The organism is Streptomyces sp. NBC_00353, from assembly GCF_036108815.1.
In the GTDB taxonomy this organism is placed as follows: Bacteria; Actinomycetota; Actinomycetes; order Streptomycetales; family Streptomycetaceae; genus Streptomyces.
Window position 1 is genome coordinate 3,840,718 of the sequence record NZ_CP107985.1, and the last position, 56,571, is coordinate 3,897,288.

General features: G+C 70.3%; 50 protein-coding genes. 29 read left to right on the forward strand and 21 right to left on the reverse strand.

The genetic code is table 11. From position 1 onward, the window contains the following. The first annotated feature begins 27 nt into the window (after positions 1-27). Together OHA88_RS17315 and glgB are read left to right on the forward strand one after the other, a co-directional pair. Positions 28-1,446, forward strand: a complete 1,419-nt coding sequence (locus OHA88_RS17315; RefSeq protein WP_328626200.1) for a maltokinase N-terminal cap-like domain-containing protein — start codon at positions 28-30, stop codon at positions 1,444-1,446. Between the two features lie 98 nt (positions 1,447-1,544). Further along, positions 1,545-3,974, forward strand: a complete 2,430-nt coding sequence (glgB, locus tag OHA88_RS17320; RefSeq protein ID WP_328626201.1) for a 1,4-alpha-glucan branching enzyme — start codon at positions 1,545-1,547, stop codon at positions 3,972-3,974. Here glgB and OHA88_RS17325 read toward each other — a convergent pair. Next, entirely contained in the window at positions 3,931-6,141 is a 2,211-nt protein-coding gene (locus tag OHA88_RS17325; RefSeq protein ID WP_328629713.1) for a HelD family protein, read from the reverse strand. The two genes, glgB and OHA88_RS17325, sit on opposite strands and share 44 nt — an antisense overlap. Before the next feature lie 440 nt (positions 6,142-6,581). On the opposite strand from OHA88_RS17325, the gene OHA88_RS17330 reads away from it, so the two are divergent. After that, positions 6,582-7,526, forward strand: coding sequence for a TIGR04222 domain-containing membrane protein (locus OHA88_RS17330; protein WP_328626202.1), 945 nt, complete (start codon positions 6,582-6,584; stop codon positions 7,524-7,526). 10 nt (positions 7,527-7,536) lie between these two features. Here OHA88_RS17330 and trxA read toward each other — a convergent pair whose 3' ends face one another. Continuing rightward, the gene (gene trxA, locus OHA88_RS17335; protein ID WP_328626203.1) at positions 7,537-7,878 is read right to left on the reverse strand and encodes a thioredoxin; all 342 of its coding nucleotides are present in this window, start codon (positions 7,876-7,878) and stop codon (positions 7,537-7,539) included. A gap of 3 nt (positions 7,879-7,881) precedes the next feature. Next, entirely contained in the window at positions 7,882-8,286 is a 405-nt protein-coding gene (locus OHA88_RS17340) for a MerR family transcriptional regulator (protein WP_093772475.1), read from the reverse strand. Positions 8,287-8,579: 293 nt separating this feature from the next. Here OHA88_RS17340 and OHA88_RS17345 point away from each other — a divergent pair, with 293 nt between their 5' ends. Beyond that, on the forward strand, positions 8,580-9,995 hold the full coding sequence (locus tag OHA88_RS17345) for a family 16 glycosylhydrolase (protein ID WP_328629714.1): 1,416 nt from the start codon (positions 8,580-8,582) through the stop codon (positions 9,993-9,995). Positions 9,996-10,074: 79 nt separating this feature from the next. On the opposite strand, the gene OHA88_RS17350 is transcribed toward OHA88_RS17345, so the two are convergent. Continuing rightward, entirely contained in the window at positions 10,075-11,439 is a 1,365-nt protein-coding gene (locus OHA88_RS17350) for a cation:dicarboxylate symporter family transporter (RefSeq protein WP_328626204.1), read from the reverse strand. A 130-nt stretch (positions 11,440-11,569) separates the two neighbouring features. On the opposite strand from OHA88_RS17350, the gene OHA88_RS17355 reads away from it, so the two are divergent. From OHA88_RS17355 to OHA88_RS17380, 6 genes are all read left to right on the forward strand, one after another. Next, positions 11,570-13,336, forward strand: a complete 1,767-nt coding sequence (locus OHA88_RS17355) for a sensor histidine kinase (RefSeq protein ID WP_328626205.1) — start codon at positions 11,570-11,572, stop codon at positions 13,334-13,336. Further along, on the forward strand, positions 13,333-14,007 hold the full coding sequence (locus OHA88_RS17360; protein WP_267001694.1) for a response regulator: 675 nt from the start codon (positions 13,333-13,335) through the stop codon (positions 14,005-14,007). Before OHA88_RS17355 ends, OHA88_RS17360 begins: the two co-directional genes overlap by 4 nt. Before the next feature lie 174 nt (positions 14,008-14,181). Next, positions 14,182-15,543, forward strand: coding sequence for an ABC transporter substrate-binding protein (locus OHA88_RS17365; RefSeq protein ID WP_328626206.1), 1,362 nt, complete (start codon positions 14,182-14,184; stop codon positions 15,541-15,543). Positions 15,544-15,650: 107 nt separating this feature from the next. Then, the gene (locus tag OHA88_RS17370) at positions 15,651-16,484 is read left to right on the forward strand and encodes a carbohydrate ABC transporter permease (protein ID WP_267007953.1); all 834 of its coding nucleotides are present in this window, start codon (positions 15,651-15,653) and stop codon (positions 16,482-16,484) included. Next, positions 16,481-17,329: a carbohydrate ABC transporter permease gene (locus OHA88_RS17375; protein ID WP_267001698.1), complete on the forward strand. Its 849-nt coding sequence runs from the start codon at positions 16,481-16,483 to the stop codon at positions 17,327-17,329. Before OHA88_RS17370 ends, OHA88_RS17375 begins: the two co-directional genes overlap by 4 nt. 151 nt (positions 17,330-17,480) lie before the next feature. Then, positions 17,481-18,104, forward strand: a complete 624-nt coding sequence (locus OHA88_RS17380; protein ID WP_328629715.1) for a helix-turn-helix domain-containing protein — start codon at positions 17,481-17,483, stop codon at positions 18,102-18,104. A 76-nt stretch (positions 18,105-18,180) separates the two neighbouring features. Here the strand turns inward: OHA88_RS17380 and OHA88_RS17385 are convergent, their stop codons facing one another. Next, positions 18,181-19,206 (reverse strand): ATP-dependent 6-phosphofructokinase, encoded by a 1,026-nt coding sequence (locus OHA88_RS17385; protein WP_030971449.1) that lies wholly within the window; start codon positions 19,204-19,206, stop codon positions 18,181-18,183. A 266-nt stretch (positions 19,207-19,472) separates the two neighbouring features. Between OHA88_RS17385 and pta the strand changes: the two genes are divergently transcribed. The 3 genes from pta to pyk all read left to right on the forward strand — a co-directional run bounded on the left by pta (position 19,473) and on the right by pyk (position 24,345). Next, the gene (gene pta, locus OHA88_RS17390; RefSeq protein ID WP_328626207.1) at positions 19,473-21,545 is read left to right on the forward strand and encodes a phosphate acetyltransferase; all 2,073 of its coding nucleotides are present in this window, start codon (positions 19,473-19,475) and stop codon (positions 21,543-21,545) included. A gap of 5 nt (positions 21,546-21,550) precedes the next feature. After that, the gene (locus OHA88_RS17395; RefSeq protein ID WP_328626208.1) at positions 21,551-22,840 is read left to right on the forward strand and encodes an acetate kinase; all 1,290 of its coding nucleotides are present in this window, start codon (positions 21,551-21,553) and stop codon (positions 22,838-22,840) included. A gap of 74 nt (positions 22,841-22,914) precedes the next feature. Then, positions 22,915-24,345, forward strand: coding sequence for a pyruvate kinase (gene pyk, locus OHA88_RS17400; RefSeq protein ID WP_267001706.1), 1,431 nt, complete (start codon positions 22,915-22,917; stop codon positions 24,343-24,345). 104 nt (positions 24,346-24,449) lie between these two features. Here the strand turns inward: pyk and OHA88_RS17405 are convergent, their stop codons facing one another. The 4 genes from OHA88_RS17405 to OHA88_RS17420 all read right to left on the reverse strand — a co-directional run bounded on the left by OHA88_RS17405 (position 24,450) and on the right by OHA88_RS17420 (position 28,596). Next, a complete protein-coding gene (locus tag OHA88_RS17405) occupies positions 24,450-25,703 on the reverse strand; it encodes a hypothetical protein (protein ID WP_328626209.1) in 1,254 nt (417 codons plus the stop codon). Then, positions 25,693-26,280 (reverse strand): DUF6114 domain-containing protein, encoded by a 588-nt coding sequence (locus OHA88_RS17410; RefSeq protein ID WP_328626210.1) that lies wholly within the window; start codon positions 26,278-26,280, stop codon positions 25,693-25,695. Before OHA88_RS17410 ends, OHA88_RS17405 begins: the two co-directional genes overlap by 11 nt. 98 nt (positions 26,281-26,378) lie before the next feature. Then, positions 26,379-27,017 (reverse strand): DUF6230 family protein, encoded by a 639-nt coding sequence (locus OHA88_RS17415; protein WP_267001712.1) that lies wholly within the window; start codon positions 27,015-27,017, stop codon positions 26,379-26,381. A 598-nt stretch (positions 27,018-27,615) separates the two neighbouring features. After that, positions 27,616-28,596: a tetratricopeptide repeat protein gene (locus OHA88_RS17420; RefSeq protein ID WP_326605824.1), complete on the reverse strand. Its 981-nt coding sequence runs from the start codon at positions 28,594-28,596 to the stop codon at positions 27,616-27,618. 319 nt (positions 28,597-28,915) lie between these two features. On the opposite strand from OHA88_RS17420, the gene OHA88_RS17425 reads away from it, so the two are divergent. Further along, positions 28,916-29,545: a TetR/AcrR family transcriptional regulator gene (locus OHA88_RS17425; RefSeq protein WP_326605823.1), complete on the forward strand. Its 630-nt coding sequence runs from the start codon at positions 28,916-28,918 to the stop codon at positions 29,543-29,545. 27 nt (positions 29,546-29,572) lie between these two features. On the opposite strand, the gene OHA88_RS17430 is transcribed toward OHA88_RS17425, so the two are convergent. From OHA88_RS17430 to OHA88_RS17445, 4 genes are all read right to left on the reverse strand, one after another. Next, positions 29,573-31,273, reverse strand: a complete 1,701-nt coding sequence (locus OHA88_RS17430) for an acyl-CoA mutase large subunit family protein (protein ID WP_326605822.1) — start codon at positions 31,271-31,273, stop codon at positions 29,573-29,575. An 84-nt stretch (positions 31,274-31,357) separates the two neighbouring features. Beyond that, positions 31,358-31,690 (reverse strand): DUF3817 domain-containing protein, encoded by a 333-nt coding sequence (locus OHA88_RS17435; protein ID WP_267001720.1) that lies wholly within the window; start codon positions 31,688-31,690, stop codon positions 31,358-31,360. A 98-nt stretch (positions 31,691-31,788) separates the two neighbouring features. Continuing rightward, positions 31,789-32,298, reverse strand: a complete 510-nt coding sequence (locus OHA88_RS17440; protein ID WP_328626211.1) for a MarR family winged helix-turn-helix transcriptional regulator — start codon at positions 32,296-32,298, stop codon at positions 31,789-31,791. Positions 32,299-32,308: 10 nt separating this feature from the next. Beyond that, positions 32,309-33,805, reverse strand: a complete 1,497-nt coding sequence (locus OHA88_RS17445; RefSeq protein ID WP_328626212.1) for an MFS transporter — start codon at positions 33,803-33,805, stop codon at positions 32,309-32,311. A 76-nt stretch (positions 33,806-33,881) separates the two neighbouring features. On the opposite strand from OHA88_RS17445, the gene OHA88_RS17450 reads away from it, so the two are divergent. Next, positions 33,882-34,880 carry an ArsR/SmtB family transcription factor gene (locus OHA88_RS17450; protein ID WP_328626213.1) on the forward strand — a complete coding sequence of 333 codons (999 nt, stop codon included), beginning with the start codon at positions 33,882-33,884 and terminating at the stop codon, positions 34,878-34,880. Between the two features lie 54 nt (positions 34,881-34,934). On the opposite strand, the gene OHA88_RS17455 is transcribed toward OHA88_RS17450, so the two are convergent. Both OHA88_RS17455 and OHA88_RS17460 read right to left on the reverse strand, forming a co-directional pair. Next, positions 34,935-35,228 carry an MTH1187 family thiamine-binding protein gene (locus OHA88_RS17455; protein WP_014048385.1) on the reverse strand — a complete coding sequence of 98 codons (294 nt, stop codon included), beginning with the start codon at positions 35,226-35,228 and terminating at the stop codon, positions 34,935-34,937. Further along, positions 35,225-35,575, reverse strand: coding sequence for a DUF3817 domain-containing protein (locus tag OHA88_RS17460; protein ID WP_328626214.1), 351 nt, complete (start codon positions 35,573-35,575; stop codon positions 35,225-35,227). Before OHA88_RS17460 ends, OHA88_RS17455 begins: the two co-directional genes overlap by 4 nt. A 211-nt stretch (positions 35,576-35,786) precedes the next feature. Here OHA88_RS17460 and OHA88_RS17465 point away from each other — a divergent pair, with 211 nt between their 5' ends. The 4 genes from OHA88_RS17465 to OHA88_RS17480 all read left to right on the forward strand — a co-directional run bounded on the left by OHA88_RS17465 (position 35,787) and on the right by OHA88_RS17480 (position 38,462). Continuing rightward, a complete protein-coding gene (locus tag OHA88_RS17465; RefSeq protein WP_037689357.1) occupies positions 35,787-36,419 on the forward strand; it encodes an AIM24 family protein in 633 nt (210 codons plus the stop codon). Further along, positions 36,419-37,069 (forward strand): AIM24 family protein, encoded by a 651-nt coding sequence (locus tag OHA88_RS17470; protein ID WP_328626215.1) that lies wholly within the window; start codon positions 36,419-36,421, stop codon positions 37,067-37,069. The genes OHA88_RS17465 and OHA88_RS17470 overlap by 1 nt, the downstream gene beginning before the upstream one ends. Further along, entirely contained in the window at positions 37,066-37,848 is a 783-nt protein-coding gene (locus OHA88_RS17475) for an AIM24 family protein (protein ID WP_328626216.1), read from the forward strand. Before OHA88_RS17470 ends, OHA88_RS17475 begins: the two co-directional genes overlap by 4 nt. 137 nt (positions 37,849-37,985) lie before the next feature. Then, entirely contained in the window at positions 37,986-38,462 is a 477-nt protein-coding gene (locus OHA88_RS17480) for a MarR family winged helix-turn-helix transcriptional regulator (protein ID WP_328626217.1), read from the forward strand. A 117-nt stretch (positions 38,463-38,579) separates the two neighbouring features. Here OHA88_RS17480 and OHA88_RS17485 read toward each other — a convergent pair whose 3' ends face one another. Next, entirely contained in the window at positions 38,580-40,070 is a 1,491-nt protein-coding gene (locus tag OHA88_RS17485) for a sensor histidine kinase (protein ID WP_328626218.1), read from the reverse strand. Continuing rightward, positions 40,067-40,729 (reverse strand): response regulator transcription factor, encoded by a 663-nt coding sequence (locus tag OHA88_RS17490; RefSeq protein ID WP_328626219.1) that lies wholly within the window; start codon positions 40,727-40,729, stop codon positions 40,067-40,069. Before OHA88_RS17490 ends, OHA88_RS17485 begins: the two co-directional genes overlap by 4 nt. Positions 40,730-40,850: 121 nt before the next feature. Here OHA88_RS17490 and OHA88_RS17495 point away from each other — a divergent pair, with 121 nt between their 5' ends. Further along, positions 40,851-41,279, forward strand: a complete 429-nt coding sequence (locus tag OHA88_RS17495; RefSeq protein ID WP_328626220.1) for a PepSY domain-containing protein — start codon at positions 40,851-40,853, stop codon at positions 41,277-41,279. 257 nt (positions 41,280-41,536) lie between these two features. Here the strand turns inward: OHA88_RS17495 and meaB are convergent, their stop codons facing one another. Next, positions 41,537-42,493, reverse strand: a complete 957-nt coding sequence (gene meaB, locus OHA88_RS17500) for a methylmalonyl Co-A mutase-associated GTPase MeaB (protein WP_326605810.1) — start codon at positions 42,491-42,493, stop codon at positions 41,537-41,539. Between the two features lie 44 nt (positions 42,494-42,537). Further along, positions 42,538-43,740, reverse strand: coding sequence for an acetyl-CoA C-acetyltransferase (locus tag OHA88_RS17505; protein WP_328626221.1), 1,203 nt, complete (start codon positions 43,738-43,740; stop codon positions 42,538-42,540). A gap of 135 nt (positions 43,741-43,875) precedes the next feature. On the opposite strand from OHA88_RS17505, the gene mce reads away from it, so the two are divergent. From mce to OHA88_RS17540, 7 genes are all read left to right on the forward strand, one after another. Then, positions 43,876-44,304 carry a methylmalonyl-CoA epimerase gene (gene mce, locus OHA88_RS17510; protein ID WP_030916038.1) on the forward strand — a complete coding sequence of 143 codons (429 nt, stop codon included), beginning with the start codon at positions 43,876-43,878 and terminating at the stop codon, positions 44,302-44,304. Positions 44,305-44,469: 165 nt separating this feature from the next. Further along, positions 44,470-48,264 carry a polarized growth protein Scy gene (gene scy, locus OHA88_RS17515; RefSeq protein WP_328626222.1) on the forward strand — a complete coding sequence of 1,265 codons (3,795 nt, stop codon included), beginning with the start codon at positions 44,470-44,472 and terminating at the stop codon, positions 48,262-48,264. Positions 48,265-48,449: 185 nt separating this feature from the next. Beyond that, a complete protein-coding gene (locus tag OHA88_RS17520) occupies positions 48,450-49,388 on the forward strand; it encodes a cellulose-binding protein (protein ID WP_328626223.1) in 939 nt (312 codons plus the stop codon). Positions 49,389-49,475: 87 nt separating this feature from the next. Next, positions 49,476-50,474 (forward strand): ABC transporter ATP-binding protein, encoded by a 999-nt coding sequence (locus OHA88_RS17525; protein ID WP_328626224.1) that lies wholly within the window; start codon positions 49,476-49,478, stop codon positions 50,472-50,474. A 5-nt stretch (positions 50,475-50,479) separates the two neighbouring features. Then, complete coding sequence (locus tag OHA88_RS17530) at positions 50,480-51,259, forward strand: ABC transporter permease (protein ID WP_326605805.1); 780 nt, start codon at positions 50,480-50,482, stop codon at positions 51,257-51,259. Between the two features lie 191 nt (positions 51,260-51,450). Further along, the gene (locus tag OHA88_RS17535; protein WP_328626225.1) at positions 51,451-52,587 is read left to right on the forward strand and encodes an ABC transporter ATP-binding protein; all 1,137 of its coding nucleotides are present in this window, start codon (positions 51,451-51,453) and stop codon (positions 52,585-52,587) included. Further along, complete coding sequence (locus OHA88_RS17540) at positions 52,584-53,468, forward strand: ABC transporter permease subunit (RefSeq protein ID WP_328626226.1); 885 nt, start codon at positions 52,584-52,586, stop codon at positions 53,466-53,468. Before OHA88_RS17535 ends, OHA88_RS17540 begins: the two co-directional genes overlap by 4 nt. Positions 53,469-53,489: 21 nt before the next feature. On the opposite strand, the gene OHA88_RS17545 is transcribed toward OHA88_RS17540, so the two are convergent. Beyond that, complete coding sequence (locus OHA88_RS17545) at positions 53,490-53,819, reverse strand: ATP/GTP-binding protein (protein ID WP_328626227.1); 330 nt, start codon at positions 53,817-53,819, stop codon at positions 53,490-53,492. A 209-nt stretch (positions 53,820-54,028) separates the two neighbouring features. Between OHA88_RS17545 and OHA88_RS17550 the strand changes: the two genes are divergently transcribed. Then, a complete protein-coding gene (locus OHA88_RS17550) occupies positions 54,029-55,081 on the forward strand; it encodes an LLM class flavin-dependent oxidoreductase (protein WP_326605802.1) in 1,053 nt (350 codons plus the stop codon). Between the two features lie 77 nt (positions 55,082-55,158). Here OHA88_RS17550 and OHA88_RS17555 read toward each other — a convergent pair whose 3' ends face one another. Further along, positions 55,159-55,551: an SCO5389 family protein gene (locus OHA88_RS17555; RefSeq protein ID WP_030971516.1), complete on the reverse strand. Its 393-nt coding sequence runs from the start codon at positions 55,549-55,551 to the stop codon at positions 55,159-55,161. A 271-nt stretch (positions 55,552-55,822) separates the two neighbouring features. Here OHA88_RS17555 and nucS point away from each other — a divergent pair, with 271 nt between their 5' ends. Next, positions 55,823-56,494, forward strand: coding sequence for an endonuclease NucS (gene nucS / locus OHA88_RS17560; RefSeq protein ID WP_030971518.1), 672 nt, complete (start codon positions 55,823-55,825; stop codon positions 56,492-56,494). The last annotated feature ends 77 nt before the right edge of the window (positions 56,495-56,571 follow it).

Below are 56,571 nucleotides of genomic sequence, written 5' to 3' on the forward strand. Positions count from 1 at the left end.
GTGTGCCCGGGGAAAGGACGCGATGCCATGTCGGAGGCTGCATCCACTCGGGTCGCCCTCGCGAACAGCACAGCCCTGCTCCCGTCACTCGCCCCACTGCTGCATGAATGGCTGCCCCGGCAGCGGTGGTTCGCGGGCAAGGGACGGCCGATCACGGCCTTCTCCCTTGTCTCGGCGACCGAAATACTGCCGGTGGATGCCGATTCCGCCGGCATCGGCCAGGGGACCGGCTCCGGGACGGGGCCGGGACTGCTCCATCTGCTGATCCGGGTCCACCAGCCGTCCCTGCCCGCCCAGTCGCCCGACGACTGCTACCAAATGCTGCTCGGGGTACGGTCCACGCTGCCGCCACGGCTCGCCCCGGCCCTCATCGGCCATGTGGCGGGCGGCCCGCTCGCCGGCCGGACGGTCTACGAGGGGCTGCACGACCCTCGCCTCGCCGAACTCCTGCTGGAGCGGCTCCGTACCCCCGGCACCCTCGGCACCCTCCGCTTCGACCGGGGCGCGGCCCCCATCCCTGCCGGACTCACCCCCCGCGTGCTCGACACCGAGCAGTCCAACTCCTCCCTCGTTTTCGGCAACGCCTATATCTTCAAGATCTTCCGCCGGGTCTTCCCCGGCACCAACCCGGATCTGGAACTGCCGCTCGCTCTCTCCCGGGAGGGCTGCGGGCGGGTGCCGGAACCCGTCGCCTGGTTCGAGGCGACGGCCCCGGAGCCACTCACCCTCGGCGTTCTCCAGCCGTTCCTGCGCGGCGCGGAGGACGGCTGGCAGCTGGCGCTGCGCGCGCTGGGCGCGGGCCACGACTTCACCCGCGAGGCCCGCGCCCTCGGACGGGCCACGGCCGAGGTGCACACGGCGCTCGCCACCGCCCTGCCGACGCCCGTGCTGGGCAGCGCCCAGACCGAGCATCTCGCCGCCGGCATGCTGCAGCGGCTGGAGGCGGCCGCCCAGGCGGTGCCGGCTCTCGTGCCCTACGTCCCCGGGCTGCGCACCGCGTTCGACGCCGTTGCCGCGCTGGGCCACAAGGGCCGCAGCTGGGCCGCACAGCGCGTCCACGGCGACCTCCACCTCGGCCAGACGCTGCGCGCGGCCGACGGTTTCTGGTCACTGATCGACTTCGAGGGCGAACCGACGCGCCCGCTCCTGGAACGCCGCCGTCCGCAGCCGCCGGTGCGCGACATCGCGGGCATGCTCCGCTCCTTCGACTACGCGGCCCGCTCGCACCGGCCCTGGAACGCCGAGTGGGCGGCCCGCTGCCGATCGGCGTACTGCGACGGGTATGCGGAGGCAGCGGGCGTCGATCCGCGCAGCGAACCGGAGTTGTTGCGGGCTCATGAGACCGACAAGGCGGTGTACGAGGTGCTGTACGAGGCCCGGCACCGGCCCGACTGGCTGCCGGTCCCGATGGCCGCGATCCACCGCCTGGCCGCCGCCGTCGACTGATGCCCCGCGCGGTGCGCGCTTCTTCGGCCGGGCGGCTCCTTCCCTGCCCGGGCCACCTGATTCCTGCCTCACCAACACCCCTCGAGGAGGCTGTCCCTGTGACCGCCCGCAAGTCGTCCCGCAACGCGCCCGATCCCACCGCGACCCCATCAGCGCCCGCGGACAAGCCGGCCTCCGCAGCCCCAGCGGCCACCACGGCACTCTCAGCCTCCAAGGCCAGTGCAGCACCCTCGGCACCCGCGGGCTCGGCGACCACCCCGGCCAAGCGGAAGAAGACAGCAGAGAAGCGGGCCGATGCCTCTCCCCCGCGGCCGCGGCGTGGCGGTGGTCGCGGCGTCCGGCCGGTGCGGGCCCTCGACGACGCCGACCGGGGCCGGCTGCTCGCCGGTGAGCACCATGCCCCGCACGATCTGCTCGGCGCGCACATGGTCCGCGGCGGTGTGGCGATCCGGGTGCTCCGTCCGTACGCGCGATCGGTGACCGTGCTCGCCAAGGGGCTGCGGACCGAGCTGCACGACGACGGCGACGGCCTCTTCTCCGGACTGCTGCCGATGCCGTCCGTCCCCGAGTACCAACTCCTGGTCGGCTACGCGGACAACGAGATCGAGGTCCATGACCCGTACCGCTTCCTGCCCGCGCTCGGCGATCTCGATCTGCATCTGATCGGCGAGGGGCGGCACGAGGAGCTGTGGACCGCCCTCGGCGCACAGCCCATGGAGCACCAGGGGGTCGCCGGTACGCGGTTCACCGTCTGGGCGCCCAATGCCCGCGGTGTGCGGGTCATGGGGGACTTCAACTACTGGGACGGCACGGGCTTCCCGATGCGTTCGCTCGGTTCCAGCGGGGTCTGGGAGCTGTTCCTCCCCGCGATCGGCGAGGGTGCGCTCTACAAGTTCGACATCTGCCGCCCGGACGGTACGCACACGGTGCGCGCCGACCCGATGGCCCGCCACACCGAGGTCCCGCCCGCCAATGCCTCGGTCGTGACGGCCTCGCACCATGAGTGGCAGGACCAGGAGTGGATGGCGCACCGCGGGGACGTACCCGTGCACGAGGCACCGTTGTCCGTGTACGAGGTGCACCTGCCGTCCTGGCGGCCGGGACTCACGTACCGCCGGCTCGCCGAGCAACTCCCGGCCTATGTAAGGGATCTGGGGTTCACACATGTGGAGCTGATGCCGGTCTCCGAGCATCCCTTCGGCGGCTCCTGGGGCTATCAGGTCACCGGCTTCTTCGCCCCGACCTCACGCATGGGCACCCCCGACGACTTCCGGTATCTGATCGACGCGCTGCACCGGTCCGGCATCGGCGTCATCGTCGACTGGGTGCCCGCGCACTTCCCGCGCGACGACTGGGCGCTCGCCGAGTTCGACGGCCGCCCGCTGTACGAGCACTCGGACCCGGCACGCGCCGCACACCCCGACTGGGGCACGCTCGAGTTCGACTTCGGCCGCACGGAGGTGCGCAACTTCCTGGTCGCCAACGCCACGTACTGGTGCGAGGAGTTCCACATCGACGGGCTGCGGGTCGACGCCGTCGCCTCGATGCTCTACCTCGACTACTCGCGCGAGGACGGGGGATGGTCCCCGAACGAGCACGGCGGCCGGGAGAACCTGGATGCTGTCGCCTTCCTCCAGGAGATGAACGCCACCGTGTACCGGCGGAATCCCGGCGTCGTCACCATCGCCGAGGAGTCCACCGCCTGGGACGGCGTCACGCGCGCCACCCACCATGTCGGCCCCGGCGGCTTCGGCGGGCTCGGCTTCGGACTGAAGTGGAACATGGGCTGGATGCACGACTCCTTGGAGTACGTCTCGAAGGAGCCGGTCCACCGCAAGTACCACCACGACGAGATGACCTTCTCGATGGTGTACGCGTACAGCGAGAACTACGTGCTGCCGATCTCGCACGACGAGGTGGTGCACGGCAAGCGGGCGCTGGTGTCGAAGATGCCCGGCGACTGGTGGCAGCAGCGCGCCAACCACCGGGCGTATCTCGGCTTCATGTGGGCGCACCCGGGCAAGCAGCTGCTGTTCATGGGGCAGGAGTTCGCCCAGGGCGCCGAGTGGTCGGAGGGCCACGGCCCGGACTGGTGGCTGCTCGACCCGTCGTACGCGGCGGAGGCGGACCACCGGGGCGTACGGGACCTGGTGCGTGAGCTGAACGCGGTGTACGGGGCGACACCGGCGCTGTGGCAGCGGGACACCGTCCCCGAGGGCTTCGCCTGGGTCGACGGCGGAGCCGCCGAGGACAACGTCTTCGCCTTCCTGCGTTTCGACGCGGACGGTTCGCCGCTGCTCGCGGTGTCGAACTTCTCGCCGGTGGTCCGCCACGAGTACCGGCTGGGCGTGCCGCCGTCCGTGTCCGCCTGGGCGGAGGTGCTCAACACGGACGCGGCACGGTACGGCGGCGGTGACGTCCTCAACCCGGATCCGCTGAAGCCGGAGTCCGTCGCCGCCCACGGTCACCGCACGAGCGTCCAGCTCACTCTGCCGCCGCTGGCGACGGTGTGGCTGAAGCCGGTGTGATGATCCCGAGCCGCTGGGTGGCCCGGGTCAGCGCCACATAGAGATCGTTGGGGGTCATCAGCCCGGGCGCGACGACGAGAACCGTGTCGAACTCCAGGCCCTTGGCCTGGCGCGGGTCGAGCAGGACGACGGGCCGGTGCAGATCCAGCGGCCCGTCGTCGAGTCCGGTGAGTTGCGCGTGGAGCTCACGCGGGGCGATGACGGCGAGCCTGCCCTCCGCCGGGGTCTCCGCCTCGGCGAGCCCGGCCACCTCGGCGAGCGGCAGGGTGCGCTCCCAGGGCCGTGCACCGGTGGCGCGGATGGAGCGCGGGGGTTCGAAGGCGGGATCGGTGGCCCGGCGCCGTTCGGCCGCGTACTCCATGATCTCGGCGGGCGTACGGTAGTTGACCCCGAGCCGGGCGAGCTGCCAGCGGTCCTGGACGTACGGCGCGAGGATCTCCTGCCAGGAGTCGCAGCCTGCCAGGTCGCCGGTCTGGGCCGGGTCGCCGACCAGGGTCATCGAGCGGGTCGGGCTGCGGCGCATCAGCAGCCGCCAGGCCATGGCCGACAGCTCCTGTGCCTCGTCGACGATGATGTGCCCGAACGCCCAGGTCCGGTCGGCGGCGGCGCGCTCGGCGGCGCTGCGGTGGTCGGCCTCCTCCTGACGCTCGGCGAACCGTTCGGCGTCGATGATGTCGTGCGCCGCGAGGACCTCGGAGGCGTCCTCGTCGAGGTCCTCCTTGTCCTCGAACTCGTAGGTACGGGAGGCGTACGAGACGTCGAGGACGCCCTGCGCGTAGGCGATCTGGCGGGCCCGCTCGGCCTCGGCGGCGGCCCGGGCGGCGGAGTCGTCCGCACCGAGCAGTTCGGCGGCCTCGTCGAGGAGGGGCACGTCGGCAGGCGTCCAGGCGGCCTTCTTCGCGCGCCGGAGCAGCTCGGCGTCGTCCTCGGCCAGATGCGTGGGCTCCTCCAGATAGTCGGCGAGGAACTCCTGCGGGGTGAGCGGGGGCCACAGGGAGGTGATGGCGGCGTGCACCTCCGCGCTGGCGGCGATGCCCTTGCCGAGCTGGGCGATGTCGTCGGGGCCGAGGAAGTTCGGTCCGCCGTAGGGGTCGGCGCCGATGCGGTCGGCGAGCTGCGTGGTGAGATCGTCGATGATCCGGAAGGCGAAGGTGGGCAGGGCGAGATTGTGCGGAAGCCCGGTCTCGCGGGCCTTGTGCCGCGCTTCGACTGCCATGTCCCAGTCGAGGATCAGCTCCCCGTCGTCGTGCGCGATGACGAGCGGCTCGCCCTTCTCGGGCACCTGCTGCCGGTCCCGTACGGCCTCGGCCAGTACGCCGGCCATGTCCGCCCGGCCCTTGACGGCGGCCGCCGCGGGGCTGTCGGTGCCGGTGGCGTGCACGCCGGGGAACAGTTCGGCGACCGTCGACAGCAGCACACCGGTCTCACCGAGCGAGGGCAGCACGTCGCCGATGTAGCCGAGGAAGGCCGGGTTGGGCCCGACGATCAGCACGGCCCGCTTGGCGAGCTGTTCCCGGTCCGCGTACAGCAGATACGCGGCCCGGTGCAGCGCGACCGCGGTCTTCCCGGTGCCCGGCCCTCCCTCGACGACGAGCACCCCGCGCTGCGGGGCGCGGATGATGTGGTCCTGCTCGGCCTGGATGGTCGAGACGATGTCGCCCATCCGGCCCGTGCGGGCGCTGGTCAGCGCGGCGAGCAGCACCTCGTCGGCGTCGTGCGACTCGTATCCGGTGCGGGTGGTGTCGGCGAGATCCATGATCTCGTCGTGCAAGTCGGTGACCGTGCGCCCCTGCGTGGTGATGTGCCTCCTGCGGCGCAGCCCCATCGGTTCATATCCGGTCGCGAGATAGAACGGCCGCGCGACGGGAGCCCGCCAGTCGATCAGCAACGGGGTCCGCTCGGCGTCGTCCTGCCGGATTCCGATGCGCCCGATGTGATGGGTGACTCCGTCGCGCCTGTCGATCCGTCCGAAACAGAGTCCCGTGACGGCGGCATTCAGCGCGGCGAGCGAGGCGGAGTGCTCGGCGACGCCGATATCGCGCTCCACCCGCGCCTGTCGACCGGTGCTGAGCTGCGCGATCGTGGCATGCATGGCGGCTTCGGCCGCTGCCCGGAGCTGGTCGAGCCGCTCGTGGGCGAGGGAGACGAATTGCTGTTCCTGCCGCATTTCCTCGCTTGACAATTCAGCTCCTGGCGCGATAGAGTATGTTTATTGAAGTTCTCCGCATATTGCACAGTATGCACACACGGAACTATTCAATATAGGCGAAGAAATACCCCGGCCGTCAATTCGGACCGGGGTTTTTGTTTGCGTCCATGGAAACGCTCGGCAGAGGGTCGGCGCGGCGCCCGTCACATCGAGCGCGGCGCGCAGCCGTGCGAGGACGCCCCGCCACAAGCCGGAGTCGACCCGGAGAGCCGCGAGCCCGGAGTCGGGCGCAAGTGTGCGATCGATGGCCCGGCCCGCGAGCACGGGGGAAGCAAGCGGCTCGGAACAAGCTCAGAAAAAGCTCTGAAATCAGGCTTGTTCGGATTGACCGTGATTCACACGGAGATACCCCTCGCATACGCACATTCATCCGGAGCACATCCGGATCGGGGGCTGCCATGTGGACCACACTCACGCTCGTCGACGCCGCGACCGCACTGGTCGCTGCCACCGCCTGCCTGGCCCTCTCCGGTCGGCGACTGCTGCCGTGGCGGCGCCGGGAGCGCGCGCCCGAACTGGGCCCGTACGATGCCGCGTTTCTGGCGGGCGGACCGGAGCGGGTGGTGGAGGCGGCGCTCCACACCCTGTGGGGCGGTGACAACAACGTCGTGATCGGGTCGGGTGGGCGGCTGCGGTTGCCCGAGCCCTGGTCGGAACCCGAGCATCCGGTGGAGCGTGCCGTGGTCGAGAAGTGGCGGACCTCCGGCTCCACGACCCCGACGCTGCTGCGGGTACGGGCGGTGCGGGCGGGCGCCGTACGCGAGATCGGCGACCGGCTCGTCTCGTACGGCCTGCTGATGGCCCCGCCACGCGCCCTGGCCCGTCTGTACGCCGCACGCGGCCTGGGCGTCGTGGTGTGCGGCACAGCGGTCCTGGCCGCCTTGGCCGTCCCGCAGGGGCTGCGGCAGACGGCACCGTTCATCGCGGTGGGCGCCTGCTGTCTGGCCGTGCGGGTGCTGTGCCCGGCGCGGGGTCAGCTGACCCCGGCGGGCCGTCGCCGCCTCGCAGCGATACGCACCGGCGAGCTGTGGGCATCGGCCGCGCTCGGGGCCGTGGTGTTCGACGGGCACAGCGCGCTGCCGGGTGAGCGCCGGCGCTCTCGGCGGTGGGACGGGGGCGGGGGCCGTCTGCCGTCGGTGGGCCGGATGCTGATCAAGTACGGAAAGGCACTGGATCCGGACGACGACCGGACCCCGGACAGCAGTGGTACCGGCAGCGACCACAGCTCCTACGGATCCGGCAGCTCCCACGACTCGTACGGCTCCCACGGCTCCTCGTACGACGGAGGAGGTCACCACCACAGCTGCGGCGGCAGCAGCAGCTGTGGTGGCGGAAACTACTGAGCGTTGTTGCTCACACCTTCTCGAGCACGTCCTCCAGCTCCTGGAGGAGCCTGCGCTTGGGCCGGGCGCCCACCATCGACTGCACCGGCTCGCCGGACCGGAACACCATCAGGGTCGGCATCGAGAGCACTCCGTACCGGCTCGTGATCCCGGGGTTGTGGTCGACATCGAGCTGGACGATCTTGATGCGGTCGGCTTCCTCGGCGGCGATCGCGCTGAGCACGGGGGCGAGCTGGCGGCAGGGTCCGCACCAGTCGGCGGTGAACTCGACCAGTACGGGGAGCTCGGCCCCCAGCACCTCCCCGTCGAAGGTGGCGTCGGTGACCTCGGCCACGCCCTCTGCATGAATCATCTGTCATCCTCCCAGTTCACAACGTGGTTCCGGGCCGCCAGGCAGCTCGGCCGCGGCCTCCAGCTCGGCCCTCGCGAGCTCTGCGCCCACCTGGGCGCGGACCGACCGGAGCTGCTCGATGAGCGAGTCGAGCTCGCCGAGCTTGCGCCGGTAGACGGCGAGCGAGGCGGGGCAGGCATCACCGGCCGGGTGGCCGGCGCGCAGGCACTCGACGAACGGCCGGGTCTCCTCCAGATCGAACCCGAAGTCCTGCAGGGTCCGGATCTGCTGCAGCAGCCGCAGATCGTCCTCGTCGTACGTGCGGTACCCGTTCACGGCCCGCCGCGCAGGCAGCAGTCCGCGTGACTCGTAGTAGCGCAGCGTCCGCGTCGTCGTCCCGGCCCGCTCGGCCAGCTCCCCGATTCGCATGCTTCGACCGTAAGGGTTGACGCGGGCGTCAAGGCAAGCGCGGAGCTCTCCTCGCCCGGGCATTCCTTCAACTGCCTTTTACATTCAAGAAGTTAAGAGTGCGTCGCCATTGACGGCCCCCCGGCGTGCACCTACAAAAAGCATGAGAGCGCTCTCAAGACCGGAACCTCGTTCCCGCTCCCCCGCCCCCACCGGAGAGGTGTTCCTTGAACGCGAGCCGCATCCACCTGCCCGCTCACTCCCCCACCTCCACTCCCCGCAGACGTACCACCGCACTCGCCGCGCTGACCGTGATGGCCCTGGTCCTGGCCGGGCTGGCCACCGTCCTCGGCTCCGGGTCCGCACGCGGCGCCGTCCCTCCCGCGCCTGGCTGGGACCTGAAGTGGAGTGACGACTTCAACGGCGCCGACCGCTCCCTCCCCTCGGCCGCGAACTGGCAGATCGACACCGGCCACGCCTACCCGGGCGGCCCCGCGAACTGGGGCACGGGTGAGATCCAGAACTACACCGCCAGCCCCGACAACCTCAGCCTCGACGGCAACGGCAACCTCCGGATCACTCCGCTCCGGGACGGTGCGGGCAACTGGACCTCCGGCCGGGTCGAGACCACACGCTCCGACTTCAAGGCCCCGGCAGGCGGCACTCTGCGCATCGAGAGCCGGATCCAGATGCCGAACGTCACCGGGAACGCCGCGCTCGGCTACTGGCCCGCGTTCTGGGCGCTCGGCTCCCCGTACCGTGGCAACTACTGGAACTGGCCGGGCATCGGCGAGTTCGACATCATGGAGAACGTCAACGGGATCAACTCCGTCTGGGGCGTGCTGCACTGCGGTGTCAACCCGGGCGGCCCGTGCAACGAGACGAGCGGAATCGCCAACAACCGGGCCTGCCCCGGCTCCAGTTGCCAGTCGGCGTTCCACACGTACACGTTCGAGTGGGACCGCTCCGTCACCCCCAATGTGCTGCGCTGGTACGTGGACGGCCAGCAGTTCCACTCCGTCTCCCAGAACCAGCTGGACGTCGGCACCTGGGCCAACATGACCGAGCACGCGGGGTACTTCATCCTCCTCAACCTCGCGATCGGCGGTGCGTTCCCCAATGCGCTGGGCGGCAGCACCCCCACCGCGGAGACCGTCCCGGGCCGCCCCATGCTCGTCGACTACGTCGGTGTCTGGACCAAGGGCGGCGGGGGCGGCACCGACCCGACCGATCCACCGGACCCGACCGATCCGCCGTCCGGCTCCTCCGACCTCACGCTCCGCTCCGGTGGCGGTCTCGGCGCGGCTGAGGCGTCCGGCTCGGCCGCTACGCTCGCCTCGTCCGGCGGCGCCAACTACGACGGCACCCCGCACAGCCCGCAGACCTTCACCGCCTCCGGCATCACCCGGACGTACAACGGCGGGTCCACCCGGTTCGACCTGTTCGTCGATGCGGGCACGACCGTCGCCAACGGGCAGCAGGTGAGGGTGAGTTACGACCGTACGGGCGACGGGACCTGGGACCGGACGGAGACGTACAACTACTTTCCCACCGACCCCGTCCCCGGCTACGAGCACTACACGCAGAGCAAGGGCCTCATGACCTCGACCGGGAGCCAGGGCAACCTGGTGAACGGCAAGGTCAAGGTGGAGATCTGGAACGCCATCGGCAACGGCTCCAGCACCGTCGGGATCGGCAATCAGTCGGTCGTGCACATCCCCTTCGGCTGACACACGGCCGGCATACGTGTGCGGCCGGTACGGGAGTCCCGCACCGGCCGCACACTCACCTCGTTACGCCTTCGTCTCGTTACGCCTTCGTCAGCAAGGGCTTCTCGTCGTCGCCGCCCCTGGACTCCGGGACGTACGGCTCCGTGGGTCCCTCATCCGTGATCATCTTCTCGTCGAACGGGATGGAGCCGGAGAGCACCTGGTCCACCCGCTCCTTGTCGATCTCCTTGGTCCAGGTGCCCACCAGCACCGTGGCGACCGCGTTGCCCGCGAAGTTCGTCAGGGCGCGGGCCTCGCTCATGAAGCGGTCGATGCCGACGATCAGACCTACGCCGTCGACCAGGCCGGGGCGGTGGGACTGCAGGCCGCCCGCCAGCGTGGCGAGGCCCGCGCCGGTGACGCCCGCCGCACCCTTCGAGGCGACGATCATGAAGAGCAGGAGCGAGACCTGCTCCCCCGCGCTCAGCGGGTCGCCCATCGCGTTGGCGATGAAGAGCGAGGACATCGTCAGATAGATGGCGGTGCCGTCGAGGTTGAACGAGTAGCCGGTCGGCACGGTGATGCCCGCGACGGACTTGCTGACGCCGAGGTGCTCCATCTTGGCGATGAGCCGCGGCAACGCGGACTCCGACGACGAGGTGGAGAGGATCAGCAGGAACTCGCGGCCCAGGTACTTCAGCAGGAGCAACAGGTTCACCCCGGCGACCAGCCGCAGGATCGTACCGAGCACCACGAAGACGAAGATCGCACAGGTGATGTAGAAGCCGACCATGATGATCGCGAGAGACTTCAGCGCGTCGACGCCGGTCTCGCCGACCACGGCCGCCATCGCGCCGAACGCGCCGACCGGGGCCGCCCACATGATCATGGCGAGGATGCGGAAGACAAGACGCTGGATGTGGCCGATGCCGCGCAGGACCGGTTCGCCCACCGAGCCCATGGCCTGCAGCGCGAAGCCCGCGAGCAGGGCGATCAGCAGGGTCTGGAGCACTTCGCCCTCGGTGAAGGCGGAGACCATCGTCGTCGGGATGATGCCCAGCAGGAAGTCCGTGGTGGACTCGCTGGCGCCCGCCGCCTGCTTCTCCCCGGCTGCGCGCACCGCTTCGGTGAGGTGGAGACCCTGGCCCGGTTCAAGGATGTTGCCGACCAGCAGACCGATACCGAGGGCCACGGTCGACATCACCAGGAAGTAGCCGAGTGCGAGGCCGCCGACGGCGCCGACCTTGGCGGCCTTGCGGACCGAGCCGACGCCCAGCACGATCGTGCAGAAGATGATCGGCGAGATCATCATCTTGATGAGGTTCACGAAGCCGGTACCGATCGGCTTCAGCTCGACGGCCACCCCGGGGGCCACGAAGCCCACCAGGATGCCGAGCGCAACAGCGCCGATCACGGCGAGATACAGATAATGCGTACGGTCCCGCCTGGCGGCTGGCACTCCCACGGGGTTCTCCTCGGCTCGTCCCTGTCCGTCCCCCGTCCCTGGGGGTCCCGGCGAATATCCCGCCCCGTGTGACGGCCGTCACCCTTACGTGCATTTCGTTCATATGTTTTCGGCCAGGCAGACTGTGAGCATGCGTCTCCCACGCCCCCGTACCCGTCCGCGCAGCCTGGCCGGTCAGCTCTTCGCGATGCAGGTGGTGCTGGTTGCGGCCGTGGTGGCGGGGTGCGCGTTCTTCGCGTACGTCTCCGGGAGCGCGCAGGCGGAGGAGACCGCGACCCGGCAGGTCAGGGCGGCGGCGCTGGCGGTGGCCGATTCGCCGTCCGTACGGGAGGCGATCCGCACCCCGGACCCGACCGCCGTGCTCCAGCCGTACGCGGAGAAGGTCCGCAGGGACACCGGGATCGCCTTCGTCACGATCATGAGCCCGGACCGGATCCGTTGGACGCACCCCGACGCGGAACAGATCGGGGAGACGTTCCTCGGCCACACCGCGAGGGCGCTGCGCGGCGAGACGTTCACGGAGACGTACACCGGCACGCTCGGCCCCTCGATCCGGGTCGTCACCCCGGTCCGGGACGGCGGCAGGATCACCGGACTGGTCAGCGCGGGCATCACGGTCGAGCGGGTCTCCTCGCAGGTGCGGGCGCAGCTCGGCGCGCTGGGGCTCGCGGCGGGCGGGGCACTCACCCTCGGCGGCATCGGCACGTATGTGATCAACGCCCGGCTGCGGCGCCACACGCACGGTATGAACGCCGCCGAGCTGAGCCGGATGCACGACTACCACCAGGCCACGCTGCACGCGGTGCGCGAGGGGCTGCTGATGCTCGACGGGCAGCGCAGGATCGCGCTGGTCAACGACGCGGGCCGGGAGCTGCTCGGGCTGCCGCCGGGTGCGGTCGGGCGCCGGGTGGCCGAACTGGAACTGCCGGCGCCGCTGACCGGGGCGCTGCTGGCCTCCGAGGAGCGGGTCGACGAGCTGCATCTGACGGCGGACCGGGTGATCGTGGTCAACACCCGTCCAGTGGTGGGCGGCGAGCAGCGCGGTACGGTCGTGACCCTCCGCGACCACACGGAACTCCAGGCGCTGTCCGGCGAGTTGGACTCGGAGCGGGGGTTCACCCAGGCGCTGCGCTCGCAGGCGCACGAGGCGGCGAACCGGCTGCACACGGTCGTCTCGCTGATCGAACTCGGCCGGGTGGAGGAGGCGGTCGGCTTCGCTACGGCGGAGCTGGAGCTGGCACAGGTCCTCACCGACCGCGTCGTCGGCGCCGTCGCCGAACCGGTGCTGGCGGCGCTACTGCTGGGCAAGGCGGCGCAGGCGAACGAGCGGGGGGTGGAGCTGGTGCTCGCGGCCGACAGCGTGATCGACGACGGCGCGCTGCCCGCGACGCTGCCGCAGCGCGATCTGGTGACGATCCTCGGCAATCTGATCGACAACGCGGTGGATGCCGCGTCGGAGGCGGCGACGGCCCCGCCGCCCGAAGCGGGTGTCCCGTCCGGTGCGGGTGTCACCTCCGGTGCGGGGACCGTGCCCGGGGCCGGGATGGCGGCGGACTCCGCAGTCGTGCCCGCCCAGCGCGGTGCGGCACCGCGCCGCGCCGGCCGCGCGCGGGTCACCGTCACCGCGCTCGCCGACGACCGTGAGCTGCTGCTGCGGGTCGCGGACACCGGGGCCGGGGTCGATCCCGACGTCGCCGCCGAGGTGTTCCACCGCGGCTGGTCGACGCACGGGGCCGGTCGTGGGCTCGGGCTGGCGCTCGTGCAGCAGGCCGTGCACCGGGCCGGCGGGACGGTCGTGCTCGGCGGGGGTCCGGACGGCGGCGCGGAGTTCACCGTACGGCTGCCGCTGTCGCCCTCGCCCACGCAGCAGCACACGCCGAAGGAGCCCACCCCGTGATCCAGGTGCTGGTCGTCGAGGACGATCCCGTGGCCGCCGACGCGCACAGGCTGTACGTCGGCCGGGTCCCCGGCTTCACCGTGGCCGCGGTCGCGCATTCGCGTGCGGAGGCGGTACGGGCGCTGGACCGTACCCAGGTCGATCTGTTGCTCCTGGACCTGTACCTGCCCGATGGACACGGTCTGCAGCTGCTGCGGTCGCTGCGCGCCGCCGGGCACACGGCGGATGTCATCGCCGTGACGTCGGCGCGTGATCTGGGGGTGGTCCGGGAAGGGGTGTCGCTCGGTGTCGTCCAGTACGTGCTGAAGCCGTTCACCTTCGCCACCCTGCGCGACCGCCTCATGCGCTACGCCGAGTTCCGTGCGGCGGCCGGTGAGGCGAGCGGCCAGGACGAGGTGGACCGGGCCCTCGGCGCGCTCCGGGCTCCGCAGCCGTCCCGGCTGCCCAAGGGGCTGAGCGGCCCGACGCTGGAGGCGGTGACCCGTGTGCTGCGGGCCTCCCCGGACGGGGTGACCGCAGCCGCGACGGGCGTGGAGCTGGGCATCTCGCGGATCACCGCACGCCGCTATCTGGAGCACCTGGTGACGGTGGGCCGCGCCGTCCGCAGTCCGCAGTACGGACAGATCGGGCGGCCGGAACTGCACTACCGGTGGGTGGCCGAAACTCGCTGACCGTACGCCCGTCCGTACGTCCGGCCGCGCCGACGCCCATCCGCACATCCAACTGCATTTCCACCCGTACGCCCCACGGACAACAAGCGCTTCCCGCACGGGGATTGACCTTGTCGACGGGCCGGTCCTACGGTCACGGTCTCAGCCCCCCGTGGCTATGAGGAGGTCGTGCCCGTGCGCCCCACCGCCCCACTGATCCTCGCCGCCGCAGTCACCGTTCTGACTGCCGGCTCGCTGACCGCCTGCTCCTCCGGTTCCGGCAGTGATCCGGACACCGTGAAGGTCGCGTACAACCGTTCCACGGACAACAAGATCCGGTTCAAGGACGCCTATCTCGAGTCCGTGAAGAAGCAGTTCGAGAAGGAACACCCCGGCAAGAAGATCAAGTTGATACCGATTCAGGCTGCGGACAACGACTATGCCACCAAGGTGCAGCAGATGATGCGCTCGCCGAAGACGGCACCGGATCTGGTCTACGAGGACACCTTCCGGATCAACTCCGACATCAAGGCCGGCTATCTGCGGCCGCTGGACGCATATCTCGCCAAGTGGGACACCTGGAGCCAGTTCGTGGACACGGCGAAGGCCGCTGCGAAGGCCGAGGACGGCAAGACGTACGGCGTCCCGGACGGCACCGACACCCGCGGGCTCTGGTACAACAAGAAGATCTTCGCCAAGGCGGGGCTGCCGGCCGACTGGCAGCCGAAGAACTGGGAAGAGGTCCTGGACGCGGCCCGCGCGGTCAAGAAGAAGGTCCCCGGCGTCATCCCGCTGAATGTATACACGGGCAAGGCCCCGGGCGAGGCCGCGGTGATGCAGGGCTTCGAGATGCTGCTGTACGGGACCGGCGACGACCCGCTCTACGACCCCGGCGCCAAGAAGTGGGTGGCCGGCGGACAGGGCTTCCGTGACGCGCTGGGCTTCGTGGGGACCGTGTACGGGGAGAAGCTCGGCCCCGATCCGTCCGACGCGCTCGACCCCAACGTCGGTACGCATGTGGCCACCGAGTGGTTCCCCGAGGGCAAGCTGGCCATCTCGCTGGACGGCTCCTGGATGGGCCAGAACTGGATCAACGAGGGACCCAAGGCGTGGCCCGAGTGGAAGACGGAGCTCGGCCAGACCCCGATGCCCACCCAGAACGGCCAGGCGCCCGGGAAGGTGTCCATGTCGGGCGGCTGGACCTGGGCGATCCCGCAGAAGGCCAAGAACGCCGATCTGGCCTGGGAGTTCGTCAAGACGATGCAGACCCCGCAGAACGCGGCCAAGTGGGATGTGGTGGGTGCGCAGATCGCGGTGCGTGAGGACGTGGCGAAGGATCCGACGTATCTGAAGTCGATGCCGGGCATCGACTTCTTCACCGGCCTCGTCCAGTACACCCACTACCGTCCCGCTCTGCCCGTCTATCCGCAGGTGTCGACGGCCATCGGTGAGGCGATGGAGAAGGTGACGACGGGCGACGGATCGCCGGAGTCGGCGGCGAAGGAGTACGACGAGCAGCTGAAGACCCTCGTCGACGGCGCGGTCGTCACGAAGTGAGCGGCGCCGCGTCGAAAGCCGGACCCCTGCGATCGCGGCGAGCGGGGTCGTGGCGGCAGGCAGGGTCGCGGCGGCGTGCGGGGTCGTGGCGGCAGGCGGGGCGGTGGCTGCCGATCGCCCCCGCCACCGCGCTGCTGCTGCTCTTCCTCGCGGGCCCCATCGGCTACTGCGTATGGATCGCCTTCACCAACACCCAGCTGACCGGATCGTCGAGCTCCGACTTCGTCGGCTTCGCCAACTTCCGGCGGGCGTTCGCCGACGACAACTTCCGCAACGCCGTCCAGCTGACACTCGCCTTCACCTTCCTGTCGTCGATCGTCGGACAGAACACGCTGGGACTGGCGCTCGCGGGCCTGATGCGGGCCGCGTCCCGCCCGGTCCGTACGGTCACCGGGGCGCTGGTCATCACGGCCTGGGTCCTGCCGGAGATCGTCGCGGCATTCCTGCTGTACGCGTTCTTCCGCCGCGAGGGCACTTTGAACGCGATCCTGGACCAGCTCCATCTGCCGTCCCAGAACTGGCTGTTCACGCTGCCGATCCTGGCAGTGTCGTTCGCCAATGTGTGGCGCGGGACGGCGTTCTCGATGCTGATCTACTCGGCGGCGCTGGCCGAGATCCCGCAGGACATCACGGAGGCCGCCGAGGTCGACGGGGCGAGCGGGCCGCGCCGGCTGTGGCACATCACGCTGCCGATGATCCGCCGTTCCATCGGCACCAATCTGATGCTCAACACCCTCTCCACGCTCTCCGTGTTCGGACTGATCTGGGCGATGACCCGCGGCGGTCCGGGCAACCGCAGCCAGACGCTTCCGGTGTTCATGTACGACCAGGCGTTCGTGAACAGTCTGATCGGCTACGGAACGGCGGTGGCGCTGCTGCTGCTTCTGGTGGGATCCCTGTTCTCGATCGTCTATCTGCGGCTGATGAAGGTGGAGGTGTGACGGGCGTGAAAGGCGTGACGACGTCCCGGCGCACCCGGGCGCGGCTGGCGTCCGACGGGGCGCTGCTGCTGGTCGCGGTGGCGTTCGCGCTGCCGCTGATGTGGCTGCTCTTCGCCTCGTTGGACGGCAGCGCCGATCTTCGGGTGCGACCGCCGACGTCACCGACTCTGGAGAACTTCGACGCGGTCCTCACCGACGAGATCACCTTCACGCCGATGCTCAACAGTCTGCTGCTGTGCGGCAGTGCGACGCTGCTGACCGTGGTGTGCGCGGCGCTGGCCGCGTATCCGCTGTCCCGCCACCGCTCGCGCCTGACCCGCCCGTATCTGCTGACGATCCTGTTCACGACATGTCTGCCGATCACCGCGATCATGGTGCCGGTGTACGGGCTCTTCGTACAGGTCGATCTGATCGACACGATGTACGGGACGGCGCTCTTCCTCGCCACCGCCCAGCTGCCGTTCGCCATCTGGCTGATGAAGAACTTCATGGACGGCGTGCCGAAGGTGCTGGAGGAGGCGGCCTGGACGGACGGGGCGTCGACGACACAGACGCTGGTCCGGGTGGTGCTGCCGCTGATGGGGCCGGGGGTGGGCGTGGTGACGATCTACACCTTCATCATGCTGTGGGGGAACTTCTTCGTCCCCTTCATGCTGCTGCTCTCGCCCGAGCAACTCCCGGCCTCCGTCTCGATCTTCACCTTTTTCGGCAACTACGGATCGGTGGTCTACGGGCAGCTGGCGGCGTTCTCGATCCTGTACTCGACGCCGGTACTGCTGCTGTACATCCTGATCTCGCGCCGCCTCGGCGGCGGGTTCGCCCTGGGCGGCGCGGTCAAGGGATGAGCGGGCGGCGCGGGCTAGGACGTTCCTACGAGCCGTGATCTCGGTCGAACAGACCGTAGTCAGGCCGGGTCCCGGCTCCTACGGTGGGGCCGTGCACCCCACCCCGCCTTTCAATGCCCCCGCCGCGCGCCGACTGCGCGAGGCCCTGGGGATGGCGCCCGGTCATGTCGCCTACGGCCTCAGCGCCCAGTACGGACTCCGGATCAGCGCGGACACCGTCGCCGCCTGGGAGCGTGGTCTCGCGCTGCCCGACGAGAAGGAACTCATGGCGCTGGCCGGAGTGCTGTGGTGCGCGCCGGGCGAGCTGCTGACCGCCGCCCGCACCCTGCGCGAACACCGGGTGGCCCGTGGCCTGGCCGTGGACGAGCTGGCGCGGCTGCTGGGGCTGGCGGTCTCCGCGTATCAGCGGATGGAGGAGTCCGGGCGCTGGCGCGGCAACGAACGCCAGTCCGCGGCACTCAGCGAGGCGTTGCAGCTGACGGCGGCCGACTTCGTGACGGCGACGGGACGGCACAAGGAGCTCGGGGAGCTGCTGCGCAGCGCGGTGACAACGCGCTGGCAGGCGTACACCCGGCCGGTGGCGAAGCTGGTGCCGCTGGAGCGGCGGCGGCTGCAGGACGTGCTGGAACAGCTGCACGCCGACTACCAGGCAATGATGGTGTCGACGCTGAGCTGGAGCACAGGAGGTCCGGAGCGGGCGGGCGCGGACGGGGAGGCGGGACGGGCGTTTCTGGACGGGATCGTGGAGCGGTTCTGGGAGACGGCGGAGGCGTAGCGCGGCCGACGGCCGGCCGGCCGGTCCTCGGAGGCCGCCCCCGAAGCCGGCCCCCGAAGAGCGTCGGACCCGCCGGTCAGAACACCGACTCCGCCTCGTACATCCGGTCCTTCGGCACCGTCTTCAGCTGTGTGATCGCGTCCGCCAGCGGCACCATCTTGATGTCGTTGCCGCGCAGCGCCGTCATCCGGCCGAAGTCGCCCCGGTGTGCCGCCTCGACCGCGTGCCAGCCGAAGCGGGTCGCCAGCACCCGGTCGTACGCGGTCGGCGTGCCACCGCGCTGGACATGGCCGAGAATGACCGGCCGGGCCTCCTTGCCGAGGCGGGTCTCCAGCTCGACCGCGAGCCGGTTGCCGATGCCCTGGAAGCGTTCGTGGCCGAATTGGTCGATCTCGCCCTTGGCGTACGGCATCGAGCCCTCGACCGGGTGCGCGCCCTCGGCGACGCAGATGACCGCGAACTTCTTGCCGCGGGCGAAGCGCTCCTCGACCATCTTGACCAGGTCCGCGACCTCGAACGGCCGCTCGGGCAGACAGATGCCGTGCGCACCGCCCGCCATGCCGGACTCCAGCGCGATCCAGCCCGCGTGCCGGCCCATCACCTCGACGACCATGACCCGCTGGTGCGATTCGGCCGTGGTCTTGAGACGGTCTATGGCTTCGGTGGCGACGCCGACCGCCGTGTCGAAGCCGAAGGTGCGGTCGGTGGACGAGATGTCGTTGTCGATGGTCTTCGGAACGCCGACGACGGGCATTCCGGCGTCCGACAGCATCCGGGCCGCGGTGAGGGTGCCCTCGCCGCCGATCGGGATCAGCACGTCGATGCCGTAACGGCGGCTCAGCTCGTCACAGTTCTCGGCGGCTTCGCGGAGCCTGTCGCGCTCCAGCCGGGCCGAGCCGAGAATGGTGCCGCCGTGCGCGAGGATGCCACTGACCGCGTTGAGGTCGAGGGGGCGGAAGTGGCCGTCGAGGAGTCCCTTGAAGCCGTCCTCGAACCCGATGACTTCATCGCCGTGACCCACCACGGCGCGGTGCACGACCGACCGGATCACTGCGTTCAGACCTGGGCAATCGCCGCCTGCGGTGAGAACTCCGATGCGCATCGTGCCGTATCTCCTGCTCGTTAGTGCCGTGCATTTCGGGGGCGACCGCGGAATCCCCCGTACCGTGAGCCACAACGATTGTCCCACGTCAGGTCCGGACCTCGCGCTCTCGGCCTGTCCGGGGCGCGGCACCCGACCGCTGCAGGACGTGTGCAGCACCCCGGAACAGGGGCTTTCGCCCGGGGGGCGGCTGGTCCGCACCCGCAGGTATCGTCAAAACGGGCGATACCACACCAACCGGCAGCCAGAACGACGGGAGAGCATGCGTGACGCGCAGCGTGTACGTGACAGGGATCGACCGGGGAGACGGCCGCCAGGTCGTCGATCTGGGAGTCATGGAGCTCCTGACGCGTCAGGTGGACCGGGTCGGGGTGTTCCGGCCGCTCGTCCACGACGGCCCCGACCGGCTGTTCGAGTTGCTGCGGGCCCGCTACCGGCTCAGCCAGGACCCGTCGTCGGTCTATGGCCTGGACTATGCGGAGGCGTCCGCGCTGCAGGCGGAGAAGGGTACCGACGAGCTGGTCTCGCGGCTCGTCGACCGCTTCCATCAGGTGGCCCGGATGTACGAGGTGGTGCTGGTCCTCGGCACCGACTTCGCGGCCACCCAGCTCCCCGACGAGCTGGCGCTCAATGCCCGCCTGGCCAATGAGTTCGGTGCCTCGGTGATCGCGGTGGTCGGCGGGAAGGGGCAGGACGCGGAGTCGGTGCGGGCCGAGACGCGCAATGCCTACCGGGCGTACGCCGGTCTGGGCTGCGACGTCCTCGCGATGGTGGTGAACCGGGTGGCGGCCGAGGACCGCGAGATCATCGCCGAACGGCTGACGGCGCGGCTGCCCGTGCCGTGTTCGGTCCTGCCGGACGACGCCGCGCTCTCCGCGCCGACCGTCGCCCAGATCACCGCCGCGCTCGGCGGCACCGTGCTGCTCGGCGACGACGCGGGGCTGGCCCGGGACGCGCTGGACTTCGTCTTCGGCGGTGCGATGCTGCCGAATCTGCTGAACGCGCTGACGCCCGGCTGTCTGGTGGTCACGCCCGGGGACCGGGCGGATCTGGTGGTCGGCGCACTGGCCGCGCACAGCGCCGGCACCCCGCCCATCGCGGGCCTGCTGCTGACGCTCGACGAGCGCCCCGGCGAGGAGATACTCAAGCTGGCCGCACGGCTCGCACCGGGCACCCCGGTCGTGTCGGTGGCCGGCGGCTCCTTCCCCACAGCGGCCGAACTCTTCACGCTGGAGGGCAAGTTGAACGCGGCGACGCCCCGCAAGGCGGAGACCGCACTCGGCCTCTTCGAGCGCCATGTGGACACCCCCGCCCTGCTGGACCGGATCTCGGTGGCCCGCAGTGGCCGCGTCACGCCGATGATGTTCGAGCACGAGCTGCTGGAGCAGGCCCGCGCGGACCGGCGCCGGGTGGTGCTGCCGGAGGGCGCCGAGGAGCGGGTGCTGCGCGCCGCCGATGTGCTGCTGCGCCGCGATGTCTGCGATCTCACCCTCCTCGGCGACCTGGACGTCATCCGGAAGAAGGCGGCCGACCTCGGCATCGATCTTGCCGACACCCAGCTGATCGACCCGCAGACCTCCGAGCTGCGCCAGGCGTTCGCGGAGCGGTACGCACAGTTGCGCGCGCACCGCGGGGTCACGGTGGAGCTGGCGTACGACGTCGTCTCGGACGTGAACTACTTCGGCACCCTGATGGTCCAGGGGGGCCTGGCCGACGGGATGGTCTCCGGGGCCGTGCACTCCACCGCGGCGACGATCCGCCCCGCCTTCGAGATCATCAAGACCCGGGCGGACGCGTCGATCGTGTCGTCCGTCTTCTTCATGTGCCTCGCCGACAAGGTCCTGGTGTACGGCGACTGCGCGGTCAACCCGGACCCGGACGCGGAGCAGCTCGCGGACATCGCCGTCCAGTCCGCCGCCACGGCCGCCCGCTTCGGCGTGGAGCCGCGGATCGCGATGCTCTCGTACTCGACGGGTACCTCGGGCACCGGGGCCGACGTCGACAAGGTGCGCCAGGCGACGGACCGGGTGCGCGAGAGCCGGCCGGACCTCAGGATCGAGGGCCCGATCCAGTACGACGCGGCGGTCGAGCCGAGCGTGGCCGCGACCAAGCTGCCCGGTTCGGAGGTGGCGGGGCAGGCGACCGTGCTGATCTTCCCGGACCTGAACACCGGCAACAACACGTACAAGGCCGTGCAGCGCTCGGCGGGCGCCGTGGCCGTGGGGCCGGTGCTCCAGGGGCTGCGCAAGCCCGTCAACGACCTGTCGCGCGGTGCGCTGGTCCAGGACATCGTCAACACCGTGGCCATTACGGCGATCCAGGCACAGGCCCAGGAGTGAACCGCATGACCCCCACCCCCATGAAGGAAGGTTCCGCCGCCGTGCAGGCCCGTCGCGTACTCGTCCTCAACTCCGGCTCCTCGTCGGTGAAGTACCAGCTCCTCGACATGAACGACCGCTCCCGGCTCGCGATCGGCCTGGTCGAGCGGATCGGCGAGGAGACCTCCCGTCTGCTGCACACCCCGCTGACCGGGGGCGACGCCGAGACACGTGAGCGCACCGGCAGGATCGCCGACCACGCGGCGGCGCTGAAGGCGGCGGCCGAGGAGCTGGCCGCCGACGGGCTGGGCCTGGACTCCCCCGAGCTGGCGGCGATCGGCCACCGGGTGGTGCACGGCGGACTGCGGTTCACCCGGCCCACCGTCATCACCGACGAGGTGCTGACGGAGATCGAGCGGCTCGTTCCGGTGGCGCCGCTGCACAACCCGGCGAACATCACCGGCATCCGTACCGCGCAGGCGCTGCGCCCCGATCTGCCTCAGGTCGCCGTCTTCGACACCGCGTTCCACACGACGATGCCGGAGTACGCGGCGCGGTACGCGATCGACGTGGAGACCGCCGACGCGCACCGGATCCGCCGCTACGGCTTCCACGGCACCTCCCACGCGTACGTCTCCCGCAAGGCCGCCGAGCTGCTGGGACGCACTCCCGAGGAGGTCAATGTCATCGTGCTCCACCTGGGCAACGGTGCCTCGGCCTCGGCGGTGGCGGCCGGCCGGTGCGTGGAGACGTCGATGGGACTGACCCCGCTGGAGGGGCTGGTGATGGGGACGCGGTCCGGGGACATCGACCCGGCGGTCACCTTCCATCTGAAGCGGGTGGCAGGGATGTCCACCGACGAGATCGACGTCCTGCTGAACAAGAAGAGCGGCCTGCTCGGGCTCTGCGGGGACAACGACATGCGGGAGATCCGGCGCCGGATCGACGAGGGCGACGAGCGGGCGGCGCTGGCGTTCGACATCTATGTGCACCGGCTGAAGAAGTACATCGGCGCCTATTCGGCGGTCCTCGGGCGGGTGGATGCCGTGGTGTTCACGGCGGGGGTCGGGGAGAACTCGGCGCCGGTACGGGAGGCTGCGATCGCCGGTCTGGAGGAGCTCGGCCTGGTGGTGGACGCCGGTCTCAACGCCGTGCGGTCCGGCGAACCGAGGCTGATCTCGCCGAACTACGCGCGGGTCGCGGTCGCCGTGGTGCCGACGGACGAGGAGCTGGAGATCGCCGACCAGACCTTCGCACTGGTCGGACGGGCCGAATCGGCCGGACAGGAAGTGCCGGTCGGACAGGTCGACAACTGAGCACCCTCGCGCCCCTTTGTATCTTCCACCAGACGGAATATTCCGCAGCGAAACAAACCGATAGGATCCGCCTCATGCGCCGTTCCAAAATCGTCTGCACCCTCGGTCCCGCCGTCGACTCCCATGAGCAGCTCGTCGCTCTGATCGAGGCCGGCATGAGCGTGGCCCGTTTCAACTTCAGCCACGGCTCCCACGAGGAACACCAGGGCCGTTACGACCGCGTCCGCAAGGCGGCCGCCGAGACGGGCCGGGCGGTGGGCGTGCTCGCCGACCTCCAGGGCCCGAAGATCCGCCTGGCGAAGTTCGCCGAGGGCCCCGTCGAACTGGTCCGCGGGGACGAGTTCACCATCACCACCGAGGACGTCCCCGGTGACAAGTCGATCTGCGGTACGACCTACAAGGGTCTGCCGAGCGACGTCGCCAAGGGCGACCCGATCCTGATCAACGACGGCAACGTCGAGCTGAAGGTCGTGGCGGTCGACGGCCCCCGGGTCCGGAGCATCGTCATCGAGGGCGGGGTCATCTCCGACCACAAGGGCATCAACCTGCCCGGTGCCGCGGTGAACGTCCCCGCCCTGTCCGAGAAGGACGTGGAGGACCTCCGGTTCGCCCTGCGGATGGGCTGCGACCTGGTCGCACTCTCCTTCGTGCGGGACGCCAGCGACGTCAAGGACGTCCACAAGGTGATGGACGAGGAGGGCCGCCGGGTCCCCGTCATCGCCAAGGTGGAGAAGCCGCAGGCCGTCGAGCACATGGAGGGCGTCGTCATGGCGTTCGACGGTGTCATGGTCGCCCGTGGCGACCTGGCCGTCGAATACCCCCTGGAGAAGGTCCCGATGGTGCAGAAGCGCCTGGTGGAGCTCTGCCGGCGGAACGCCAAGCCGGTGATCGTGGCGACCCAGATGATGGAGTCGATGATCACCAACTCGCGGCCGACCCGCGCCGAGGCGTCCGACGTCGCGAACGCGATCCTGGACGGTGCGGACGCGGTCATGCTGTCCGCCGAGTCCAGCGTCGGCGCGTACCCGATCGAGACGGTCAAGACGATGTCGAAGATCGTCGTCGCAGCCGAGGAGGAACTGCTCTCCAAGGGTCTGCAGCCGCTGGTGCCGGGCAAGAAGCCCCGTACCCAGGGTGGTTCGGTGGCCCGCGCGGCCTGCGAGATCGCGGACTTCCTGGACGGCAAGGCGCTGGTCGCCTTCACCAAGTCCGGTGACACGGCCCGCCGGCTCTCCCGCTACCGCGCCGCGCAGCCGATCCTGGCCTTCACCACCGACGAGTCCACCCGCAACCAGCTCGCGCTGAGCTGGGGCGTCGAGGCCCACGTCGTGCCGCACGTGGACAACACCGACGCCATGGTGGACCTGGTCGACGCGGAGCTGCTGAAGCTGAGCCGCTACAACGCCGGCGACACGATGGTCATCACGGCCGGTTCGCCCCCCGGCGTCCCCGGCACCACCAACATGGTCCGGGTGCATCACGTGGGCGGCGGCGCCCGCGACTGACGCGTTCGCCCGCACCGGCGTACGACTGTGGCCCGCACCCCCTTCGAAGGGGGTGCGGGCCACAGTCGTGTGCGGCTCCCGAACGGGTCCTGGATCCACAGGCGCTAGCTGTTGCCGCCGGTGAAGTAGTTGTGCAGCCCGGGCACCGTGAGCGTGCCGCCGAACTGGCCGGCCTGGGTGACCTTCACGTTGGTGAAGAACGCGAACGGTACGTTCACCGGCGGCGGCGTCTGGGGGCTGAACGTGATCGGGATGAGGCCGAAGAGGTTGCCCTTCAGCTCCTCCGTGTACATCGTCACCGTGCCGTTGCGGATGGTGGACGTGGAGCCCTTCCGCGCCTGGACATGGCCGGTGGTGCCGTTCGGGCCCTCCGTCAGCTGGTGCAGGTCCTTGATGTCGACGGACGAGGCGGTGAACTTGAGCACCTTCTTGGTGGTGCCGTCGCCCTTCTCCACCTCGACGATGCCCTTGTAGTCGAGCCCGCTCAGGGTGAGCAGCGAACTCTCCAGGATCCACGGCTGGTTCGGCAGCCGGGGGATGCCCTGCTCCAGGTCGGCCGCGGCCAGCGCCTTGGGGTCGGCGGTGGGGCACGGGAAGCGCTCCTTGGCGCCGTCCGGGATGTCCACGTCCTTCACGGGGTCGAGGCCCTTGACCCCGTCGTCGAGCTCCTCGACCGTCGTGCCCGCCTTGTCCGCCGCGTCACGGATGGCGTCGGCGGTCTTGCCCACGGTGTCCGTGACCTTGTCGACGGGCTTGTCGGTCGACTTGGTCGCGGTGTCGGACGGCTTCGGGGACGCGGTGGTGGCACTCGGGGACGGGCTCGCCGTCCCCTGGTCCGATCCCCCGAGGAGGCCCTTGAGCGCGTCGCCGACACCCAGCGGGTCCAGCGGGTCCTTCGTCGCCGTGGGCGACGGGGAGGCGCTCGGCGTCGTGGCGGACGCGTCGCCCGACGAGTTCGACGTGCCGCTCGCCGACGAGGTCGCCGAAGGCTTCGGGGTCGCCCCGTCGCCCTGGTCCGAACCGCTGCCGCTGTCACCGGTGGTCTCACTGGCGGACGGCGACGGGGACTTCGTCGCCGAGGCCGACGGCTCCGGAGACTCGCTCGGCTCGTCGGAACGGGTCACGCACGGCCCCGGCGCGAACGGGATGTCCGTCGCGTCGTCGGCCAGCGCAAGCTTGGGGGTGAGCCCCATCCCGACAAAGACCGCCGTCGGCATCGCGGCGAGAGCGAAGGCCTTGCCCGCGGGTATGTGCAGCTTCGTCAGCAGCGACTTCCTGGGGGCCGCGTGACGCGGCCCGCTTCTGCCCCGGAAAACCTCGCCTCCGGTCGAGTTCAGCTGCGTCTCGTCACCCCGCACTGTTCCTCCCGCCGTTGGCTTCAACTTTGCCGTTCGTGCTGTCGTCGCTCCACGGAGCGGGACCCGGGCTGTACGTAGGTCCGGCGCCGAACTGAGGTCCCGTGCCGTCAGGCGCCGAACCCTCAGGAGCTTCCGGGTCCTTCGGGGAACGCCCGGCCGCGTGCTTGGCCGGCTGTTCGCCTGCGGGCGTGCCCGGGGCCCAGGACAGGGCGAGGCAGCCGCCGATCAAGGCGAGCAGGAACCCGACCACGAAACCGCCGAGGTTGGACACCGGAATGGAGACCAGCGCCAGCAGGATCGAGGCGACACCGGCGAACACCCGGACAATTTGGTGGTACCACATGGTCAGACCGAGCGTGACCAGCAGTACACCGATGATCAGTGAGCCCGCACCCGCCGTGGTCGCCATGGCCAGCGTGAGGTGGCCGAGTTTGAGATTGGCGTACGGGAAGTACGCGATCGGCGCCCCACCGAGTGCGGTGAGCAGGCCGGCCCAGAACGGCCGGGTGTGCCGCCAGGCACGGAACCGCAGCCGCCAGTAGGCGAAGTCGCGGGAACCTGTGGTCTCGGCGCTCATGGAAAACAGCTCCCTGGAACCGGTATTGCTGTGAAAAAAGAGTGGGAGACGGGCAGGCGGGGCAGCTTCACGCTTCCCCGCCCACCCGGGCGGAGTGCTTAGTAGCACTCCTTGACGCCGTTGTAGAGGCGCATGCTCAGACCGCTGAGCTTGAAGGTGCCGGCGGTGGTCGCCCACGCCTTCTGCTTCACGTTGTCGAGAACCGCACGGTCCGCCTGCTGGGCGAAGCCGTTCTCGTTGACGTTCTCGCCGTCCTTGATCTTCGGACCCTTGTTGGCGTCCTTCGCCGCAACACCGATGTCGATGTTGGTGAACGTGGCGTCGGCGTCCAGATCCGCAACGTCGAGGTACAGGTTCTCGGCGTGAACCGGGGTACCGCCGCCGCCGGCCTTCAGCTGGAGGCTGACGGACCCGAGGAGCGGGATGTCCGGCGTGACCACGGACTGGCACATGCCCGTGATGTCGGCCGACTTGAACGACGAAATAGCGACCGGGTGCAGGGTCTTCTTGTCACCCTTGAGCTCCGCGTAGCCGGCGTCTATGCCGCCGTACTGCGAGAAGCCCTTGCCGTCCAGGTGCTCCGCTGTCACCTTGAACGACTGGCCGGAGACGCTGAACGAAGCAGCCAGCGCGCCCTGTGCAAGGGACACACCTACCGCTGCCGTCAGGGCCACGCTCGGCACCATGACGAGAGCGAACCGCTTCCATCTGGTCCCGCCACGAACTTGGGACTCCATGACTTTCCTCCTTCTCGGACGTACATCTCCGGTCCGGGCCTGGCCCGTCCTGGGATGGGAGAAGTGCTACGTCCTCGGAAAGGAGAGCGCCGGAACCGGAGGCGTGAGCCGCGTCCGAATCACTGGCGATCACCCCCGAGCGACAACCACTGGCCACGCGTTCGCGCAACCTGTTCGGACAGGCCCTGCCGGTCAGCAGGAACCCCCCTGTCCGCAGTCGGCGCCACTGCCGCCGACCGACTCGGTGGGGACCCAATTCGGCCGCCGCGCCGACTGGCGGTCGGGCTGGCGTCATTGGACCGAGCGTGGCCGATCGTGGTCCATTCGCGCCCGCGACACAAGGGGGATCGTTACTGGCTAGTAACGGCCCGATAACCGATGCACAACCGGGTGACATCGACCGGCCACACAGGGTGGTGCAGGGCGCATGGAGAAAAGGGGAGATCGAGGTTTGTAAGCGGACAGATCCCAACGCGCGATTTACTGCGAGTAACAGCCCGAGCTTTTATCAAGATTTGGTAAAGCGGGGGCGGGTCTTGTCGCTCGACCGCGAAAAACGGCCGTGGCGCCCGCGGGGCACCACGGCCGCGTTGTCACATCAGAACAGGACCCGGGCCAGCGCCGTGCGCGCGGCGACGACGCGCGGGTCCTCCGGGCCGATCACCTCGAACAGCTCAAGAAGGCGCAGCCGCGCCGCGTCCCGGTCGTCACCGAAATTGCGACGCACGGTCTCGACGAGCCGCCCGAAGGCGTCCTCGACATGGCCGCCGACCAGATCCAGATCGGCGGCGGCGATCTGCGCCGCCACATCGCCCGGCTTCTCGGCGGCGTCGTTGCGGACCTGCTGCGGGTCCATGTCCCGCACCCGGGAGAGCAGTTCGGCCTGGGCGAGACCCAGCTTGGCCTCGGTGTTGGCCGGGTCGTCGGAGAGCACGTTCTTGTACGCCTGGACGGCGCCGGCGAAGTCGTTGGCGTCCAGCGCCCGGACCGCCGCTTCGAGCAGCGCGTCGTACGGACCGGCCGGCACCTCGGCCGGGCCCTGTTCGGCTCCCTCAGGACCGGCCGCGGCCGCGTCGACCGCGATCCCGGTGAGACCGAACCGCTCCTCGCCGACCTGGATCAGCTGATCCAGGGTCTGCCGGATCTGGGCCTCCGGGGCCGCGCCCTGGAAGAGCGGGAGGGCCTGTCCGGCGACGACGGCGAAGACCGCCGGGATGCCCTGGATACCGAACTGCTGCATCAGCATCTGGTTGGCGTCGACATCGACCTTGGCCAGCAGGAAGCGGCCGTTGTACTCCTGGGCCAGACGCTCCAGGAGCGGTCCCAACTGCTTGCACGGCTCGCACCACTCGGCCCAGAAGTCGATGACGACGGGGACCTCGGCGGAGCGCTGGAGGACGTCGCGCTCGAAGCCCGCCTCATCGACATCGATCACCAGGGCGGACGGCGGCACGGCTCCGCCGCCACCCTGCCGGGCGGTCTCGGCACGGGCCTGCTCCGCCTTCACCTTGGCCTCACCGGCCGCCTTCACCGCGGCGAGGTCGACGACGCCGCTCATGGACATGTTCCTAGGCTGCATACGTACATCCTCCCCCCTTGGCACGCCGTTGCGGAAAGCGATCCGGGAACCGCATCCGTCCGTGGCTCCCGCCGGCATGCGGGGCGCACGGACATCCACGGTCCGAGGGCCCGCGAAGGGCCCTTTTTTTCCTGCCGGGTCCCCACCCGGCGCATGTGGCTGTCGTTCGCTCGTGGCGCAGCAACGGCACGGCCGTCGTCCTTACGCTACGACCCGTAGCGTAACTGTCCCGCCCCCCTCATGCACAAGAGTGTTCGGTGATCTGTCTCACGACGAACGGGAACGGCTTGTTCTCGCTACTGGCGGGTATGGTCACGGGATGCTGAGCCACGGCCACCCCAAACCGGCCCGAACGGGACGACCGCGCAACGCCGCGGCCGATGAAGCGATCCTGGAAGCCTGCCGGGCCTCGCTGGTCGACCTCGGCTGGTCGAAGCTGACGATGGGTGATGTGGCCACACGGGCCGGGGTCGCCAAGACGACCCTCTACCGTCGCTGGGCCGGAAAGAACGAACTGGTCGTCGACGCCGTCGCGGTCCTCTTCGACGAGCTGGAACTGCCTGATCTGGGCAGCCTGTCGGCCGATGTGCAGGGCGTGGTACTGCAGTTCGCCGCGCTGCTGGAGCGCCCGGAGACGAGGACCGCGCTGATGGCCGTCGTCGCCGAGTCGACCCGCGACGAGGCGCTGCGGGCCCGGATCCGCGACTCGATCGTGGACCGGCAGAAGCGCCTCGTACTGCTGGGACGGCAACGGGCGCAGCAGCGCGGCGAGTTGCCCGTCGAGGCGGACGAGGCGACGGCGGCCATGACGGCCGACCTGATCTTCGATGTGATCGCCGGTGCGGTCGTGCACCGGGCGCTGGTGAGCGCCGAGCCCGTCGACGAGGACTGGGCCCGGCGCTTCACCGTTCTGCTGCTCGCGGGGCTGGGCGCGGCGGCCGCGACGTAACGCGGGGCCGCCGGCCGGGCGCCCTCGTCAGAAGCCGGGCGGCTCGGTGTATGTGCCCCACTCGTCGCGCAGGACCCCGCAGATCTCACCGAGCGTCGCCTCGGCCCGTACCGCGTCGAGCATCGGTCCGATCATGTTCGAGCCGTCGCGCGCGGCGGACAGCATCGCGTCCAGTGAGGCGCGGACCCGGGCGTCGTCACGGGCGGCCTTGCGGCCGACGAGCTCGCGGACCTGCTCGCGCTCGACCTCGTGGCTGACCCGCAGGATCTCCAGGTCGCCGGTGACCGAGCCGTGGTGGACATTGACGCCCACGACCCGCTTGTCACCCTTCTCCAGCGACTGCTGGTACTGGAAGGCGGACTCGGCGATCTCGCCGGTGAACCAGCCGTCCTCGATCCCGCGCAGGATGCCGGAGGTCATCGGCCCGATGGGGTGCTGCCCGTCCGGGTGCGCCCTGGTGCCGCGCTCCTTGATCTGGTCGAAGATCTTCTCGGCGTCGGCCTCGATCCGGTCGGTGAGCTGCTCGACGTACCAGGAGCCGCCCAGCGGGTCCGCCACATTGGCGACACCGGTCTCCTCCATCAGCACCTGCTGGGTGCGCAGCGCGATCTCGGCGGCCTGCTCGGAGGGGAGCGCGAGGGTCTCGTCGAGGGCGTTGGTGTGCAGCGAGTTGGTGCCGCCGAGGACGGCGGACAGGGCCTCGACCGCGGTCCGTACGACGTTGTTGTACGGCTGCTGGGCGGTGAGGGAGACCCCGGCGGTCTGGGTGTGGAAGCGGAGCCACTGCGCCTTGTCGGTCTTCGCCCCGTACACCTCCTTCATCCAACGGGCCCAGATCCGGCGGGCGGCGCGGAACTTGGCGATCTCCTCGAAGAAGTCGAGGTGCGCGTCGAAGAAGAAGGAGAGGCCAGGGGCGAAGGTGTCGACGTCGAGCCCGCGGGAGAGGCCGAGTTCCACGTAGCCGAAGCCGTCGGCGAGGGTGTAGGCGAGCTCCTGCGCAGCCGTCGCCCCGGCCTCGCGGATGTGGTAGCCGGAGACCGAGAGCGGCTTGTACGCGGGGATGGCGGCGGCGCAGTGCTCCATCAGGTCGCCGATCAGACGCAGATGGGGCTCGGGCTGGAAGAGCCACTCCTTCTGCGCGATGTACTCCTTGAAGATGTCGGTCTGGAGCGTGCCGTTGAGCACCCCCGGGTCGACGCCCTGGCGCTCGGCGGCGACCAGGTACATGCAGAAGACGGGGACGGCGGGGCCGCTGATCGTCATGGACGTCGTGACGTCGCCGAGCGGGATGTCCTTGAAGAGGACCTCCATGTCGGCGGCGGAGTCGATGGCGACACCGCAGTGCCCGACCTCACCGAGCGAGCGCGGCTCGTCGGAGTCGCGGCCCATCAGCGTCGGCATGTCGAAGGCGACACTGAGCCCGCCGCCGCCCGCGGCGAGGATCATCTTGTACCGCTCGTTCGTCTGCTCGGCGTTGCCGAAGCCGGCGAACTGGCGGATGGTCCAGGTGCGGCCGCGGTAGCCGGTCGGGTAGAGGCCCCGGGTGAAGGGGTACTCACCCGGCCAGCCGATCCGCTCGAAGCCCTCGTAGGTGTCCCCGGGCCGGGGCCCGTACGCGGGCTCGACCGGGTCCCCGGAGAGCGTGGTGAAGTCCGCGTCACGCTTGCGGGCCTTGTCGTAACGGGCCTGCCAGCGTCGGCGGCCTTCCTCGATCGCGTCAGCGTCCATGGAACCAATTTACTAGGACGTCCTAGTAAATGTCGATGACAAACCGCCCGGCGCTTTGCGCGGGGCGGTTCGGGTGGGGCCGGGTCAGACCTTGGCGGTCACCGGGGAGCCGTCCGCGATCAGCGGCTCGACCTCCTGCACGACCTTGCGCTCGACGAAGAACGCGGCGGTCGGGATCGTGCCGGAGATCAGCACCCAGAGGAGCTTGCCCATCGGCCACTTCGCCTTGGAACCCAGGTCGAAGGCGAAGATCAGGTAGATGATGTACAGCACACCGTGGATCTGGGAGACGACGAGCGTCAGACCCTCACCGGTGTCGAAGCCGTACTTGAAGACCATGCAGGTGCAGAGCACCAGCAACATGACGGCGGTGACGTAGGCCATCACCCGATACCGGGTCAGCACACTGCGTTTCATGGCAACGAGCGTAACCGGGCTGCCGGGGGGATCTTGAAGCGGGCCGGGGGTCGTGCGTGCCGGACCCCGCGGGCCCGGCAGGCCCCGAAGGAAAGACCCTAGTGCTCTTCGAAGTCGTGGGCCGCGATCCGCAGCGGACGCAGCATGGCGAAGATCTCCGCGCACTCCTCGGAGTCGTACACCCCGAGTCCGAACTCCATGTCCACCAGGTCCCGGGTGGCCGCCTCGACCACCTCGCGGCCCTTCTCGGTGATGGAGGCGAGCGTGCCGCGACCGTCGTTCGGGTTGGGCCGCTTGGCGACCAGGCCGGACCTGACCAGCCGGTCCACCGTGTTCGTGACGGAGGTGGGGTGCACCATCAACCGCTCGCCGATCTTGGACATCGGCAGCTCGCCCGCCTTGGAGAAGGTGAGCAGCACCAGCGCCTCGTACCGCGCGAAGGTCAGCCCGTACGGTCTGACGACCGCGTCGACCTCGCCGAGCAGGATCTGCTGCGCACGCATGATCGAGGTGATCGCCCCCATCGCGGGGACCGGACCCCAGCGCTGCTGCCAGAGTTCGTCGGCGCGGGCAATGGGATCGAACGGGAGACTGAGCGGCTTCGGCACGGCACCGACCTTACCCACTGGTCATATGCTGGTCAGCCCCGTCTCGTACTTCGGTCCGGCCACCGTCCGCAGGTGCGGTCGCGCGTGCGGTTCTGCTGACCTCGCGGACGAGCAGAAGGGTGCAGACGACGCCGATCGCCCCGGAGCCGGCGACCACCCGGTGCACCGGGAGGAACTCGGCGGCCAGGCCGGCGAGGGCCATGCCGATGCCCTGGACCGTCATCAGTCCTGCGGTGAGCAGGGTCATGGCCCGGCCCCGCAGCTCCTCCGGGACGGCGTCGACGAACCACTGGTCGAGGCCGATGATGTACGCCGCACCCACCCCGGCCAGCGCGAGCGCCACCAGGGTCAGGACCATGCCGGGGCGGATCCCGTACAGCAGGAGCGGCAGCAGGCCGACAGCGGCGACCGGCAGCACGATCCGGGAGCGGATGCGCGGGGCCAGCACGGCGCCCGCGTACAGCTCGGCGGCGATGTGCCCGACCGGCATCGCGCACATCAGCAGCCCCAGGGCGGCCGGACCGAGGCCGATCTCGTCCGCGTACGGGGCGGCGAGCGCCTCCGGTGCGACGACGAACAGCGCGGGTACCCAGAAGAGCAGCATCAGCGCGCGGATCCTGCGGTCGGCGAGGACGATGCGGGCCCCGGCAAGTGATTCCTTGAGCAGCGCGCCGCCGCGGTCGCCGCCGGTCCTGGCGGGCCGGTTGCGGGTGCCGAAGCGAAGCAGGGCAGCCGAGCAGAGGAACGTCCCGACAGTGATCGTGATCGCCCCGCGCGCGGACAGCGCGGAAAGCAGCACACCGCCCACGCCGAAACCGATCAGCAGCGCGCTCTGCGAGACGATCCGCAGCAGCGAGCGGCCCAGTACATAGAGGTCGCCCTCGCCGAGGATGTCGGTGAGCGCGGCCATCCGCGTCCCGGTGAAGACGGGCGACACGGAGGCGACGAGACAGCGCAGCGCGAGGAGCCCGCCGACCGGGGTGCCCGGCAGCACCATGACGGCGACGCAGCCCGCGCAGATCAGATCGCAGGTGACAAGAACCCGGCGGGCCGGGTAGCGGTCGGCGACCCCGGCGAAGAGGGTGCCACCGACGAGGTACGGCAGGAAACCGAGCGCGAAGGTGAGGGCGCTGAGCAGGGGCGAGCCGGTGAGGTCGTAGACGAGGACGGTGAGCGCGAGCTCGCTGACCACGACGCCGAGGAGGGAGAGCAGATGGGCGGCGAAGACGGCCCGGAACTCCCGCACGGCGAAGACGGCACGGTAACCGCGAGGGGTGGGCTCCGGGGACGCGGCGGGGGCCCGGTCCCGGAGCGCGGGCGACGGCTTCGGGTCAATGGGGTCGGCGCGCTCCGGGGCAGGGGCCGAGTGGGGCACCGGTCCGGCGGGGTGGGCGCTCGCGGCGCGGGGCGCGGCTGACGGGTCGCGGGGTGAGGGGCCCGTCGGACCGTGCGGGGTGTCCGCAGCGTCGCGGGGGCCGCCCGCCGGGGTGGGGCTGTTGCTCGGCATGGCCGCAGCTTGGAGGACCGGGGGCCCCGCTCCGTAGACTTTCGGCTGACGCCGAATCTTCGCGAGGCCACGCACCATGCCGTTCCATCTGCATTTCGACGAGAGCGACCTGCTTCGCTGCCGGTTCGCGCTCTCCCCGCTCTGGGAGACCCAGGCCGCGGTACGCACGCTTCTGCACCCGGGGCGGCACGGCTATCACCAGCCGTGGCTGCGGCGCATCCAGGACGCCGCCGCGGGTCTCGATCTCGGGCCGCTGTGGTCGTTGATGCCGGAGGGCGGGCACAACCCGGACTTCCTCTGCCCGCCGCCGCTGGGGCCCTACGCCTCGTTCGAGGAGGAGATCGCCGGCGTACGCGTCATCGACCCCCGGCTCATCCGCGAGGACCTGGCCCTGACGCTCGCCGACCAGCCGGGTGCGCTGGACTCCCCTGCCGGGCAGGCGCTGCTCGCCGATCCTGCGCGGGCGCTGCACGAAATGGCCGCACTGCTGGAACAGGCCTGGCGGACCCTGGTCGAGCCGGACTGGCCGCGGCTGCGCGCATTGCTGGAGGCGGACATCGCGTACCACTCGCGCCGGCTCGCCGAGGTCGGCTTCGCGCGGTTGCTCGGCGAGCTGAGTCCCCAGCTCAGGTGGACGGACTCGACCCTCACGCTGGTCGGGATGAAGGGCCGGCACTCCCGGGTGCTCGGCGGTCAGGGCCTCGTTCTGATGCCGAGCGTGTTCGCCTGGCCGGATGTGGTCAGCGGGTACGAACCGCCCTGGCTGCCCGCGGTGATCTATCCCGCGCGCGGGATCGGCGGGCTGTGGACGGAGCCCGCCGACCGTACGCCGCAGACGCTCGCCCGGCTGCTCGGCCGGGCGCGGGCCGACGTACTGTGCGCGCTCGACGAACCGGCCGGGACGAGCGCCCTCGCCCACCGGCTGGGCCTCGCGCCGTCCTCCGTGTCGGCCCATCTGTCGGTGCTGCGGGCGGCGGGGCTGCTGACGTCACGGCGGTACGGACATCAGGTGCTGTACGAGCGCACGCCGCTCGGGATCGCACTCGCGGTGACGTCCGGGGCGGGCACCACCTGACGGACCCCCGCGCCGTGCGGCGCGGGGGTCCGTCAGGTGGTGCGGCGGCAGGTGTCAGTCCGCGAGGTACCGCTCGACCGTCTCGACCTTGGAGGTCAGGCCGTCGGTGACGCCGGGGCGGATGTCGGCCTTCAGTACGAGGGAGACACGTCCGGCGCGGGCCTCGACGGCCGCGACGGCCCGCTTGACGACGTCCATGACCTCGTCCCACTCACCCTCGACGGAGGTGAACATGGCGTCCGTGCGGTTGGGCAGTCCGGACTCGCGGACGACCCGGACGGCGTCGGCGACGTACTCGCCGACATCCTCACCGACACCCAGCGGACTGACGGAGAAGGCGACGATCATGCGCCGACCACGCCTTCCCTGCGGGCGCGGGCGGCGATGACGCCGTCGGCCTCGTACCGCTTCAGCACCTTGTCGCCGTACAGCCCGCCGAACGGGAGCAGCGCCAGCAGGAAGAAGAACGCGACGCGCTTGAACGGCCACTTGGTCTTGGACCAGACGTCCAGCAGCAGGACGGCGTAGATCACGAAGAGGACGCCGTGCAGCATGCCGAGCGGCATCATCAGGAAGTCGATGTCCGAGACACGGCTGAGGATCGAGCCAAACATGATCAGCGCCGGGAAGGAGAGCGCCTCGGGAATCGAGATGAGGCGCAGCCGGTGCAGGGCGGTGGCGGTCTTGATGTCCACGAGGGCACCTTCGGTGGGAGGGTCGTGACGGCTTGTGAATACAGGCACAAGCGTCCCCCATTGTGACATCGCGCCCCACATGCCCCGGGGGCGGGGGGCGGCACCCGCCGCGGGGCACGTATCAACACATATCAGGGTCGATTCAGGGGCCGGATAGGTCCATGGGCCCTGTCCGGGACCTGGCCCGGGCCGCTAACGTCACCCCGTGGCAATGTTCCGACTCCAAGGCAGCAAGACGCTCGCCGTCGATCTCACCGGCGACGCCGTCAAGGCGAAGAACGGCTCGATGGTCGCGTACGACGGCCGGATGGCGTTCAAGAAGATGTCCGGCGGCGGTGAGGGGATCCGCGGCATGGTGACCCGCCGGCTGACCGGCGAGCAGATGACCGTGATGGAAGTGACAGGACAGGGCACCTGCTACTTCGCCGACCGCGCGAGCGAGATCAATCTCGTGTCGCTGCGCGGCGAGAAGCTCTACGTGGAGGCGAGCAATCTGCTCTGCACCGACGCCGGGCTGCGCACCGGTACCACCTTCACCGGGCTGCGCGGCGGGGCGACCGGCAACGGCCTGTTCACCACCACCGTCGAGGGCACCGGCCAGGCGGCGATCATGTCGGACGGCTCGGCCGTGGTGCTGCGGGTGACGGCCCAGTACCCGCTGTTCGTCGACCCCGGCGCGTACATCGCCCACCAGGGCAACCTCCAGCAGCACTTCCAGTCCGGGGTGAACTTCCGGACGCTGATGGGCGAGGGCTCGGGCGAGTCGTTCCAGATCCGGTTCGAGGGCGAGGGCCTCGTCTACGTGCAGCCGAGCGAGCGGAACACCATCGGGGGCGATGTCTGATGCCGTTCCGTGAGATCAACTCGAAGATGGTCGAGGCGACGGTGGTCCCCGGCCAGAAGATGTTCAGCCAGCGCGGCGCGATGCTCGCGTACCGCGGCGAGGTGTCGTTCACCCCGAACATCCAGGGCGGCCAGGGCGGCCTGATGTCGATGATCGGCCGACGGGTGGCGAACGAGGCGACCCCGCTGATGACGGTCGAGGGCAACGGCACGGTGATGTTCGGCCACGGCGGCCACCACATCCACGTGATCAACCTGGCCGGCGACACCCTCTACGTGGAGGCCGACCGGCTGCTCGCCTTCGACGGGACGCTGCAGCAGGGCACGATGTTCATGGGCGCGCAGGGCGGGGTCATGGGCATGGTGCGCGGCCAGGTGACCGGGCAGGGCCTGTTCACCACGACCCTGAAGGGCCATGGCGCGATCGCGGTGATGGCCCACGGCGGGGTGATCGAGCTGCCGATCACCCCGGGCCGCGAGGTGCATGTGGACCCGCAGGCGTACGTCGCGCACCACGGCGACGTACGCAACAAGCTCTCCACCGCGCTCGGCTGGCGCGACATGGTGGGGCGCGGCTCCGGCGAGGCGTTCCAGCTGGAGCTCAGCGGCAGTGGCGCGGTGTACGTCCAGGCGTCGGAGGAGAAGCTGTGAGCACGCCCGTGATCTTCGATCCGATGACACTGCCGTCGGACGACAACGTCAACGCGTACACCTTCTGCGTGGAGCTCAAGGGGAGCCAGTGGTTCCTGCAGAAGGGCAAGATGATCGCCTACTACGGGCGGATCGAGTTCAACGGCATCGGCCACGGCCGCTTCGAGCGGCTGATCCGTACGAGCTTCCACTCGCCGCTGCACGCGAGCGACTGGGTGGTGGCCGAGGGCAGCGGCAAGATGCTGCTCGCCGACCGGGCGTTCGACGTGAACTCGTACGACCTGGAGGACGGGAACCTGACGATCCGTTCCGGCAACCTCCTCGCGTACCAGCCGACGCTGGCACTCAAGCAGTCGATCGTGCCGGGCTTCCTCACGCTCATCGGTACGGGGAAGTTCGTGGCCGCGTCCAACGGTCCGGTGGTCTTCATGGAGCCGCCGCTGCGGGTCGATCCGCAGGCGCTGGTGGGCTGGGCGGACTGCCCCTCGCCGTGCCACCACTACGACCACGGCTACATGACGGGCGTGATGGGCGGGCTCAGATCGCTGACCGGGATCGGCGGGACGTCGGGCGAGGAGCACCAGTTCGAGTTCGTCGGCGCCGGTACGGTGCTGCTCCAGTCGACGGAGGTCCTGACGCCCGAACAGGCGACCGGGCTGACTCCGCAGCAGGCCGGGGTGCCGGGCGGTGGGCAGCACTCACCCGGTGCAGGTCAACCCGGCTCCGCCCCCCGTCTGCCCGGGCAGCTGGGGGACCTCCAGCGCCGCTTCGGTTTGTGAACGGTAGTCTGCAGAGTGTGACGTCGAACGTCTGCGCCCAGCTCGGACCGGGCTCCTGAGCCGGTCTCCGGGCGGGTGCCGGACGTCACACCCAGTCTACTTCGTCCAGAATTCAACTTCTTAGGTAGAATCCATACATGGAGACCGAGACGGCCACCCCCTGGCTGAGCGACGCGGAGCAGTGCGCCTGGCGCACCCACCTGGACGTCAGCAGGCTGCTGATGCATCAGCTGGAGAAGGATCTCCAGCCGTTCGACCTGACCATGAACGACTACGAGATCCTGGTCAACCTCTCGGAGTCGGACGGCCAGCGCATGCGGATGAGCGACCTCGCCGCCGCCACCCTGCAGTCCAAGAGCCGGCTCTCGCACCAGATCACGCGGATGGAGTCGGCCGGGCTGGTCCGCCGCGAGAACTGCGAGTCCGACCGGCGCGGGCTGTTCGCGGTGCTCACGGAGACGGGCGCGGAGACGATGCACAAGGTCGCGCCGCACCATGTCGCTTCGGTGCGCAAACACTTCATGGACCTGCTGACGCCCGAAGCACTGGCGGACCTGCATGCGGCGCTGACGCCGGTTGCGGATCATCTGCGGGGGCGGCGGGGCAAGCTGTAGCGCGGCGGGGTACGCGGGCGGGGTGCGCCGTCGCACGGGCATGGCCACCCCTTCCTCGATCGCCGGACGGGCTCGATCCGCCCGGGGGCGTGCTCAGCAGCGGCCCCGGTGCCGACCTCATCTGCCTGGATCCGGCCTTGCCGGCAGGCGTAGTTCGAAGCGCGCACCGCCTTCCGGGGATCGGGTGACCGTCAGGGTGCCCTCGTGTCTGCGGGCCACGTCTCTCGCGATGGCGAGACCCAGGCCCGCGCCGCCCTCGTCGCGGCTGCGGGCGTCGTCCAGGCGCACGAAGCGTTCGAAGATCCGCTCGCGCTCGGGCTCCGGAACGCCCGCCCCGTCGTCTCCGACCGCGACCACCACGCTGCCGCGTTCCGTGCGCACCGAGACGGCGACCGAACTCTCCGCGTGACGCTCCGCGTTGTCCAGCAGGTTGCCGATGACCCGCGCCAACTGGCCGCGAGAGCCGGTGACTTCGAGAGGCTCCGACGGCGGCACGGACACCGTCACCGGGATCCGGTCGCCGGTGCGCTGCGAGACCTCCTCGTGGACGAGCGCACCCATGTCCAGCCGGGTGTTCCCCGGCCGCTCCCCCGCGTCCAGCCGGGCCAGCAGCAGCAGATCGGCGGCCAGCGTCTGGAGCCGTACGGTGTCCGTGACCGCGCCCGGCACATCCAGCAGATCCGGATGGGCCGCGCCGACCTCCAACTGCGTACGCAAGGACGCGATCGGGCTGCGCAGCTCGTGCGAGGCGTCCGCGACGAAGCGCCGCTGACGGTCGACCGAGGCCTCCAGCGCGGTCAGGGTCTCGTTGGTGGTACGGGCCAGCCGGGCGATCTCGTCGCGCGAACCGGGCTCCGGCACCCGCCGGGACAGATCCTCGGACGCCGTGATCGCGGCCATCTCCGCCCGGATGCCCTCGACGGGCCGCAGCGCGCGCCTCGTCGTCAGCCAGGTCACCGCGGCGACGATCAGCAGCATGACGGGCAGCCCGATCAGCATCGCGCCGCGCACGCTGCCCACCGCCTTCTGCTCGGTGGCGAGCTGGGCGCCCGCGTGGACGGTCAGGGTCACACCGGCGCCGGTGGTCGCGGAGACCGAGGCGAAGCGGTAGTCGGCCGTGTCGCCGTCGACGGTGGCGGTGCCGTTGGTGAAGTCCGGGTCGTCGGTGGAGACTTCGCCGCGGGCGGGGATGTTCCCGGTCCCGTCGTCGTCGCCGCGTCTCTCGCCGCCGTGGCGGTCACCGCCGCCGTCGTCGTCACTGTCGTCGTCGGTGCCGGTGCTCGTCGGTGCGACGGACGTATGGGGGGTGACCCGGTCCGTACCCGTGCCGGTGATCGCCTTCAGGTCCTTGGACACGGCCACCAGCCGCCCGTCCTCGTCGGTCACCTGGACCGGGTGCTCCTCCTCGTCCGGCAGGTCCAGTCGGTCGACCGGCACATCGAGGGCCAGCTGTCCGGCGACCTCACGGGCCGCCACCTCCGCCTGGAGGCCCGCCTGATCGGTGAGGTTGGCGCGCAGGACGAGGAGTACGGCGAGTCCGGCGCCGATCAGGGCGACGGCGACCACCACCGTGGCGCCGAGCGCTGCCCTGGCCCGTACCGATCTCACAGCGCCTCCAGCCGGTAGCCTGCGCCGCGCACCGTACGGATGGCCGCGGCGGAGAGCTTGCGCCGCAGCGCGCTCACGTACACCTCGACGATGTTCGGGTCCCCGTCGTACGCGAAGTCCCAGACGTGTTCCAGGATGTCCGCCTTGCTGACCACCTGCCCCGCCCGCAGGGCCAGCTGCTCCAGCACGGCGAACTCCTTGGCAGTGAGCGTGACTTCGCCCTCGCCGAGGTGGACGCGGCGGGCGGCGGTGTCCATCCGCAGTGCGCCGACGGTGAGCACGGGTGAGGCGGAACGGCCGCCCCGGCGCCGCAGCAGTGCCCGGATCCGGGCGACCAGCACCACGTACGAGAACGGCTTGGTCAGATAGTCGTCGGCGCCGGTGTCCAGCCCCTCCGCCTCGTCGTACTCCCCGTCCTTCGCCGTCAGCATCAGGATCGGCACCTCGTGGCCGGCGGCGCGCAGGGCGGCGCAGACCCGGTAGCCGTTCATCCCCGGCAGCATGATGTCGAGGACGACGAGGTCGTACGCCCCTTCGGCCGCCCGGTGCAGCCCTTCGAGGCCGTCGTGCACGACGTCCACGGCGAAGCCCTCGGCGGTGAGTCCCCTGGCCAGAGACGTCGCCAGCCGCTTCTCGTCCTCCACGATCAACAGACGCATACGCACAGAGTGGCAAACAGAACCTGAAGACGGCTTCAGGTGGCTTCAGGCTGCGTTCAGCATCGGTGCGCCACGGTGGTTCACGTTGCACACGGACAACCCGAATCGGGGAGGAACCCTCATGAAGCGCAGGATCGCCATCGCCGCCGTCACCGCGGCCGTACTCGTCGGCGGCGGGGCCGCCACGGCCGTCGCCTTCGGCGACGACAACGGCCGGGACAGCCACGACAGCGCGAAGGTACTCAGCAGGCACACCTCCGACGACAACAACGACGACGACACCGCCCATCGCACACCGCGGTCGGCCTCCGTCACGCTCTCCGCGGCGATGGACGCCGCCCTGCGCTCGGTGCCGGGCACGGTCACCTCGATCGAGCTCGACGACGCCGGCCGGAACGGCGAAGCGCAGCACTGGGAGGTCGAGATCAACGGCAAGGACGGCACGCACCACGAGCTGAACGTGGACGCCAGGACCGCCGAGGTCACCCCCGACCACTCGGACGACGGCCACCACGGGGGTGACCGGCACGACGACCGCGACGACGACTGATCAGGGCGTGTAGCCCGAGAGCGCCGTCCCGTCGGCGAAGATCAGAAGCACCACGTCGCCTCTCGCGATCAGCTCCGGCTCGGCCCTCCCCGCGGGCCGGCCGGAGCAGATCCTCACGCTCTTGCTGTCGGCGTCTCCCTCGGCGTGCAGGTCGTACGACTCCGGTGAGCCGCCCGAGGACGCCCTTCAATGACGCATCCTCGGCGCACACCGTCCCGGGCGGAAGGCGGCCCGCACGCCGCCCGCCGCCCCAGGTGTCAGGCCCCGGTGATTCCCGCCACGAGTTCGTCCGCCGCGGCGTACGGGTCCAGGCTGCCCGCCACGATGCGTTCGGCCAGGGAGTCCAGGCGGCGGTCACCGTGGAGGTCGCCGATGCGTTCGCGGAGTCTGGTGACCGCGATCGTCTCGACCTCGCGGGCCGCGCGCGCTGCCCGCCGCTCAGCGAGGACGCCGTGCTCCTCCATCCACGCCCGGTGCTTCTCCAGCGCCTCGACGACCTCGTCGATGCCCTCGCCCCGGGCGGCGACCGTCTTCACGATCGGCGGCCGCCAGTCGCCCGGCCCCCGGGACTCCCCGAGGCCCAGCATGTGGTTGAGCTCACGCGCGGTGGCGTCCGCACCGTCCCGGTCGGCCTTGTTGACTACGTACACATCGCCGATCTCCAGGATTCCGGCCTTCGCCGCCTGGATGCCGTCGCCCATGCCCGGGGCGAGCAGGACCACGGAGGTGTCGGCCTGGGAGGCGATCTCCACCTCCGACTGGCCGACGCCGACCGTCTCCACCAGGATCACGTCGCAGCCCGCCGCGTCCAGCACCCGGATCGCCTGCGGCGCCGACCAGGCGAGGCCGCCGAGATGTCCGCGGGTGGCCATGGAACGGATGTAGACGCCCGGGTCGGAGGCGTGCTCCGACATCCGGACCCGGTCGCCGAGGAGCGCGCCCCCGGAGAACGGCGACGACGGGTCGACAGCCAGCACACCGACGCGCTTGCCGGCCCGCCGGTACGCCGAGACGAGCGCCGACGTGGAGGTCGACTTGCCGACACCCGGCGAACCGGTCAGGCCGACGACGTACGCGTTCCCGGCCAGCGGCGCGAGGGCCGCCATCACCTCGCGCAGCTGCGGCGACGCCCCCTCCACCAGCGAGATGAGCCGGGCCACGGCCCGCGGCCGGCCCTCACGGGCCTGCTCGACCAGGGTGGGGACGTCCACCATTACCGCTCCGTTCGGTTCGCTCTGCAGCTGCGTACGTACGACTACTACTTGCCCGGAACGCGAATGATCAGCGCATCGCCCTGGCCGCCACCGCCGCACAGCGCTGCGGCACCCGTGCCGCCGCCGCGCCGCTTCAGCTCCAGCGCCAGGTGCAGCACCACACGGGCACCGGACATCCCGATCGGGTGACCCAGCGCGATCGCGCCGCCGTTGACGTTCACCTTTTCCGGGGAGACACCGAGGTCCTTCATCGACTGGACGGCGACGGCCGCGAACGCCTCGTTGATCTCGATGAGGTCGAGGTCCTCGACGGAGAGGCCGTCCTTCTTCAGCGCGTGCTTGATCGCGTTGGACGGCTGGGACTGCAGCGAGTTGTCCGGGCCCGCCACGTTGCCGTGCGCACCGATCTCGGCGATCCAGTCCAGGCCCAGCTCCTCGGCCTTGGTCCTGCTCATCACGACGACCGCCGCGGCGCCGTCGGAGATCTGCGAGGAGGTGCCGGCGGTGATCGTGCCGTCCTTGGCGAAGGCCGGGCGCAGCTTGCCGAGGGACTCCACGGTCGTCTCGGCGCGGATGCCCTCGTCCTTGGAGAAGAGGACCGGGTCGCCCTTGCGCTGCGGGATCTCGACCGGGGTGATCTCGGCCTCGAAGAGACCGTTCTTCTGGGCGGCGGCGGCGCGCTGGTGGGACAGGGCGCCGATCTCGTCCTGGGCCAGGCGGTTCAGACCGAGGCGGGTGTTGTGCTTCTCGGTGGACTCACCCATCGGGATGTTTTCGTACGCGTCGGTCAGACCGTCGTACGCCATCGAGTCGAGCATCTCGATCGCGCCGTACTTGTAGCCCTCGCGCGACTTCGGGAGCAGGTGCGGGGCGTTGGTCATGGACTCCTGGCCACCGGCCACCACGACGTCGAACTCGCCGGCGCGGATCAGCTGGTCGGCCAGCGCGATCGCGTCGAGCCCGGACAGACAGACCTTGTTGACGGTGAGCGCCGGAACGTTCATCGGGATGCCGGCCTTGACCGCGGCCTGGCGTGCCGGGATCTGCCCCGCCCCGGCCTGGAGCACCTGACCCATGATCACGTACTCGACCTGGTCGCCGCCGATGCCGGCCCGGTCCAGCGCGGCCTTGATGGCGAAGCCGCCGAGGTCGGCTGCGGAGAAGCTCTTCAGGGAGCCGAGAAGACGCCCCATGGGCGTACGGGCGCCCGCGACGATCACTGAGGTGGTACCGGTCGTTCCAGGCATGAGGCACGGCCCCTTGGATTAGATGTGAACGAGGGTTTACTCGAATGTACTGAGCGGTACCCCGCCCGTCATCCGGCAGCGGGTGTGATCGCGCGCACGTTGCGTAACCATCGGTGGAGCGCTCCACTGTTGTCCATGCTGACGCGAATCGACCACATCGGGATCGCCTGTTTCGACCTCGACAGGACTGTCGAGTTCTACCGCTCGACCTATGGCTTCGAAGTGTTCCACTCCGAGGTGAACGAGGAGCAGGGCGTGCGGGAGGCCATGCTCAAGATCAATGAGACCTCGGACGGCGGTGCCTCCTACCTCCAGTTGCTCGAACCCACTCGCGAGGACTCGGCCGTCGGTAAATGGCTGGCCAAGAACGGCGAGGGGGTCCACCACATCGCCTTCGGCACCGCAGACGTCGACGCGGACGCCGCGGACATCCGTTCCAAGGGCGTCCGGGTGCTGTACGACGAGCCCAGGACCGGGTCGATGGGGTCCCGGATCACCTTCCTGCACCCCAAGGACTGCCACGGCGTCCTCACCGAACTGGTCACGTCCGCAGCGGAGCACTGACCTCCGGATACCTGGCCCGGTAGAGTGGGCAATTCCGGGCCGGGGCCGGGTCGGGGCCGCGCCGCGTCCCCAGCCGTTGATCTGTCACCATTCCCCGGGGGACCGTTCGCCGGCGAACGGTACTCGTTTGGAGAGTTGCGACCAGGGGACGGATGGGACCGCGCAGTGCGGGGCTACGAACGCCAGGAGAGCCACCGAGCTGACGACGACCACCTCTCGCGGTTCGAAGCCGAGATGGATCGGCTGAAGACCGACCGGGAGAAGGCCGTCCAGCACGCCGAGGACCTCGGTTACCAGGTCGAGGTCTTGCGCGCCAAGCTGCACGAGGCTCGGCGCAATCTCGCGACCCGTCCCGCGTACGACAGCGCGGACATCGGCTACCAGGCCGAACAGCTGCTCCGTAATGCCCAGATCCAGGCCGAACAGCTGCGTACCGACGCCGAGCGCGAGCTCCGTGACGCCCGGGCGCAGACGCAGCGGATCCTGCAGGAGCACGCCGAACACCAGGCCCGGCTGCAGGCCGAGCTGCACAACGAGGCCGTGCAGCGGCGGCAGCAGCTCGACCAGGAGCTCGCGGAGCGCCGCCAGACCGTCGAGTCGCACGTCAACGAGAACGTCGCCTGGGCCGAGCAGCTGCGGGCCCGGACCGAGTCCCAGGCCCGCCGGCTGCTCGACGAGTCGCGGGCCGAGGCCGAGCAGGCCCTGGCCGCCGCCCGCGCCGAGACCGCCCGACTGGCGGACGAGACCCGGCAGCGGCTCGGCTCCGAGGCGGAGTCCGCCCGCACCGAGGCCGAGACGATCCTGCTGCGCGCCCGCAAGGACGCCGAGCGGCTGCTCAACGCCGCGTCCAGCCAGGCGCAGGAGGCCACCAGCCACGCCGAGCAGCTGCGTACGTCGGCGAACGCGGAGACCCAGCAGACCCGGCAGCAGACCGCCGAGCTGAACCGGGCCGCCGAGCAGCGCATGCAGGAGGCCGAGACGCAGCTGCGCGAGGCCCGCCTGGAGGCCGAGAAGGTCCTCACCGAGGCGAAGGAGGCCGCGGTCAAGCGGCTGGCCGGCGCCGAGTCGCAGAACGAGCAGCGCACTCGTACGGCCAAGTCGGAGATCGCCCGGCTGGTCGGCGAGGCCACGAAGGACGCCGAGGCGCTGAAGGTGGAGGCCGAGCAGGCGCTCGCCGACGCCCGCGCCGAGGCGGAGCGGCTCACGTCCGAGGCGACGGAGAAGGCCCGCACAGCGGCCGCCGAGGACACCGCGGCCCAGCTCGCCAAGGCGGCCAGGACCGCCGAGGAGGTGCTGACCAAGGCGTCCGAGGACGCGAAGTCCACCACCCGGGCGGCGAGCGAGGAGGCCGACCGGATCCGCCGCGAGGCGGAGGCCGAGGCGGACCGGCTGCGCGGCGAGGCGGCGGAGCAGGCCGACCAGCTCAAGGGCGCGGCCAAGGACGACACCAAGGAGTACCGGGCCAAGACGGTCGAGCTGCAGGAGGAGGCGCGCAGGCTGCGCGGCGAGGCCGAGCAGCTGCGCTCCGAGGCGGTCGCCGAGGGCGAGCGGATCCGGGGCGAGGCCCGCCGCGAGGCCGTCCAGCAGATCGAGGAGGGCGCGAAGACCGCCGAGGAACTGCTGTCCAAGGCGAAGGCGGACGCGGAGGAGCTGCGGACCTCCGCGGGCACCGAGAGCGAACGGGTCCGTGCCGAGGCGATGGAGCGCGCCACGGTGCTGCGCAAGCAGGCCGAGGAGGCCCTGGAACGGGCCCGCGCAGAGGCCGAGCGGCTGCGTACCGAGTCCGAGGAACAGGCGGAGTCCACCACGGCCGCGGCCGAGCAGGCGGCGGCGGAGCTCCGTGAGGAGACCGAGCGCGCGGTCGCGGCCCGGCACGCCGAGGCGGCCGACGAGCTGATCCGGCTGCACACCGAGGCCGAGACCCGGGTCACCACCGCCGAGCAGGCGCTCACGGACGCGCGCGCCGAGGCGGATCGGATCCGGCGCGAGGCGAACGAGGAGTCCGAGCGGCTGCGTGCGGAGGCCGCCGAGCGGCTGCGCGCCCTGCAGGAGCAGGCGGAGACCGAGGCCGAGCGGCTTCGCGACGAGGCGGCGGCTGATGCGTCGCAGTCCCGTGCGGAGGGCGAGGGCGTCGCCGTACGGCTGCGCAGCGAGGCGGCCGCCGAGGCGGAGCGGCTCAGGACCGAGGCACAGGAGAGCGCCGACCGGGTGCGGTCCGAGGCCGCGGCCGCGGCCGAGCGGGTCGGCACCGAGGCCGCCGAGGCACTGGCCGCCGCCCAGGAGGAGGCGAACCGGCGTCGCCGCGAGGCCGAGGAGACCCTCGACGCCGCGCGCACGGAGGCCACCCAGGAGCGCGAGCGGGCCCGCGAGCAGAGCGAGGAGCTCCTTGCCTCCGCCCGCAAGCGGGTCGAGGAGGCGCAGGCCGAGGCCCAGCGGCTGGTCGGCGAGGCGGACACCCGGGCGACCGAGATGGTCTCCGCCGCCGAGCAGACCGCCCAGCAGGTACGGGATTCGGTCTCCGGGCTCCAGGAGCAGGCCGAGGCGGAGATCGCCGGGCTGCGCTCCACCGCCGAGCATGTGGCGGAGCGGACGAAGTCCGAGGCGCAGGAGGAGGCGGACCGGGTCCGCGCCGACGCGTACGCGGAGCGGGAAAGGGCCGGCGAGGACTCGGCACGGATCCGCCGGGAGGCCCAGGAGGAGTCCGAGGCCGCGAAGGCGATGGCCGAGCGGACCGTCAGCGACGCGATCACCGAGTCGGAGCGGCTGCGCACGGACACCGCGGAGTACAGCCAGCGGGTGCGTACCGAGGCGTCGGACGCGCTGGCCTCGGCCGAGCAGGACGCCGCGCGCAGCCGCGCGGAGGCCCGCGAGGACGCCAACCGGATGCGTTCGGACGCCGCGGCCCAGGCCGACCGGCTGGTGGGCGAGGCGACGGGCGAGGCCGAGCGGATCCTGGCCGAGACGACGCAGCAGACGACCGAGCTCGTCGGCGACGCCACCAACGAGGCGGAGCGGCTGCGTGCGGAGGCGGCAGCCACCGTCGGCTCGGCGCAGGAGCACGCAGCCCGTACCCGCGAGGAGTCGGAGCGGGTGCGCGCCGACGCGGAGGCGGCGGCCGAGCAGATGCGCGGGGAGGCCCGCGAGGAGGCGGACCGGCTGCTCGACGAGGCGCGCGAGGCGGCGGCGAAGCGCCGTGCCGACGCCGCCGAGCAGGCCGACCAGCTCGTCAACAAGGCCCAGGAGGAGGCGTTGCGCTCCGCCACCGAGGCCGAGAAGCAGGCCGACACGATGGTCGGCGCGGCCCGCAAGGAAGCCGTGCGGATCACCGCGGAGGCGACCGTCGAGGGCAACTCCCTGGTGGAGCGGGCCCGTGCGGACGCGGACGAGCTGCTGGTCGGCGCCCGCCGGGATGCCACGGCCATACGGGAGCGGGCCGAGGAGCTCCGGGCCCGTCTGGAGAGCGAGATCGAGGAGCTGCACGACCGGGCGCGGCGCGAGACCTCCGAGCAGATGAAGACGGCGGGCGAGCGCGTCGACAAGCTGATGAAGGCGGCGACGGAGCAGCGCGAAGAGGCTGCGGCGAAGGCCAAGGAGCTGCTGTCGGACGCGAATTCGGAGGCGAGCAAGGTCCGGATCGCCGCGGTGAAGCGGGCCGAGTCGCTGCTGAAGGAGGCCGAGCAGAAGAAGGCCAGCATGGTCCGCGAGGCCGAGAAGCTGCGCGCCGATGCCGAGCAGGAAGCGAAGAAGACGGTGGACGAGGGCCGTCGCGAGCTCGATGTCCTGGTGCGCCGGCGCGAGGACATCAACACGGAGATCTCCCGTGTCCAGGACGTCCTGGAGGCGTTGGAGTCCTTCGAGGCACCGGGCGGCGGTAAGGGTGCGGGCGGCGGTTCCACGGGCGGTGTCAAAGCCGGGGCCTCGGCCGGCACTCGATCGAGTGGCAAGTCGTCCGAGGGGTAGTCACCCGGTCGAGTCAGATGCTTCGACAAGGAGGTTCGCCCCTCCGAGTGGCAAGGGTTCGGGGGGTTAGCCACTCAAAAGGGGTGTCATTCTCCAGATCAAACGGGCATCCGCTCGATGACACGCCGCTCGGGCCCCTAGGATTCCCCCTATCACCTCACCGGTCTTACTTCGACAGGAACCCCATGAGTGACCCTTCCTCCCCCTTCGGCTTCGAGCTCGTGCGGCGTGGTTACGACCGCGGTCAGGTGGATGACCGCATTACCAAGCTCGTCGCCGACCGTGATAGTGCTCTCACCCGCATCACGTCTCTGGAAAAGCGCATCGAGGAGCTGCACCTCGAAACGCAGAACGCCCAGGCCCAGGTAAACGACGCGGAGCCGTCGTACGCCGGCCTCGGTGCGCGCGTGGAGAAGATCCTCCGCCTCGCCGAGGAGGAGGCGAAGGACCTGCGCGAGGAGGCCCGTCGCGCCGCCGAGCAGCACCGCGAGCTCGCCGAGTCGGCGGCCCAGCAGGTGCGCAACGACGCCGAGTCGTTCGCCGCCGAGCGCAAGGCGAAGGCCGAGGACGAGGGCGTACGCATTGTCGAGAAGGCCAAGGGTGAGGCCACCTCGCTGCGCACCGAGGCCCAGAAGGACGCGGCGCAGAAGCGCGAGGAGGCGGACGCCCTCTTCGAGGAGACCCGCGCCAAGGCTGCCCAGGCCGCCGCGGACTTCGAGACCAACCTGGCCAAGCGCCGCGACCAGTCGGAGCGCGACCTCGCGTCCCGTCAGGCCAAGGCCGAGAAGCGCCTCGCCGAGATCGAGCACCGTGCCGAGCAGCTCCGCCTGGAGGCCGAGAAGCTCCGTACGGACGCCGAGCGCCGGGCCCGCCAGACGGTGGAGACCGCGCAGCGCCAGGCCGAGGACATCGTGGCCGACGCGAACGCGAAGGCCGACCGGATCCGCAGCGAATCGGAGCGCGAGCTGGCGGCGCTCACCAACCGCCGCGACTCGATCAACGCGCAGCTGACCAACGTCCGCGAGATGCTGGCGACGCTGACCGGTGCCGCGGTGGCCGCCGCCGGTGCGCCGGTGGACGACGAGCCCGTCACCCGTGGGGTCCCGGCTCAGCAGACCCGCTGACCCCGCAGTACCTCAGCTGTACCCCTTGCGCGCCCGGTTCCGCCCCTTGTGGTGGCGCCGGGCGCGCGCCCGTTCTAGCGTGAGCGCATGATCGAGCTTGACGGTCTCACCAAGCGCTTCGGCAACAAGGTTGCCGTCGACCACCTCTCATGCCAGGTCAGGCCTGGAATGGTGACGGGTTTTCTGGGCCCGAACGGGGCCGGAAAATCCACCACGATGCGGATGATGCTCGATCTCGACAATCCGACGAGCGGATCGGTGCGGATCAACGGCAAGCACTACCGCGAGCTGTCGGAACCCCTGACGCACATCGGCGCGCTGCTCGACGCCAAGTCGATGCACGGCGGCCGCAGCGCGTACAACCATCTGCTCTGTCTGGCGCAGAGCAATCGCATCCCGAAGAGCCGCGTCCCGGAAGTTCTCGACACCGTCGGCCTGAGCGCGGTGGCGAAGAAAAAGTCCAAGTCGTTCTCCCTCGGTATGGGTCAGCGGCTCGGAATCGCGGCCGCGCTGCTCGGTGATCCCGAGATCTTGATGTTCGACGAACCCGTCAATGGTCTGGACCCCGAGGGAATTCACTGGATTCGCAATCTGATGAAGACGCTCGCGGCGGAAGGCCGGACGATCTTCGTCTCCTCGCATCTGATGAGCGAAATGGCCCTCACCGCAGAACACTTGATCGTCATCGGCCAGGGCCGACTGCTCGCCGACACCTCGATGGCGGACTTCATCCACCAGAACTCGCGCAGTTACGTACGGATGCGCTCCCCGCAGCAGGAACGGCTGCGCGATGTGCTGCACGAGGCGGGCATCATCGCGGTCGAATCGGGGAGCGGCGTGCTGGAGATCGACGGCGCCACCAGCGAACAGCTCGGCGAGCTGGCCGCGCAGCACCGGATCGTGCTGCACGAGCTGAGCTCCCAGCAGGCCTCGCTGGAGGAGGCGTTCATGCAGATGACGGCGGACTCCGTGGAGTACCACGCCCACGCGGACCACGCCGGGCCGCCCACGGCGCTCGCGGGCCCGCAGTGGGGCGAGCAGTGGAAGCTGCAGTCCGGCACCCCCGGCCCCGGCAAGGGGGTGTGACGACGATGGCATCGGTACCCGCGGTCCTGAACTCCGAGTGGACCAAGATCCGTACGGTCTCCTCGACCACCTGGACCCTGATCTGCGCGTTCGTCGTCACCGCGGCGATGAGCGCGGCACTCTGCGCACTGATGAACGCCCAGTTCGACGATCTCCCCGCACGGGAGAGGGCCACCTTCGACCCGGCCTTCCTCAGCTTCTCCGGCATGATCCTCGGCCAGCTGGCGATGGTCGTCTTCGGTGTCCTGGTCGTCGGGACGGAGTACAGCTCCGGCATGATCCGCACCTCGCTGGCCGCCGTACCGCAGCGCGGCTCGTTCCTCTTCAGCAAGATCGCGATCGCCGGCGTCCTCTCCCTGGTGGTCGGCCTCGCCACCAGCTTCGTCACCTTCTTCCTCGGCCAGGCCCTGCTCGGCGACCACCGCACGGACATCGGTGCGGACAACGTCCTGCGCGCGGTCTTCGGTGGCGGCGTCTACATGGGCCTGATCGCGATCTTCTCCATGGGCGTGGCCACGATGCTGCGCAGCTCGATGCTGTCGCTCGGCATCCTGATGCCGTTCTTCTTCCTGGTCTCCCAGATCCTGTCGGCGGTCCCGGGCACCAAGAACGTGGCCCGCTACTTCCCCGACCGGGCCGGCTCCAAGATCATGCAGGTGGTTCCGGACGCCATGAACACCGACCCGGCCCCGTACGGACCGTGGGGCGGGCTCGGCATCCTGGCGGCGTGGGTGGTGGCCGCGCTGATCGGCGGCTACCTCGTACTCAAGAAGCGGGACGCGTGAACCCGGAGGAAGCGGCAGGAAGCGCAGGAAAGCAGGGGAAAGAGATCCGGTTCGGTCCGATACGTGGGTGACGCACCCCTGCAACGGCTTGGCCGGAACCGTCAAGGCCTGGATATCCTCCTAACTCTTACGGGGGGCGTGCGGCCGGTCGGCCTGGGCCCCGACGACAGATAAGTCGATGGGGCTGGAGCATGATCGAGGCAGTCGGCCTGACCAAGCGCTACGGCGCGAAGACGGCCGTGTACAACCTTTCCTTCCAGGTGCGGCCGGGTGCCGTCACCGGATTCCTCGGTCCCAACGGGTCGGGCAAGTCCACCACCATGCGCATGATGCTCGGCCTGGACCGTCCGACATCGGGCCATGTGACGATCGGCGGGCACGCCTTCCGCAGCCTGCCGAACGCCCCGCGCCAGGTGGGTGCGCTGCTGGACGCCAAGGCGGTGCACGGTGGCCGCAGCGCCCGCAATCACCTGCTCTCGCTGGCCCAGCTCGCCGGAATTCCGGCCGCCCGGGTCGACGAGGTGCTCGGCGTCGTCGGTCTGCAGGAGGTCGCGAGGAAGCGGTCCAAGGGGTTCTCGCTCGGCATGGGGCAGCGGCTCGGGATCGCGGCGGCACTGCTCGGCGACCCGCAGGTGCTGCTCTTCGACGAACCGGTCAACGGTCTCGACCCCGAGGGCATCCTCTGGGTCCGCAACCTGATGAAGATGCTCGCCTCAGAGGGGCGCACGGTCTTCGTCTCCAGCCACCTGATGAGCGAGATGGCGCTCACCGCCGACCATCTGATCGTGATCGGCCGTGGGCAGCTGCTCGCCGATATGAGCGTCAAGGACTTCATCTCCGCCAACTCGGCCGATTTCGCCCGGGTGCGGGTCCCTGACGCGCAGCCGGAGCTGCGGGAGAAGCTGACCGCGTCGATCACCGAGGCGGGTGGCCGGGTCATGTCGGAGCCGGACGGGGCGCTGCGCGTCACCGGGCTGCAGCTGTCGCGGATCAGCGATCTGGCGCACGAGTCGGACGTCCGGCTGTGGGAGCTCTCGCCGCACCAGGCCTCGCTGGAGGAGGCGTACATGCGGATGACGCAGGGCGCCGTGGACTACCGCTCGACGGTGGACCAGAAGGCCGGGCTGCAGCAGCCCATGATGGGCGGCGGGTACGCGCAGCCGCCCGTCCAGGAGGTGCCGCAGCAGGGCTGGTACGCCCCGCCGCCGCCCGGACAGAACCCGTACGCGGCGCCCCCCGTGGCCGCCCCGGCCGCAGCCGCCCCGGCCGTGCCCGCCGCCGGCCCCGCAGACCCGACCCAGCGCGACACCAGCGAGGACGCCCGATGACAACGCCGCCGACCCCGCAGGCGCCGTACCAGCAGCAGGCGCAGCAGTATCCCCCGGCCCCGCAGCAGAACTGGCAGGGGGCATCCGCCGGCCTCTACGCCTCGCCGATCCCGCAGCGGCGTGCCACCCTCGGTGACGCGCTCGCCTCCGAGTGGACCAAGATCCGTTCCGTGCGCTCCACGATGTGGACGCTCGGCATCATGATCGTGCTGCTGCTCGGCATCGGCCTGCTGTCGGCGGTGGCCGTCGAGGCGTCCGATGCCGAGCTCGGCAACACCCCCGTGCTCAGCCTCGGCTTCTTCGGGGTGCTCCTCGGTTCGATCTGCGTGATCACGCTCGGCGTGATGACCATCGCCTCCGAGTACGGCACGGGCATGATCCGTACGACGCTGACGGCCTGCCCCAGCCGCGGCCGGGTGCTGACCGCGAAGGCGGTCGTCTTCTTCCTGCTCACCTTCGTCATCACGACCGTGACGACCGCGCTCGTCGCGGTGCTGCAGACGGCCATGCTGGGCGGCATGGAGCCGACCGGCGGCGACTGGCTGCGCGCCACGGTCGGTGTCGGCCTCTACATCGCGACGCTGGGGCTGCTGTCGCTCGCGGTGGGCGCCCTCATCCGGCACTCCGCCGGCGCGATCACGATCATGATCGCCGTGGTGCTGCTGCCGCTCGTGCTGGCCATGTTCATGTTCTCGCAGTCGCTCGCCGACGTGCAGCAGGCGCTCTTCGAGTACTCGATCCCCAGCCAGCTCGGCGCGTTCTACGACGCGTCGGTCGCCTCGTCGGGGCCGTCCGGCTGGGAGCCGCTCTGGATCATCCTCGGCGTCACGGCCGTGGCCATGATCGGCGCCTATGTGTCGCTGGACAGGCGCGACGTCTGACCGGTCACCGGCCGGCGCAGCTCAGTAGCGCGGCGCGTTCCTGGACCGCTGCACCCTTGTGGTGCGGCGGTCCTTCGCATTCCAGCAGGCCTTGTGCCAGTGCCTGCGGTCGTCGATCCCGCCGTACTCGGACCAGGCCACGAGATGCGGAACGCCGGACGGGATCTCCTGGTCGCAGCCGGGGCAGCGGTACCGCTTGCCCGCCGCGCTCGCGCCGCTCACCGGGCGGACCGACCACTGCTCGCCCTGCCACTCCTCTGCGCGCCCGCCCCCGCCGTACCGCTCGAACGCCTCGCTTGCGCTGCCGGTGGGACTCTCGCCGCCTCGGGGGCGGTTGCGGCGCGGGGACACGTGACACCTCACTGGGCGGGCGGGCAGTTCCCGTCCAGCGTAGGGCCATTCGGACGGGGCAGGCGTCCAGGAGGCCCCGGAACGGGACCGGGACAGGACCGGGTTACCGGAAAATCGCAACAACTTCGCCGTGGACCGTGCCTTTGGCACGTGTCAGACGTTGTTGCCTATAGGGGAGAGCCGCGTCGGCCACAAGGAGGCAATTGGCGATGCGCGTGGGAACGTTTGTACTGGCAGCCCAGTTTCCGGGCCAGGGGCCGGGTGAAGCGCTGCATCGCGCGATCCGGTCCACCGAGGTCGCGGAGGAATCCGGACTCGATTCGGTCTGGCTGGCCGAGCATCATTTCGTGCCGTACGGGGTCTGCCCGTCCGCCGTCACCCTGGCCGCGCTGCTGCTCGGCCGCACCCGCAGAATCCGGGTCGGTACGGCGGTGAGCGTGCTGCCGTCCCAGCATCCGGTGGCGCTCGGCGAGCAGGCCGCGCTGCTCCATCTCACCAGCGGGGGCAGGTTCTCCCTCGGCGTGGGACGGGGCGGCCCCTGGGTGGATCTGGAGGTGTTCGGAGGGGGCCTGGAGGCCTACGAGAACGGCTTCCCCGAGTCGTTGGAGCTGCTGCTCGACTGGCTGAGCAAACCGCGTGTGGCGGGCCGTGGGGAGCGATTCGGCTTCCGGGAGGTCGCGGTGGTCCCCCGCGCCGACGAACTGCTCGACGAGCACCGCGAGGACACCGCACAGGGGCCGGGCGGCCCCGAGGTGATCGTCGCGTGCACCTCGCCGAAGAGCGTGAAGCTCGCCGCGGAGAACGGCCTGCCGATGCTCCTCGGCATGCACTGCGGGGACGAGGAGAAGGCCGAGATGGTCGCCCTGTGGCGCTCCACCGCCCTCGCCGCCGGCCGTTCCCCGGAGAGCGTCCGGGACGCGGGCCATGTCTCCGCGGGCGTCGCCCAGATCACGGACCGGCGCGAGGAGGCCGTGGAGACGCTCGTGAAGGCGATGCCGGGCTGGCTGAGGCAGGGGCTCGACGCCCATGTCACGGTCGACGGCAGGCACCGGGTGATGCGCGATCCGGTCGCGTATACGGAGTTGCTGTGCAGTCTTCATCCGGTGGGCCCGCCCCGGCTCGCGGCCGACCGGCTCGCCGCCACCGCCGAGCGGACGGGCATCACCAGGTTCGCGCTCCTGGCGGAGGGTTCGGGAGATCTCGCGGCCACGGAGGAGAACGTAGCGCGGCTGGGCACCGAGGTACTGCCACTCCTGACATGAACACCCGTATGAGTACGGGGAGCTGCCGCCCCGGAGCCAGTTGCACCTCCCGCGGCCCGGAGCGACAGCAGAAGCGTTCAGCAGTCCCGTAGTTCGGGCGACTGGTTGAGCAACTGACCTCTCACCGAGGTGAATCGGGCCAACCGCTCGTCGACCGAGGCGTCCAGCGGGAACACCGCGACGCGGTGGCAGTTCTGGAATGCCAGGCGCACCCCGAAGTGCCGCTGCAGCGCGCCGCGTATCGCATCACTCGCGAGCGCACGCAACAGCTGACCACGTGCCTGCTCGTCCGGCGGCGGCGTCTGGTTGTCGGCGAACTCTCCGCCGTCGACCTTCAGCTGGGCCACCAGAGAGCTGATCATCTCCCATGCGTAGGGCAGGGAGGTCCGGACGCAGTCGACGAAGTCGGCTTCGTCGACCTCGCCTCGCTCGGCCTGTTCCAACAGCGCCGGTGAGACGTCGAGCGACATGGGTTCTCCTCTCGCGACCCCGGCGGACGGCCGGGGCCTTACGGGCAGGGAAGGAGGACGGCGACGCAGCGTACACACACGGCGACCTCCTGCTTCCACGGTAAGGGCGCAGTCCGGGCCGCACCAGGAGATTGGGAACACAACCGGCCAATAACGAAGGTGCGCAAAGAGGGGCAAGCCCGCGGGCGGGAAAGGCTGTGGCAGGCGGTGGTGGTGGGTTGCCGGAGGGAGAATCGCGTGGAGCACCCGTCGTCGAGTAGCGTTGCCGACCATGCGTCTCGTCATCGCCCGCTGCTCCGTGGACTACGCGGGCCGGCTCACGGCCCACCTGCCCTCCGCTCCCCGTCTCATCCTGGTCAAGGCGGACGGGAGCGTCTCGATCCACGCCGACGACAGGGCGTACAAACCCCTCAACTGGATGTCACCGCCCTGCACACTGAAGGAGGGCGCCGACGACACCGAAGGCGTCTGGACCGTGGTGAACAAAGCGGGCGAGAAATTGATCATCACGATGGAGGAGATCCTCCACGACTCGTCGCACGAGCTGGGCGTCGACCCCGGCCTCATCAAGGACGGCGTGGAAGCGCACCTGCAGGAGTTGCTCGCCGACCGGATCGAGATCCTCGGCGAGGGCTACACCCTGATCCGCCGCGAGTACCCCACCGCCATCGGCCCGGTCGACATCCTGTGCCGGGACGCCGACGGGAAGACCGTCGCCGTCGAGCTCAAGCGCCGTGGTGACATCGACGGTGTGGAGCAGCTGACCCGCTACCTGGAGCTGCTCAACCGCGATCCCCATCTCGCCCCGGTGAAGGGAATCTTCGCGGCGCAGGAGATCAAACCGCAGGCCCGGGTGCTCGCGACGGACCGCGGAATCGGCTGTGTGGTCCTCGACTACGACGCCATGCGCGGCATCGAGGACGACAAGCTGCGGCTCTTCTGACGCCGTCCCCCGCATACGCAAGGCCCCGGACCGCACATCGGCGGTCCGGGGCCTTGCGCGTACGGGTTCCTGTTCGT

What these genes read in the sequence shown, in the direction of transcription:
- trxA (WP_328626203.1), bottom strand. Translation starts at nt 7,878, where the DNA reads ATGATTCATGCAGAGGGCGTGGCCGAGGTCACCGACGCCACCTTCGAC.
- OHA88_RS17525 (WP_328626224.1), top strand. Translation starts at nt 49,476, where the DNA reads ATGATCGAGCTTGACGGTCTCACCAAGCGCTTCGGCAACAAGGTTGCC.
- OHA88_RS17325 (WP_328629713.1), bottom strand. Translation starts at nt 6,141, where the DNA reads ATGCGGCAGGAACAGCAATTCGTCTCCCTCGCCCACGAGCGGCTCGAC.
- OHA88_RS17465 (WP_037689357.1), top strand. Translation starts at nt 35,787, where the DNA reads ATGTTCCGACTCCAAGGCAGCAAGACGCTCGCCGTCGATCTCACCGGC.
- OHA88_RS17425 (WP_326605823.1), top strand. Translation starts at nt 28,916, where the DNA reads ATGCTGAGCCACGGCCACCCCAAACCGGCCCGAACGGGACGACCGCGC.
- OHA88_RS17480 (WP_328626217.1), top strand. Translation starts at nt 37,986, where the DNA reads ATGGAGACCGAGACGGCCACCCCCTGGCTGAGCGACGCGGAGCAGTGC.
- OHA88_RS17450 (WP_328626213.1), top strand. Translation starts at nt 33,882, where the DNA reads ATGCCGTTCCATCTGCATTTCGACGAGAGCGACCTGCTTCGCTGCCGG.
- OHA88_RS17340 (WP_093772475.1), bottom strand. Translation starts at nt 8,286, where the DNA reads ATGCGAATCGGGGAGCTGGCCGAGCGGGCCGGGACGACGACGCGGACG.
- OHA88_RS17540 (WP_328626226.1), top strand. Translation starts at nt 52,584, where the DNA reads ATGACAACGCCGCCGACCCCGCAGGCGCCGTACCAGCAGCAGGCGCAG.
- OHA88_RS17535 (WP_328626225.1), top strand. Translation starts at nt 51,451, where the DNA reads ATGATCGAGGCAGTCGGCCTGACCAAGCGCTACGGCGCGAAGACGGCC.
- OHA88_RS17395 (WP_328626208.1), top strand. Translation starts at nt 21,551, where the DNA reads ATGACCCCCACCCCCATGAAGGAAGGTTCCGCCGCCGTGCAGGCCCGT.
- OHA88_RS17315 (WP_328626200.1), top strand. Translation starts at nt 28, where the DNA reads ATGTCGGAGGCTGCATCCACTCGGGTCGCCCTCGCGAACAGCACAGCC.
- OHA88_RS17435 (WP_267001720.1), bottom strand. Translation starts at nt 31,690, where the DNA reads ATGAAACGCAGTGTGCTGACCCGGTATCGGGTGATGGCCTACGTCACC.
- OHA88_RS17555 (WP_030971516.1), bottom strand. Translation starts at nt 55,551, where the DNA reads ATGTCGCTCGACGTCTCACCGGCGCTGTTGGAACAGGCCGAGCGAGGC.
- OHA88_RS17415 (WP_267001712.1), bottom strand. Translation starts at nt 27,017, where the DNA reads ATGGAGTCCCAAGTTCGTGGCGGGACCAGATGGAAGCGGTTCGCTCTC.
- OHA88_RS17355 (WP_328626205.1), top strand. Translation starts at nt 11,570, where the DNA reads ATGCGTCTCCCACGCCCCCGTACCCGTCCGCGCAGCCTGGCCGGTCAG.
- OHA88_RS17345 (WP_328629714.1), top strand. Translation starts at nt 8,580, where the DNA reads ATGGCCCTGGTCCTGGCCGGGCTGGCCACCGTCCTCGGCTCCGGGTCC.
- OHA88_RS17550 (WP_326605802.1), top strand. Translation starts at nt 54,029, where the DNA reads ATGCGCGTGGGAACGTTTGTACTGGCAGCCCAGTTTCCGGGCCAGGGG.
- OHA88_RS17445 (WP_328626212.1), bottom strand. Translation starts at nt 33,805, where the DNA reads ATGCCGAGCAACAGCCCCACCCCGGCGGGCGGCCCCCGCGACGCTGCG.
- OHA88_RS17530 (WP_326605805.1), top strand. Translation starts at nt 50,480, where the DNA reads ATGGCATCGGTACCCGCGGTCCTGAACTCCGAGTGGACCAAGATCCGT.
- OHA88_RS17385 (WP_030971449.1), bottom strand. Translation starts at nt 19,206, where the DNA reads ATGCGCATCGGAGTTCTCACCGCAGGCGGCGATTGCCCAGGTCTGAAC.
- OHA88_RS17490 (WP_328626219.1), bottom strand. Translation starts at nt 40,729, where the DNA reads ATGCGTCTGTTGATCGTGGAGGACGAGAAGCGGCTGGCGACGTCTCTG.
- OHA88_RS17330 (WP_328626202.1), top strand. Translation starts at nt 6,582, where the DNA reads ATGTGGACCACACTCACGCTCGTCGACGCCGCGACCGCACTGGTCGCT.
- OHA88_RS17430 (WP_326605822.1), bottom strand. Translation starts at nt 31,273, where the DNA reads ATGGACGCTGACGCGATCGAGGAAGGCCGCCGACGCTGGCAGGCCCGT.
- OHA88_RS17470 (WP_328626215.1), top strand. Translation starts at nt 36,419, where the DNA reads ATGCCGTTCCGTGAGATCAACTCGAAGATGGTCGAGGCGACGGTGGTC.
- OHA88_RS17420 (WP_326605824.1), bottom strand. Translation starts at nt 28,596, where the DNA reads ATGCAGCCTAGGAACATGTCCATGAGCGGCGTCGTCGACCTCGCCGCG.
- OHA88_RS17455 (WP_014048385.1), bottom strand. Translation starts at nt 35,228, where the DNA reads ATGATCGTCGCCTTCTCCGTCAGTCCGCTGGGTGTCGGTGAGGATGTC.
- pyk (WP_267001706.1), top strand. Translation starts at nt 22,915, where the DNA reads ATGCGCCGTTCCAAAATCGTCTGCACCCTCGGTCCCGCCGTCGACTCC.
- nucS (WP_030971518.1), top strand. Translation starts at nt 55,823, where the DNA reads ATGCGTCTCGTCATCGCCCGCTGCTCCGTGGACTACGCGGGCCGGCTC.
- OHA88_RS17380 (WP_328629715.1), top strand. Translation starts at nt 17,481, where the DNA reads ATGGCGCCCGGTCATGTCGCCTACGGCCTCAGCGCCCAGTACGGACTC.
- meaB (WP_326605810.1), bottom strand. Translation starts at nt 42,493, where the DNA reads ATGGTGGACGTCCCCACCCTGGTCGAGCAGGCCCGTGAGGGCCGGCCG.
- OHA88_RS17410 (WP_328626210.1), bottom strand. Translation starts at nt 26,280, where the DNA reads ATGAGCGCCGAGACCACAGGTTCCCGCGACTTCGCCTACTGGCGGCTG.
- mce (WP_030916038.1), top strand. Translation starts at nt 43,876, where the DNA reads ATGCTGACGCGAATCGACCACATCGGGATCGCCTGTTTCGACCTCGAC.
- OHA88_RS17505 (WP_328626221.1), bottom strand. Translation starts at nt 43,740, where the DNA reads ATGCCTGGAACGACCGGTACCACCTCAGTGATCGTCGCGGGCGCCCGT.
- OHA88_RS17495 (WP_328626220.1), top strand. Translation starts at nt 40,851, where the DNA reads ATGAAGCGCAGGATCGCCATCGCCGCCGTCACCGCGGCCGTACTCGTC.
- OHA88_RS17520 (WP_328626223.1), top strand. Translation starts at nt 48,450, where the DNA reads ATGAGTGACCCTTCCTCCCCCTTCGGCTTCGAGCTCGTGCGGCGTGGT.